General features: G+C 73.4%; 56 protein-coding genes and 1 riboswitch (1 of these 57 running past the window's edge). Of the genes, 35 read left to right on the top strand and 21 right to left on the bottom strand.

Features of this window, described 5'->3' with window-relative positions; all coding sequences use genetic code 11:
• Positions 1-283 carry the 3' portion of an adenylate/guanylate cyclase domain-containing protein gene (locus tag L2C96_RS23880; protein WP_237337835.1) on the top strand. The gene continues 494 nt to the left of window position 1, outside the view, so the window shows 283 of its 777 coding nt (coding positions 495-777); its start codon lies off the left edge, out of view; the stop codon is at positions 281-283.
• A 624-nt stretch (positions 284-907) separates the two neighbouring features.
• Here L2C96_RS23880 and L2C96_RS23875 read toward each other — a convergent pair.
• The 3 genes from L2C96_RS23875 to ispH are packed head-to-tail and all read right to left on the bottom strand — an operon-like array spanning position 908 to position 3562.
• Positions 908-1210 (bottom strand): hypothetical protein, encoded by a 303-nt coding sequence (locus L2C96_RS23875; protein WP_237337834.1) that lies wholly within the window; start codon positions 1208-1210, stop codon positions 908-910.
• Positions 1211-1229: 19 nt separating this feature from the next.
• Positions 1230-2276 carry a terpene synthase family protein gene (locus L2C96_RS23870; RefSeq protein WP_237337833.1) on the bottom strand — a complete coding sequence of 349 codons (1047 nt, stop codon included), beginning with the start codon at positions 2274-2276 and terminating at the stop codon, positions 1230-1232.
• The gene (gene ispH / locus L2C96_RS23865; protein WP_020420544.1) at positions 2273-3562 is read right to left on the bottom strand and encodes a 4-hydroxy-3-methylbut-2-enyl diphosphate reductase; all 1290 of its coding nucleotides are present in this window, start codon (positions 3560-3562) and stop codon (positions 2273-2275) included. The genes L2C96_RS23870 and ispH overlap by 4 nt, the downstream gene beginning before the upstream one ends.
• A 356-nt stretch (positions 3563-3918) precedes the next feature.
• On the opposite strand from ispH, the gene L2C96_RS23860 reads away from it, so the two are divergent.
• From L2C96_RS23860 to L2C96_RS23850, 3 genes are read left to right on the top strand one after another with little or no spacing between them, the layout of a single operon-like run.
• Complete coding sequence (locus L2C96_RS23860; protein WP_237337832.1) at positions 3919-5019, top strand: polyprenyl synthetase family protein; 1101 nt, start codon at positions 3919-3921, stop codon at positions 5017-5019.
• A gap of 17 nt (positions 5020-5036) precedes the next feature.
• Positions 5037-5684, top strand: coding sequence for an ABC transporter ATP-binding protein (locus L2C96_RS23855; RefSeq protein ID WP_020420542.1), 648 nt, complete (start codon positions 5037-5039; stop codon positions 5682-5684).
• Positions 5681-6691, top strand: a complete 1011-nt coding sequence (locus L2C96_RS23850) for an ABC transporter permease (RefSeq protein ID WP_020420541.1) — start codon at positions 5681-5683, stop codon at positions 6689-6691. Before L2C96_RS23855 ends, L2C96_RS23850 begins: the two co-directional genes overlap by 4 nt.
• A gap of 14 nt (positions 6692-6705) precedes the next feature.
• On the opposite strand, the gene L2C96_RS23845 is transcribed toward L2C96_RS23850, so the two are convergent.
• Positions 6706-7227 carry a YceI family protein gene (locus L2C96_RS23845; protein ID WP_237337831.1) on the bottom strand — a complete coding sequence of 174 codons (522 nt, stop codon included), beginning with the start codon at positions 7225-7227 and terminating at the stop codon, positions 6706-6708.
• 109 nt (positions 7228-7336) lie between these two features.
• Between L2C96_RS23845 and L2C96_RS23840 the strand changes: the two genes are divergently transcribed.
• Both L2C96_RS23840 and L2C96_RS23835 read left to right on the top strand, forming a co-directional pair.
• On the top strand, positions 7337-8458 hold the full coding sequence (locus L2C96_RS23840; protein WP_237337830.1) for a sensor histidine kinase: 1122 nt from the start codon (positions 7337-7339) through the stop codon (positions 8456-8458).
• Positions 8446-9099, top strand: coding sequence for a response regulator transcription factor (locus L2C96_RS23835; RefSeq protein WP_237337829.1), 654 nt, complete (start codon positions 8446-8448; stop codon positions 9097-9099). The genes L2C96_RS23840 and L2C96_RS23835 overlap by 13 nt, the downstream gene beginning before the upstream one ends.
• A gap of 6 nt (positions 9100-9105) precedes the next feature.
• Here the strand turns inward: L2C96_RS23835 and L2C96_RS23830 are convergent, their stop codons facing one another.
• Positions 9106-10548, bottom strand: a complete 1443-nt coding sequence (locus L2C96_RS23830; protein WP_237337828.1) for an aminotransferase class I/II-fold pyridoxal phosphate-dependent enzyme — start codon at positions 10546-10548, stop codon at positions 9106-9108.
• Between the two features lie 203 nt (positions 10549-10751).
• Here L2C96_RS23830 and L2C96_RS44635 point away from each other — a divergent pair, with 203 nt between their 5' ends.
• Positions 10752-10874 (top strand): hypothetical protein, encoded by a 123-nt coding sequence (locus tag L2C96_RS44635; protein WP_272883148.1) that lies wholly within the window; start codon positions 10752-10754, stop codon positions 10872-10874.
• A 74-nt stretch (positions 10875-10948) separates the two neighbouring features.
• Positions 10949-11158 (top strand): hypothetical protein, encoded by a 210-nt coding sequence (locus L2C96_RS23825; protein ID WP_020420535.1) that lies wholly within the window; start codon positions 10949-10951, stop codon positions 11156-11158.
• 47 nt (positions 11159-11205) lie between these two features.
• Here the strand turns inward: L2C96_RS23825 and L2C96_RS23820 are convergent, their stop codons facing one another.
• Positions 11206-11493: a hypothetical protein gene (locus L2C96_RS23820; RefSeq protein ID WP_237337827.1), complete on the bottom strand. Its 288-nt coding sequence runs from the start codon at positions 11491-11493 to the stop codon at positions 11206-11208.
• Between L2C96_RS23820 and L2C96_RS23815 the strand changes: the two genes are divergently transcribed.
• The 5 genes from L2C96_RS23815 to L2C96_RS23795 all read left to right on the top strand — a co-directional run bounded on the left by L2C96_RS23815 (position 11492) and on the right by L2C96_RS23795 (position 15805).
• Entirely contained in the window at positions 11492-12010 is a 519-nt protein-coding gene (locus L2C96_RS23815) for an NUDIX hydrolase (RefSeq protein WP_237337826.1), read from the top strand. The genes L2C96_RS23820 and L2C96_RS23815 overlap by 2 nt on opposite strands.
• 106 nt (positions 12011-12116) lie before the next feature.
• The gene (locus L2C96_RS23810) at positions 12117-12878 is read left to right on the top strand and encodes a 3-hydroxyacyl-CoA dehydrogenase (protein ID WP_237337825.1); all 762 of its coding nucleotides are present in this window, start codon (positions 12117-12119) and stop codon (positions 12876-12878) included.
• Between the two features lie 79 nt (positions 12879-12957).
• A complete protein-coding gene (locus L2C96_RS23805) occupies positions 12958-13605 on the top strand; it encodes a TetR/AcrR family transcriptional regulator (RefSeq protein ID WP_237337824.1) in 648 nt (215 codons plus the stop codon).
• A complete protein-coding gene (locus L2C96_RS23800; RefSeq protein WP_237337823.1) occupies positions 13602-14645 on the top strand; it encodes an enoyl-CoA hydratase/isomerase family protein in 1044 nt (347 codons plus the stop codon). The genes L2C96_RS23805 and L2C96_RS23800 overlap by 4 nt, the downstream gene beginning before the upstream one ends.
• A gap of 26 nt (positions 14646-14671) precedes the next feature.
• Positions 14672-15805 (top strand): winged helix DNA-binding domain-containing protein, encoded by a 1134-nt coding sequence (locus L2C96_RS23795; protein WP_237337822.1) that lies wholly within the window; start codon positions 14672-14674, stop codon positions 15803-15805.
• 2 nt (positions 15806-15807) lie between these two features.
• Here L2C96_RS23795 and L2C96_RS23790 read toward each other — a convergent pair whose 3' ends face one another.
• Positions 15808-16815 carry a zinc-dependent alcohol dehydrogenase gene (locus L2C96_RS23790; RefSeq protein WP_237337821.1) on the bottom strand — a complete coding sequence of 336 codons (1008 nt, stop codon included), beginning with the start codon at positions 16813-16815 and terminating at the stop codon, positions 15808-15810.
• Positions 16816-17302: 487 nt separating this feature from the next.
• Here L2C96_RS23790 and L2C96_RS23785 point away from each other — a divergent pair, with 487 nt between their 5' ends.
• From L2C96_RS23785 to L2C96_RS23760, 6 genes are all read left to right on the top strand, one after another.
• A complete protein-coding gene (locus L2C96_RS23785; protein ID WP_237337820.1) occupies positions 17303-18961 on the top strand; it encodes a hypothetical protein in 1659 nt (552 codons plus the stop codon).
• A 59-nt stretch (positions 18962-19020) separates the two neighbouring features.
• Positions 19021-19098: riboswitch (S-adenosyl-L-homocysteine riboswitch) on the top strand.
• A 15-nt stretch (positions 19099-19113) separates the two neighbouring features.
• Entirely contained in the window at positions 19114-22722 is a 3609-nt protein-coding gene (gene metH, locus L2C96_RS23780) for a methionine synthase (RefSeq protein WP_237337819.1), read from the top strand.
• The gene (locus tag L2C96_RS23775) at positions 22719-23573 is read left to right on the top strand and encodes a hypothetical protein (RefSeq protein WP_157358693.1); all 855 of its coding nucleotides are present in this window, start codon (positions 22719-22721) and stop codon (positions 23571-23573) included. Before metH ends, L2C96_RS23775 begins: the two co-directional genes overlap by 4 nt.
• Positions 23574-23642: 69 nt before the next feature.
• Positions 23643-24110: a DUF6292 family protein gene (locus L2C96_RS23770; protein WP_237337818.1), complete on the top strand. Its 468-nt coding sequence runs from the start codon at positions 23643-23645 to the stop codon at positions 24108-24110.
• Positions 24111-24513: 403 nt separating this feature from the next.
• Positions 24514-25692 carry a 4-hydroxybenzoate 3-monooxygenase gene (locus L2C96_RS23765; protein ID WP_237337817.1) on the top strand — a complete coding sequence of 393 codons (1179 nt, stop codon included), beginning with the start codon at positions 24514-24516 and terminating at the stop codon, positions 25690-25692.
• Positions 25693-25796: 104 nt separating this feature from the next.
• A complete protein-coding gene (locus tag L2C96_RS23760; protein ID WP_237337816.1) occupies positions 25797-27290 on the top strand; it encodes a sigma-70 family RNA polymerase sigma factor in 1494 nt (497 codons plus the stop codon).
• Positions 27291-27602: 312 nt separating this feature from the next.
• Here the strand turns inward: L2C96_RS23760 and L2C96_RS23755 are convergent, their stop codons facing one another.
• The 6 genes from L2C96_RS23755 to L2C96_RS23730 form a co-directional block, all read right to left on the bottom strand.
• Positions 27603-27956, bottom strand: coding sequence for an STAS domain-containing protein (locus L2C96_RS23755; RefSeq protein ID WP_237337815.1), 354 nt, complete (start codon positions 27954-27956; stop codon positions 27603-27605).
• On the bottom strand, positions 27953-29026 hold the full coding sequence (locus L2C96_RS23750; protein ID WP_237337814.1) for a cobalamin B12-binding domain-containing protein: 1074 nt from the start codon (positions 29024-29026) through the stop codon (positions 27953-27955). Before L2C96_RS23750 ends, L2C96_RS23755 begins: the two co-directional genes overlap by 4 nt.
• Positions 29027-29034: 8 nt before the next feature.
• Positions 29035-30642: a PP2C family protein-serine/threonine phosphatase gene (locus tag L2C96_RS23745; RefSeq protein WP_237337813.1), complete on the bottom strand. Its 1608-nt coding sequence runs from the start codon at positions 30640-30642 to the stop codon at positions 29035-29037.
• 372 nt (positions 30643-31014) lie between these two features.
• Positions 31015-32214 (bottom strand): ROK family protein, encoded by a 1200-nt coding sequence (locus L2C96_RS23740; RefSeq protein ID WP_237337812.1) that lies wholly within the window; start codon positions 32212-32214, stop codon positions 31015-31017.
• 48 nt (positions 32215-32262) lie between these two features.
• On the bottom strand, positions 32263-33441 hold the full coding sequence (xylA, locus tag L2C96_RS23735) for a xylose isomerase (protein WP_020420518.1): 1179 nt from the start codon (positions 33439-33441) through the stop codon (positions 32263-32265).
• A 107-nt stretch (positions 33442-33548) separates the two neighbouring features.
• Positions 33549-34655, bottom strand: a complete 1107-nt coding sequence (locus L2C96_RS23730) for an ABC transporter ATP-binding protein (protein WP_017987899.1) — start codon at positions 34653-34655, stop codon at positions 33549-33551.
• Between the two features lie 105 nt (positions 34656-34760).
• Here L2C96_RS23730 and L2C96_RS23720 point away from each other — a divergent pair, with 105 nt between their 5' ends.
• Positions 34761-35903, top strand: a complete 1143-nt coding sequence (locus L2C96_RS23720) for an ROK family transcriptional regulator (protein ID WP_272883159.1) — start codon at positions 34761-34763, stop codon at positions 35901-35903.
• 48 nt (positions 35904-35951) lie between these two features.
• Here the strand turns inward: L2C96_RS23720 and L2C96_RS23715 are convergent, their stop codons facing one another.
• Positions 35952-36938, bottom strand: coding sequence for an NAD(P)-dependent alcohol dehydrogenase (locus tag L2C96_RS23715; RefSeq protein WP_237337811.1), 987 nt, complete (start codon positions 36936-36938; stop codon positions 35952-35954).
• Between the two features lie 92 nt (positions 36939-37030).
• Here L2C96_RS23715 and L2C96_RS23710 point away from each other — a divergent pair, with 92 nt between their 5' ends.
• Positions 37031-37723 (top strand): alpha/beta fold hydrolase, encoded by a 693-nt coding sequence (locus L2C96_RS23710; protein ID WP_237337810.1) that lies wholly within the window; start codon positions 37031-37033, stop codon positions 37721-37723.
• Between the two features lie 40 nt (positions 37724-37763).
• Here L2C96_RS23710 and L2C96_RS23705 read toward each other — a convergent pair whose 3' ends face one another.
• Positions 37764-38225 (bottom strand): OsmC family protein, encoded by a 462-nt coding sequence (locus L2C96_RS23705; protein ID WP_237337809.1) that lies wholly within the window; start codon positions 38223-38225, stop codon positions 37764-37766.
• Positions 38222-38857: a GntR family transcriptional regulator gene (locus L2C96_RS23700; protein ID WP_237337808.1), complete on the bottom strand. Its 636-nt coding sequence runs from the start codon at positions 38855-38857 to the stop codon at positions 38222-38224. Before L2C96_RS23700 ends, L2C96_RS23705 begins: the two co-directional genes overlap by 4 nt.
• A 53-nt stretch (positions 38858-38910) precedes the next feature.
• Between L2C96_RS23700 and L2C96_RS23695 the strand changes: the two genes are divergently transcribed.
• The 5 genes from L2C96_RS23695 (at position 38911) to L2C96_RS23675 (ending at position 42830) form a co-directional block, all read left to right on the top strand.
• On the top strand, positions 38911-39642 hold the full coding sequence (locus tag L2C96_RS23695) for a Type 1 glutamine amidotransferase-like domain-containing protein (protein ID WP_020423203.1): 732 nt from the start codon (positions 38911-38913) through the stop codon (positions 39640-39642).
• Positions 39643-39721: 79 nt separating this feature from the next.
• On the top strand, positions 39722-39988 hold the full coding sequence (locus L2C96_RS23690; protein ID WP_237337807.1) for a DUF1876 domain-containing protein: 267 nt from the start codon (positions 39722-39724) through the stop codon (positions 39986-39988).
• A 26-nt stretch (positions 39989-40014) separates the two neighbouring features.
• Positions 40015-41049, top strand: a complete 1035-nt coding sequence (locus tag L2C96_RS23685; RefSeq protein ID WP_237337806.1) for an alcohol dehydrogenase catalytic domain-containing protein — start codon at positions 40015-40017, stop codon at positions 41047-41049.
• A 57-nt stretch (positions 41050-41106) separates the two neighbouring features.
• On the top strand, positions 41107-41673 hold the full coding sequence (locus L2C96_RS23680; RefSeq protein ID WP_020423200.1) for an RNA polymerase sigma factor: 567 nt from the start codon (positions 41107-41109) through the stop codon (positions 41671-41673).
• Complete coding sequence (locus tag L2C96_RS23675) at positions 41670-42830, top strand: hypothetical protein (protein WP_237337805.1); 1161 nt, start codon at positions 41670-41672, stop codon at positions 42828-42830. The genes L2C96_RS23680 and L2C96_RS23675 overlap by 4 nt, the downstream gene beginning before the upstream one ends.
• A gap of 21 nt (positions 42831-42851) precedes the next feature.
• Here the strand turns inward: L2C96_RS23675 and L2C96_RS23670 are convergent, their stop codons facing one another.
• Entirely contained in the window at positions 42852-43502 is a 651-nt protein-coding gene (locus L2C96_RS23670; RefSeq protein WP_237337804.1) for a nitroreductase, read from the bottom strand.
• A gap of 64 nt (positions 43503-43566) precedes the next feature.
• On the opposite strand from L2C96_RS23670, the gene L2C96_RS23665 reads away from it, so the two are divergent.
• Positions 43567-44364, top strand: coding sequence for a sigma-70 family RNA polymerase sigma factor (locus L2C96_RS23665; protein ID WP_237337803.1), 798 nt, complete (start codon positions 43567-43569; stop codon positions 44362-44364).
• 36 nt (positions 44365-44400) lie between these two features.
• Here L2C96_RS23665 and L2C96_RS23660 read toward each other — a convergent pair whose 3' ends face one another.
• Positions 44401-45723, bottom strand: a complete 1323-nt coding sequence (locus L2C96_RS23660) for a cytochrome P450 (RefSeq protein WP_308191178.1) — start codon at positions 45721-45723, stop codon at positions 44401-44403.
• A 75-nt stretch (positions 45724-45798) separates the two neighbouring features.
• Here L2C96_RS23660 and L2C96_RS23655 point away from each other — a divergent pair, with 75 nt between their 5' ends.
• Both L2C96_RS23655 and L2C96_RS23650 read left to right on the top strand, forming a co-directional pair.
• Positions 45799-46392, top strand: a complete 594-nt coding sequence (locus L2C96_RS23655) for a TetR/AcrR family transcriptional regulator (RefSeq protein ID WP_020423195.1) — start codon at positions 45799-45801, stop codon at positions 46390-46392.
• A gap of 310 nt (positions 46393-46702) precedes the next feature.
• Positions 46703-48271 (top strand): SLC13 family permease, encoded by a 1569-nt coding sequence (locus L2C96_RS23650; RefSeq protein WP_237337802.1) that lies wholly within the window; start codon positions 46703-46705, stop codon positions 48269-48271.
• Positions 48272-48320: 49 nt separating this feature from the next.
• Here L2C96_RS23650 and ligM read toward each other — a convergent pair whose 3' ends face one another.
• Genes ligM through L2C96_RS23635 form a run of 3 tightly spaced genes read right to left on the bottom strand, consistent with a single transcriptional unit; the run spans position 48321 to position 51135 of the window.
• Positions 48321-49724, bottom strand: a complete 1404-nt coding sequence (gene ligM, locus L2C96_RS23645) for a vanillate/3-O-methylgallate O-demethylase (RefSeq protein ID WP_237337801.1) — start codon at positions 49722-49724, stop codon at positions 48321-48323.
• Positions 49721-50419: a 4-carboxy-4-hydroxy-2-oxoadipate aldolase/oxaloacetate decarboxylase gene (locus tag L2C96_RS23640; RefSeq protein WP_237337800.1), complete on the bottom strand. Its 699-nt coding sequence runs from the start codon at positions 50417-50419 to the stop codon at positions 49721-49723. Before L2C96_RS23640 ends, ligM begins: the two co-directional genes overlap by 4 nt.
• Entirely contained in the window at positions 50416-51135 is a 720-nt protein-coding gene (locus tag L2C96_RS23635) for a PIG-L deacetylase family protein (protein WP_237337799.1), read from the bottom strand. The genes L2C96_RS23640 and L2C96_RS23635 overlap by 4 nt, the downstream gene beginning before the upstream one ends.
• 162 nt (positions 51136-51297) lie before the next feature.
• Here L2C96_RS23635 and L2C96_RS23630 point away from each other — a divergent pair, with 162 nt between their 5' ends.
• From L2C96_RS23630 to L2C96_RS23605, 6 genes are read left to right on the top strand one after another with little or no spacing between them, the layout of a single operon-like run.
• Positions 51298-52143, top strand: a complete 846-nt coding sequence (locus tag L2C96_RS23630) for a methylenetetrahydrofolate reductase (RefSeq protein ID WP_237337798.1) — start codon at positions 51298-51300, stop codon at positions 52141-52143.
• Entirely contained in the window at positions 52140-53003 is an 864-nt protein-coding gene (gene purU / locus L2C96_RS23625; RefSeq protein ID WP_237337797.1) for a formyltetrahydrofolate deformylase, read from the top strand. The genes L2C96_RS23630 and purU overlap by 4 nt, the downstream gene beginning before the upstream one ends.
• Positions 53004-53013: 10 nt before the next feature.
• Complete coding sequence (locus L2C96_RS23620; protein ID WP_237337796.1) at positions 53014-53358, top strand: protocatechuate 3,4-dioxygenase; 345 nt, start codon at positions 53014-53016, stop codon at positions 53356-53358.
• Position 53359: 1 nt separating this feature from the next.
• Positions 53360-54199 (top strand): class III extradiol dioxygenase subunit beta, encoded by an 840-nt coding sequence (locus tag L2C96_RS23615; RefSeq protein ID WP_486303671.1) that lies wholly within the window; start codon positions 53360-53362, stop codon positions 54197-54199.
• Positions 54196-54897 (top strand): alpha/beta fold hydrolase, encoded by a 702-nt coding sequence (locus L2C96_RS23610; RefSeq protein ID WP_237337794.1) that lies wholly within the window; start codon positions 54196-54198, stop codon positions 54895-54897. Before L2C96_RS23615 ends, L2C96_RS23610 begins: the two co-directional genes overlap by 4 nt.
• A 13-nt stretch (positions 54898-54910) precedes the next feature.
• A complete protein-coding gene (locus L2C96_RS23605; RefSeq protein WP_020423184.1) occupies positions 54911-55186 on the top strand; it encodes a muconolactone Delta-isomerase family protein in 276 nt (91 codons plus the stop codon).
• The last annotated feature ends 304 nt before the right edge of the window (positions 55187-55490 follow it).

Raw genomic sequence — 55490 nt, 5'->3', positions numbered from 1 at the left:
GGCGTGTGCGCGGGTCGCCGAGCTGGAGATCTCCGGGCACCGGCCGAGCCTGCGGGCGGGCCTGCACGCCGGGACGCCGCGCAAGCTGGGGCACGACTACCTGGGCGTGGACGTCAACGTGGCCGCGCGGGTGGCGGACGCCGCGGGCGGCGGGCAGGTCCTGATCTCGGCCCCGGTGCGGGAGGCGCTCGACCCGGAGCGCTTCGAGGTGCGCCGCAAACGCTGGTTCCGCGCGAAGGGCACGCCCCGGGACCTGGAGATCTTCGCGGTCGAGCCGCGCTGACACCGGCGGCCGGTGGACGCCGCAGATGGGGACACGGCGCCCACCGGCCTTGTCGCGGCCCGGAACCGGACCGTCATGGGGCGGACCCGCCGAGGGCGGCGGCCCGTCGTGAGGTTGCCCCACCGAGGGTCGGCCACACGAGGGTGGCCCCACCGAGGGTGGCGACCAGTTGTGGGGTGGACCCACCGAGGGTGGCCCCACCGAGGGTGGCGACCAGTTGTGGGGTGGACCCACTGAGGGTGGCCCCACCGAGGGGGCGGCCCGTGGTGGGGTGGGCCCGCCGACGGCGGAGGCCCGTCGTAGGGCGGAGCCGCCGAGGGTGGCCCCCACAGCGGGTGGACCCGCCGAAGTGGTGCCCCGTCGTGGGGTGGACCCGCCGAGGTGGTTGCCGGTCGTGGGGCGGAGCCGCCGAGGTGGTGTCTCGTCGTGCGGCGGAGCCGCCGAGGGCGGGGGGCCGCAAGGGGTTTGTCCGGATTGCTCGGGGTGGGATCCTCCTTGGCTTGGCTTGGCTTGGCTTGGCTTTGGCTTGGCTCGGCATGGGCGTGACCTGATCAGGCCCGGCCTCGCGCGATCAGGTCCGGCCGCCGACCGAGCCCACCTCACCAGCCCCGACGGGGCGAGGGCTCACGCTGGGGCGCCGCCGGCGAGGAGGGGGTCGTTGCGGACCCACAGGACCGGGCCGACGCACCGCCAGTCGCCGGGTTGCCAGCGGCCGAAGGTCTGCCCGGCGATGCCCGCGGCCTGGCAGAAGTAGGCGCTGCCCAGGTCCTGCACCGGCGCCCAGCCGGCCTCCAGGGCGGATGCGGGCGCCTGCATGGGTGCCGGCGCCGAGCCGGTCTCCTGGGCGGATGCGGGCACCTGCGTGAGCGCCAGCGCCGAGCCGAGGGTGGCGACGGCGATCAGGCTCCGGATGACGTTTCGCTTCATGACTCCTCCACGAGTGTGTTCACAGCAAGTCCCACCACCAGGCGATGGCGGGGATGGGCACTGGGTCGGGACACGGGTCCGACGGCGCGTCGGCCCAGCGCGGGTCCTCGCCCGGGCCGGTGTAGCCGTGGTAGCGCGGCACCCGCAGCGCCCAGTCGGTGTTGCCGCGGATCGCGTGGCCCAGCCCGTCCAGGTAGGTCCGCAGCGCATCACTGACCGGCCGGGCCGCGACCTCCGACCGCAGCAGCAGGAACCGGCTCATCACGCGGTCCCGCAGCGCGTAGGCCCGCGCCACGGCCTCCTCCGCGCCGAGCCCGTGCCGCGCGCGCAGCACGTTGATCAGGTTGATGCCGGTCTGGTCCTCCTCTTCCTCCTTCCGGTAGGAGTGCAGGTCGTTGTCCCACGAGGCGACGAGGATCGTCATCTCGGTGAGCGCCCGCACCGCAGGTGAATCCATTTCCGCGGCCGGAACCTCCTGCCCCGCGGCGATTTCGAGCATCGCCAGCGTCGGCGGCCCGCCCGCGCTGTTCAGCCGGATCGCGGTGTACTCGGCCAGGTCCGGCATGCGCCCGCGGCCCTGGCAGGCGATTTGCCACGCCACCCCGAACAGCCAGGCGCGGTGGGCGTCGGCGAAACGGCGCACCTGCACGGGCGTCGCGCACGCCGCGAACGTGCGCCCGATGTCCTGCAGCGCCAGGACCAGCGGATCGCCGTCCGGTAGCGGGTGCCACGGGGTCTCCAGCGCGCGCTGCACCTGCCCGGCCATCACCAGGAACTCGTGCGGCGAGTGCGCGTACTCACCCGAGTCGCACCGGGCGTCGTCGAACGCGAAACCCCAGTAGACCCAGCGCGCCGCGGCCTCCACGTTCTCCGTGATCCCGTCCGGGGCGAAGCGGGCGTAGAACTCGGCACTGTTCGTGCCCACCACGCGCATCCGCTCGGTCTCGTCGCGGTAGAAGCGGACCCGGTCCAGCCAGGCGATGGCGCGTTCCTCGATCAGCTCGACGTCGGGGTGGATCCGCGACTCGACCGGGCAGTATAACGGCCGCAGCTCGACGGTGGTCACGACGGGACCGCCGGTTCGCCGAACCGCACGGTCTCCACCGCCGTGACCCGCTCCTCGACCGTCACCGGGCCGAGGCCGCCCAGCGCCGCGACCAGCCGGTCCACCAGCTCGGGCGGCGCCGAGGCGCCCGCCGTCACCGCGACCGTGGCGGCGGTGCGCAGCCAGGCGAACCGGATGTCCTCGCACCGGTCGACCAGGTGCGCCGGCTTCCCGTGGCGGTGGGCCAGTTCCACCAGGTGCCGCGAGTTGGCCGAGTTCGCCGAGCCCGCGACCAGCAGCAGGTCCGCCTCGTCCAGCACCGCGCGCACCGCGGCCTGCCGGTTGGTCGCGGCGTAGCAGATGTCGTCCGACCGCGGCCCGCGCAGCGCCGGGAACCGCTCCCGCAGCGTGTCGACCACCTCGGCCGTCTCGTCGACCGCCAGCGTCGTCTGCGTCAGGTAGGACACCCGCGACGGATCCGGCACCCGCAGCCCCGCCACGTCGCCCGCGGTCTCCACGACCACCGTCGACTCCCGCGCCTCGCCCGCGGTGCCGACGACCTCCTCGTGGTCGTGGCGCCCGATCAGCACCACCGTGTCACCGCGCCCCGCGAAGCGCCGCGCCTCGGCGTGCACCTTCGACACCAGCGGGCAGGTCGCGTCGACGACCCGCAGCGCTCGCTCCCGTGCGTGCGCGCGCACCGACGGCGGCACCCCGTGCGCGGAGAAGATCACCAGCTGCCCCCGCGGCACCTCGTCCAGTTCGTCGACGAACACCGCGCCGCGCGCGGCCAGGTCGTCGATCACGTGGGTGTTGTGCACGATCTGCTTGCGCACGTAGACCGGTGGGCCGTGCTCGGCCAGCGCCCGCTCCACGGTGCGGATCGCCCGTTCGACACCCGCGCAGAACGAGCGCGGCGCGGCCAGCAGCACCACGCGCGGCCGCATCGCCTGGGCCGCCGCGGCCAGCTCCGCACGGATGGCCTCGCCGTGTCCCGGGCGGAGGTTCCCGGTGTTGAGGTGTCCCACTCCGAGGGCAGGCCCCGGCGGACCGGCAGGCGCGCCTGCCCAGTCCGGGGCCAAGGCCGCTCGCCCGCCGGGCGGGATCCCCGGTGGCGGGCCCGATCCGGCGAGGACGACCCCGTCGGCGACCCGCAGCCCGCGGCGGCGCAGTCCCCCGGCGAGCAGGGGAGCAGCCGGGCACGGTTCGGTGCCGTCACGCCAGCGGATCTCGTGTGGTACCAGCACATCGGCGCCGGGCGCGGCGAACAGCGGCACCACTTTCCCGGTGCGGATGGGGACGGTCATGCGGTTCCTCCTGTTCCGCCCATTTCGGGCGGCGGTGCGAGCGCAGCGGAAAACGCTGGCAGACAAGGGATTTCGGGTTTCCGGTGATCGCCGGACAACTCAACGGTGCCCGAAGCGCGGGTCCGGTTTCAAGCCCGCGGCGCAGCTTCATTCGAACGAGTTTTTGTTTCCGTTGCGCCGCAACGGGTTCATTGCGCCGCTGGGTTGTTCACCGTCCGCGATGAGGAAACCCGAATGCTCGCTCACAAGGTCGGCCCCGGCTCCCGGAAGTGTGGTGCGGCGAATTCGCCGTTTCACCCGTCCGCTCCGGTGCTACTTCTCCGACCGCGTCTTTCCCCAGCAATCGAGGAGAATTCATGTCGACTCGGCTCGCCGATGTGACCGCACCCCCGCGACCGCGCGCCCCGGCGGAACCGGACTTCGGCCGGGCTCGGGAGGAGGTCGACGCCGTCCTCGGCGAGTTCCTCGACGCGCAGTCCCGCGATCCGGCCGACCGCTGCCTGCCGCCGCTGGTCGACCTGCTGCGCGAGTTCGTCCGCGACGGCAAGCGGCTGCGCCCCCTGTTCTGCCACTGCGGATGGCTCGCCGCGGGCGGTGACCCGGCCGGCGCAGCGGTCGCGCGGGTCGGCGCGGCGCTGGAGCTGTTCCACTCCTTCGCGCTCATCCACGACGACGTCATGGACGGCTCCGACCTGCGCCGCGGCCGCCCCTCGATGCACCGCCGGCTCGCCGCGCGCTACCACGGCGACGACCCCGGCGCGGCCGCGCGCTTCGGGGTGAACGCCGCGATCCTGCTCGGCGACCTGTGCCTGGCCTGGGCCGACGAAATGCTGCTGACCGCGGGCCTGGACGAGGACGACCTGCGGCGGGCCGCGCCGGTGCTGCACGCGATGCGCAGCGAGGTCATGGTCGGCCAGTACCTCGACCTCGGTGGCGAGTGGACCGAGGACGTGCTCGACCGCGCCTGGCGCGCGCTGCGCCTGAAAACCGCCGGATACACCGTGGAACGGCCGTTGCAGATCGGGGCCGCGCTCGCCGGGGGCGGCCCCGATCTGCTGCGCTGGTGCACCGCCTACGGCCGCCCGCTCGGCGAGGCGTTCCAGCTGCGCGACGACCTGCTCGGGGTGTTCGGCGAACCCGGCACCACCGGCAAGTCCGTGCTCGACGACCTGCGCGAGGGCAAGCAGACCGTGCTGATGGCGCTGACCTGGCGGCGCGCCCGGCCGGGGCAGCGCGAGGTGATCCGGCGGCTGCACGGCGATCCGGAACTGGACGCCGACGGCGCGGCGCGGCTGCGGGCCGTCATCTCCGACACCGGCGCGGAGGACGCGGTCGGCGAGCTGATCGAGGCCAGGGCGCGCGAGGCGCTCGCGGCGCTGGAGGCGGCGGACCTGCCCGCGACGGCCCGCCGCGCCTGCGCGGAGCTCGTGCGCCAGGCCACCCGCCGCACCCGCTGACCGGGAAGGGAGATCCGGTGTCCAAATCGGACTACGTGTTGCAGGCGGTGAACCTGCACAAGTCTTTCGGGGCGCGCCACGTGCTGCGGGGCGTCGAGTTCGGGCTGCGGCCCGGCGAGCTGCTCGGCGTCCTCGGCGAGAACGGGGCGGGCAAGTCCACCCTGCTGCGCATCCTCGCCGGGGTGCTGCGCGCGGACCGCGGCGAAGTGGTGCACCGCGGCAGGCTCGGCTACTGCCCGCAGCGGATCGTCGTGAACGACGAGCTGACCGTGGGCCAGCACCTGCGGTACTTCCAGAGCGCCTACCACCTGGAGGACCTGACGGTGGCCGAGTCGGTCGCCGAACGGCTCGGGCTCACCCCGTTCCGGCACGTCCGCGCCGGGGTGCTCTCCGGTGGCACGCGGCAGAAGCTCAACCTGACGCTGGCGCTGATGCACGACCCGGACGTGGTGCTGATGGACGAGCCGTACCAGGGGTTCGACTGGGAGAACTACCTGACGTTCTGGACGCTGACCGACCAGCTGCGCGCGCAGGGCCGGTCGGTGCTCGTCATTTCGCACCTGGCGCACGACACCGAACGGTTCGACCGGCTGCTGCGGCTGACCCGCGGCCAGGTCGAGCCCACCGACGCGATGGCCGGCGCCGAACTCGAGGCCGCGTCATGACCGTCGGTGAGCTGGTGGACCGGGCACGGCGCTGGCAGGCCGGGATCGCGGACTCGACGACCTGGCACGCCGCGCTGCTCAAGGCGATCGCGTTCGAGGTCGCGCAGCACGCGCGGAACCGGCTGGCGCTGCTGCTGGTGGTGTTCTTCATCCCGTGCTGGCTGGCGATCGTGCGCACGGTGATCCCGTCGCGGCCGATCGAGTACCAGTCGCGGATCGCGCCCGCGCCGATCACGGTCGACGCGAGCGAGCTCGCTCTGATCTCCGGCGCGCTGAACGCGCTCACGCTGATCATCGGGTTCATGTTGTTCGCGTCGGTGCGGCGGGCGCGGGAGTTCGACCAGCGGCTGGTGCTGGCCGGGTTCCCGCGGCCGGTGCTGCTGCTGGCGAAACTGGCGGGGCTGGTGCTGGTCGCGACCGTGGTGTCCGGTTACGCGAGCATCGTGATGGGGTTCTACTGCGATCCGCGATCCGGCGGGATGCTGTTCCTGAGCCTGCTGTCGGCGGGGCTCACCTACGGCGGGCTCGGCGTGGCGCTCGGGGTGGCGGTGCCGACCGAGCTGGCCGGGATGTTCGTGATCATCATGGTCAGCCTGGTCGACGTGATGGTGCAGAACCCGGTGATCAACCCGGGCAAGGACCAGGCGGTGCTGCGGTTCCTGCCCACGTACGGGCCGATGCAGAGCGGGGTCGCGGCCACGTTCACCGACTCGGCGTCGTTCGGGTACCTGATGCTCGGGCCGCTGTGGCTGCTCGTGTTCGCCGCGTTCGGGCTGGGCGCGTTCTACCTGCGGACCAAGGACCACTCGCGGCACACGGGCGGCCCCGGCGAGCCGGAGGCGGCGGTGGTGACGGTGCGGCTGCGGTCGGACGGGACGCTGGAGGTGGAGTCGCGGCGCGGGCCGGTGATGGTGTGCACGGAGCAGCCCGCGCCGCTGCGGATGCCGGAATGGCTGCCGCTGTCGGAGAAATCGCTCGGCTCGGCCAGCGCGGCGCCAGGTGGTTGACGCTCGGGAGCGGATCAAGCCCGCTCGGCGACCAGTTCCAGCTCCAGGTCGAGGTGGCGACCGGTCATGCCCTTCATCGCCGTCACGCCGAACGCGTAGCGATCCACCCGGCTGTGCGCCCGCACCCGCAGCCGCGGGCCCTCGGTGACCGCCGAGTCGACGTGCACGTCCAGTGGGCCGCTCGTGCCGCGCACCGTCAGCGTGCCGCGCAGGACCCAGCCCGCGCCGTCCCGCTCGACCGCCGTCGACGCGAACCCGATGTCGGGGTGCCGGTCGGTCTCCAGGTACTGCCCGGACCGCACCGTGCGGTCGCGGGTGACGTTGCCGGTGTCGATGCTCGCCGCGTCGATGGTGGCCACCACCCCGGACTCGGTCACCGGATCGGCGACCGTCACCCGGCCCTCGCGCAGCCGGAACGTCCCGCGCACCGGGCCGAGGCCGAAGAAGTGCCGTGTGGTGAAGGACAGTCGTGAGCCGGTGGCGTCGATGCGGTAGGCGCCCGCGGCGGGGATCTCGATCGTGCTGGAAGCCGTCATGGCCGCCAGTCTGGCGGAGATCCACCAGCCGCGCGCCGGCCGACGGTGTCGACCGATGTCGACTTTGGTCGCTGGTCGTCCCGGCTCCCGCACCCGTACGCTCCTCCACGTGCACGGCGAGTTGCTCTGCGAGCGGGGGAGGACGGCGCTGACCGTCGCCGCCGCGGCGGGATTCGCGGCGACGGCGGCGGGGGAGATCGTCTCGGGTGTCCGGGGCGCGCCGCTCGTCGCGGACCTCGTCGTCGGCGTCCTCGGCTGCGCGCTGGTGCCGCTGCTGTTCCGGTGGCCGGTGCCCTCCGCGGTGGTGCTCATGGTGCTGACCGCGTTCGTCCCGACCGCGACGCCGCCGGCGAGCATCGGCGTCGTGCAGATCGCGCGGCGCGGTCCGCTGGCCGTGGCGGTGGGGGTCGCCACGGCCGGTGTCGCCGGCCACCTCGTGCGCGGACTGTGGCGGCCGACGCCCGGCCTGCCCTACGAGTGGTGGGTCGTGCTCGTGGTCCTCGGGCACGCCGCGCTCGTCGGCGGCGGCGCGCTCGCCGAAGCCCGCCGCCAGCTCATCCTGTCGCTCACCGAACGCGCCCGCCGCGCCGAGGCCGAGCAGGGCCGCCGCATCGCCGAGGCCCGCGCGGCCGAGCGCACCCGCATCGCCCGCGAGATGCACGACGTGCTCGCGCACCGGCTGTCGCTGCTGGCGACCTACGCCGGGGCGCTGGAGTACCGGCCGGACAGCTCGCCGGAACGGATCGCGCAGGCGGCCGGCGTCATCCGGGCCACGGTGCACCAGGCGCTGAACGAACTGCGGGACGTGATCGCGCTGCTGCGGGACACCGACGAGGACCCGGACGGCCCGCTGCCGACGCTGGCCGGGCTGTCCGAGCTGGTCGAGGAGTCACGCGCGGTCGGCACGCCGGTCGAGGTGCGGGACACGCTCGACACGGCCGCGGTGCCCGGCACGACCGGCCGCACGGCCTACCGCGTGCTGCAGGAGGCGCTGACCAACGCGCGCAAGCACGCCCCGGGCAGCCCGGTCCGCGTCGAGCTCGGTGGCGCGCCCGGCGCGCGGCTGCGGATCGTGGTGTCCAACCCGGTGTCCGGCGCCGCGCCCGGGCCGGGTGGCGGGATCGGGCTGGTGGGGCTGACCGAGCGGGTGCGGCTGGCCGGTGGGCGGCTGGACCACGGTGCCGTGGCGGGGGAGTTCCGGCTGGCGGCGGAGTTGCCGTGGCCGGCGTGACCCGCGTGCTGATCGTCGACGATGACGCCCTGGTGCGGTCCGGCCTGACGATGATGCTCGACGGCGCGCCGGGCATCGTCGTGGTCGGGCAGGCCGGCGACGGCGACGAAGTGCCGGCCGCGCTTGACGCGCACCCCGCCGACGTCGTGCTGATGGACATCCGGATGCCGCGCCTGAACGGGATCCTCGCCACGCACCGGACGCGCGCGCGGCCGAACCCGCCCGAAGTCGTCGTGCTGACCACGTTCGACACCGACGAGAACGTGCTGCGCGCCCTCCGCGCCGGGGCGAGCGGGTTCCTGCTCAAGGACGCGCCGCCCGCGGAGATCGCCGACGCCGTGCGCCGCGTGGCCGCGGGAGATCCGATCCTGTCCCCGCGCATCACGCGACGGCTCATGGACCGGGCCGCGGTCGAAGCCGGGTCCTACGAACGCGCCCGCGCCGCCTTCGCCGCGCTCAGCCCACGCGAGCACGAGGTCGCCCTCGGCGTCGGTCGTGGACTGACGAACGCCGAGATCGCCGCCGAGCTGTTCCTCAGCGTGGCGACCGTCAAAGCGCACATCACCCGGGTGCTGTCCAAATTGGACGCGGGCAACCGGACCCAGATCGCGCTCATGGCGCACGACGCCGGTTTCTGTTGAGGCGCCTCAGCGTTGGACGACCCGGAACGTCTTCAGCTGCGGGTCCGCCGGATCGGGCAGGTACATGCCGGCGTCGAGACCGCTCAGCAGGTAGTCCACCACGGGCCGGGTGATGACCTCGCCCGGCGCCACCGCGGGCACCCCCGGCGGGTACGGGCTGATCACCTCCGCGCACACCCGCCCGATCGCCTCCTCCGGCGGCACGTCCTCGGTGGGGCCGAAGAACGCGTCGCGCGGCAGCATCGCCTGCTCCAGCTCCAGTTCGCCCGGCTCGGGCAGGTCGACCGGTTTGGCGGGTCGGATTTCGCCGGCACGCTCCGCTAGGTCGCGGATCGCGGTGAGCAGCCGTCCGGTGGTCTCCTCGTCGTCGGCGATCGTGATCTGCGCTGCCATCCGCCGGTGGTCGGACAGTCCCATGTCGAGCCGGTGGTGCTCACGCACCCATTCGCTCGCGTCGTAGCCGGACCGGTCCAGCTCCACGAGGTCCAGCACGATCTTGAGCGGGTCGTGGTCGTCGGCCAGCCGCGGCCCGACCAGGTCGTCCCGCTCCATCACGCGGATCCCGGGGATCGCGGCCAGTTCCGCTCGCACCGACGCGGCCAGTTCGAGCGCGCGCCCCAGCAGCTCCTCACCGTGCTGCACCATCTGCCGCCGCCAGCCGTCGAGCCCCGCGAAGATCAGCGCGCTCGGGCTCGTCGTGCCGAGCAGGTCCGCCCGTGACGCCAGCGCCTGCGGGTCGATCCGGTCGCCCCGCAGGTGGAACACCGAGCCCTGCTCCAGGCCGCAGCCCATCTTGTGCACGCTGGTGACGCACATGTCGGCGTCGGCGTCCATCGCCCACGACGGCAGGTCCGGGTGGAACGGGAAGTGCGCGCCCCACGCCTCGTCCACGATGAGCGGCACGTCGTGGTCGTGGCACACCCGCGCGGTCTCCCGGATCGCGGCGCACCCGCCGTAGTCGGTCGGCGTGATCAGCAACATCCCCTTCGCGCCGGGGTGCGCGGCGAAGGCGTCCCGCACGTCCTCCGGCCCCGGCGGGTGCGCGAGGTGGAACCGCCCGTCCCACCGCGGGTGCACCCACACCGGGCGCACGCCGCTGATGATCAGCCCGGCCACCACGGACTTGTGCGCGTTGCGGGACACCAGCAGCTCGTCGCCCGGCCCGGCGACGGCGAGCATCGCGCTCTTCACCGACAGCGAGCTGCCGCAGGTGGAGAAGTAGGCTTCCTCGGCGTCCACCGCGTCGGCCATCAGCTCCTCGGCTTTGGCCAGCACGCCCTGGGACATGCGGCGGTCGTCGAGGCCGTTCATGAGGATGATGTCCGAGGCGAACACGTCCCGGCCCACGACCTCGGCCAGCCGCGGGTCGATGCCGCGCCCCTGTTTGTGCCCGGGCGGGATGAACCCCAGGTGACCGCGCTCGCGGTACCGCTGGATGGCTTCGATCACCGGTGCCTGCGCATGATCCACGCGGCGGGGATTCCCCCTGGGGGCCAACGGCAAACTCCGTCCCCACCCCCGGAAAGGTGTCCCCCGTTCATGGGATTCCGCGTGGCGGCCACTGCTGGCCGCGTGTTAATTTCCGACCTCGCCGTGGCTGTGCACGACGCTGGAGGGGAACGTATGTGTGCCAAGCCTGTTCCGGGCGCGCGATGAGCGACCGGACACCCATTTTCGACGACGTGGTCGCCGCGATCGGGCTCGACTGGTCCGAACTGCAGGCCGACGAGGTGACGTCGGCTGCCGAGGGGGTCGTGGAGGAGGCCGTCTCGTGACCCGGCCGGGTTCCGATCGCGTGGAATCCGGCGTTGCGGTGGCGGAGGCAGGCGGGAGCCGCCATTCTGCGAGCATGGCGGACGGGACCGAAGCCGGGCCGGGCGAGCTCTTCTGGCAGATCGTCGAAGTGCTCCACGTACCGCGTTCGCTCGCCGAGCGGGAACTCGCGCGCTCCCGCTCCGACGTCGCGAACGGCATCGTCCGGCCGGGTGATCCGGCCGAGCCCTACGCGCTGGCCTGGCGGCGCATCCGCAGCCAGTGGGCCGGGCAGAACCTGGCCTGACCGGCCGCGGCGGGCCAGGACGATCCGCGCGGTCATCAACAACGGCCTCACCATCCGCGGGGGTCGTCGCGCCTGCCGCCCCGCGCGAGGGCTACCACCTGCTCCAGCGGGCCCGCCTTGATGGCGAGCACGAGGTCGTCGCGGCGGCCCGCGGCGATGGCGCGGCCCACGAACTCCTCCGAGCCCGGGCAGAAGTCGGTCGATCCCTGCTCGGCGGCGAAGCTCACCGGCCTGGCCACCCCCGTCGCGCGGATCGCACTGGACACCCACTCGGCGACGGCGAGCGGCAGAACCTGGCCTGACCGTCCGCGGCGGGCCAGTACGATCCGGTCCATGAAGATCGACCGCCCGCTGCTGTTCGCGCCGCAACGCTGGGAGTGGGGCGGTCTGGACGCGGTGTTCTCCACCGCGGCGCCCGCCGACGAGCTGGTCACCAACATCCACGTCGCCGGTTTCGTCGGCGACCGGATCGTCGTGTGCCGCGACGGGCGGTACGGCTGGTTCCTGCCCGGCGGGACGCGGGAGGCGGGGGAGAGCATCGGCGAGTGCGTCGCCCGCGAACTGGCCGAGGAGGCCGGCGCCCGCCTGACCGGCGAGCTGCGGTGGATCGGCGCCCACCACTGCGTCAGCGACCGGCCCGAGCCCTACCGCCCGCACCAGCCGCACCCGGAGAAGGCGTGGCTGTGGTGCGCGGCCGAGGTGGAGATCGTCGGCGAGCCGGGCAATCCCGACGACGGCGAGCAGGTGGTGGAGGTCCGCCTCGCCGCGGTCGCCGAGGCGCAGGCGCTGCTCGGCGCGAGCGCGGACTGGATGCCGGACCTGATCGCGCTCGCCGTGGAGTCCCGCGGCTGAAGACATCCGCCCCGCGGGCCTTCCCCGCGCGGTCGATCTCCCTTAACGTGCGCTAAGCAAGGTTCCGGCGGCGGCCGGGACGGGCGAACGGAAGGGGTGTTGCGACATGGAGGTCGGCAACGCGGTCGCGCTGGTGACCGGTGGCGCGTCGGGGCTCGGGCTGGCGACGGTCAAGGAGCTGCACGGCAAGGGCGCGAAGGTCGTCATCGTGGACCTGCCCTCGTCGCAGGGCGAGGCAGTGGCCAAGGAACTGGGCGACGGGGTGGTGTTCGCCGCGGCCGACGTGACCGACGAGGCCCAGGTTTCCGCCGCGCTGGACGCGGCGGAGGCGCTGGGCACGCTGCGGATCGCGGTCAACTGCGCGGGCATCGGCAACGCGCACAAGACCGTGGGCAAGCAGGGCGCCTTCCCGCTGGACGCGTTCGTCAAGGTCCTCAACGTCAACCTGGTCGGCACCTTCAACGTGATCCGGCTGGCCGCGGAGCGGATCGCCAAGACCGAGCCGGTGGGCGAGGAACGCGGCGTCATCGTCAACACCGCCTCCGTGGCGGCGTTCGACGGGCAGATCGGGCAGGCCGCCTACTCGGCGTCCAAGGGCGGCATCGTCGGGATGACGCTGCCGATCGCGCGGGACCTGGCGAGCCTGAAGATCCGCGTCGTGACGATCGCGCCGGGGCTGTTCCACACGCCGCTGTTCGCAACCCTGCCGGAGGAGGCGATCGCGTCGCTGGGCGCTCAGGTGCCGCACCCCTCGCGGCTGGGCGACCCTGCCGAGTTCGCGGCGCTGGCCCGGCACATCGTGGAGAACCCGATGCTCAACGGCGAGACGATCCGCCTCGACGGCGCCATCCGCATGGCCCCGCGCTGACCCGGCACGCGGCGGCGGCGCCCCGGCCCGCCGCCGCCGCCCGTTATCGTTTTCCGGTGACCTCTTCGATGGGCTGGACATGACGCGACCCGCGGGCGCGTGGCGGGAGTACGGACCGCTCGAACTGACCCCGATCCTGGCGGCCGCCCTGGAAGCCTTCTACGAGCAGGGCTTCCACGGCACCCCCGTGCGGGACATCGCGCGGCGGGTCGGCCAGACGGTGCCCGCGCTGTACTACCACCACGAGAACAAGGAAGGCGTGTTCACCGCGCTCGTCGAGGAGGCCACGAGCGACCTCGACTGGCGGGTGCGGCAGGCCGTCGAGGAGGCCGGCGAGCGGCCGGACCTGCGGCTGGTCAACGCCGTCGAGGCGATCGTGCTGCACATGGCGCACCGCACCCGGCTCGCCGCGCTGGACTTCGAGCTGCGGCACCTGTCCCCGGCCAACCGCAAGCGGTACGCCGCGCGGCGCAAGGAGATCGAGGTCCTGGTCGCGCGGATCGTCTCCGACGGGGTGGCCGAGGGGCTGTTCGTCGCGAAGCGGCCCGCGGAGACCGCGCGGGCGCTGCTGGGCATGCTCCAGTCGATCGGCCGCTGGTACCACCCGGACGGCGGCCCGCTGTCGCCGGACGAGCTGGCCGAGCGCTACGTCGACATCGCGCTGATGACGGTCGGCGTGCACAAGCGGCCCGCGGCACGGGCGCGGCGGAGGGCCCGCTCGGCATGACCGTGGGGATCGCCGCTCTCGCCGACGGCGCCGCGCACGACCCGCTCCTGGACGACGCCGGTCAGGTGCGGCGGCCGCTGGTCGTGGTCGACCTCGACGAGCCCGTGCCCGCCGACGTCGTCGAAGCCGCCGCGCGGGCGGCGCGGACGTGCGAACGGATCCTGGTCGGTGTCGCCTGCCGCCCGGTCGACGACGAGCGCTGGGCGCTGGCCGACGCCCTCGACCTGACGTTCGCGGCCGACGGCTGCGGCAGCGGCCCCCAGTTCGCGGCGAGCGACGACCCGGCGGGCGACGCGGAGGTGCTGCGGCAGGCGGCCGAGGCGAACCCGCAGGCGGCGCTGGTGCTGAGCCAGGTGCTGCGGGCCAGCGGACGCCTGGACGTCGCCGCCGCGCTGGACGTCGAGTCGTTCGCCTACTCGACGCTGCTCGGCGGGCCGGAGTTCGCGCGCTGGCTGAGCGGGCGCGGGAACCGGCCACTGCCGCCGCCCGCCACTGAACCGCCGGTGCTCCTGGCTCGCGACGGCGACCTGTTGCGCGTGACGCTCAACCGGCCCGACCGCCGCAACGCCTACGGCCGCGAGCTGCGGGACGCGCTCGCCGGCGCCTTGCGGGCCGCTGCGGTGGAGGACTGCCGGGTCGTGCTGGACGGAGCCGGTCCCGCGTTCTGCTCGGGCGGCGATCTCGACGAGTTCGGCACCACCCCGGACCTGGTCACCGCGCACTTCCTCCGCACCAGGGCCGGAGCCGCGCGGGCACTGCACGCGATCGCCGGGCGCGCGGAGGTGCGCGTGCACGGCGCGTGCGTCGGCGCGGGCATCGAGCTGGCGGCGTTCGCCGGCCGCGTGGTGGCGCACGCGAACACCGTGTTCCGGCTGCCGGAGGTCGCGATGGGCCTGATCCCCGGCGCGGGCGGCACGGTGAGCGTGCCGCGCCGGATCGGCCGGTGGCGCACGCTGTGGCCGGCGCTGTCCGGGCGGCCGCTGAGCGCGGTGACGGCGCTGGACTGGGGCCTGGTCGACGCCATCGAGGACGGTTTCTGACCGCTTTGCCGCCTAGCGTTCCCGTCATGACCGACCGCGTTTCGTGGACCGCCGTCCAAGCCCGCCGCCTCGACCGGCACTTCCTGTCCCGCCCCGCGGCGAGCCCGGCGGACGCCGTCGCCGCGATGTGCGGCGCGCACGCCCAGGTCCGCACCGCCGCGGAGGTGTCGGTCGCCCTGCGCACCGGCGGCACCGCGGACGACGTTCGCGATGCGGTCGCCGACCACACGCTGATCCGCACGTTCGGCCCGCGCGGCACTGTGCACTTGCTGCCGGCGCGGGATCTGGCGCTGTGGACCGGTGCGCTGCCCGCGGTCCCGCAGCGTTCGACCATGCCGTCCGCGGTGCGGCTCACCGACGAGCAGACCGACCGGATCGTCGAGGCCGTCGCGGACGCGCTCGCCGACGCCGAACTGACCGCCGACGAACTCACCGGCGCGGTCGTCGACCGTGTCGGCCCGTGGGCGGGTGACCTCGTCATGCCGGCGTTCCAGGGGTTCTGGCCGCGCTGGCGCCAGGCACTGGCGACGGCCGCGCACCGGGGCGCGCTGTGCTTCGGCCGCGACCGCGGGCGGCAGGTCACCTACACCAGCCCGCGCCGGTGGCTGCCCGGGTTCCGGCCGGAAGAGACCGAACCCGCGCTGACCGGCGTGCTCGCCCGCTACCTGCACGCCTACGGACCGGCCACGCCCCAGCACTTCGCGCGATGGCTGTCCGCTCCGGTGGAGTGGGCGTCGGCGTTGTTCGCCCGCGCCGGCCTGCGCCCGGTCGACCTCGACGGCGAGCGCATGTGGTTGAACGCCGACGACACCCTGCCGGGTAGGCGGACGGCGCCCGCGCTGCGGCTGCTGCCACTCTTCGACGCCCACGTCGTCGGCAGCTTCCCGCGGGAACTGCTCTTCCCCGGCGCGGCCGCGCACCGGTGCCTCGCCCGCGGGCAGGCGGGCAACTTCCCGGTGCTGCTCGTCAACGGCGTGGCAGGCGGGGTGTGGCACCAGCGCCGCTCCGGCCGCGCGGTCCACCTCACCGTCGAACCCTTCACGACGCTGAGCGCCGCGCACCGGCGCGAGCTGGACGAACAGGTGACCCGGCTGGGGGAGGTCCTCGGTCGCGAGCCGCGGCTGACCATCGGGCCGGTCACCGTGGGCGCGCACGCCTGAGGTCAGCGGCGCGGATCGACGTGGATCTTGGGCGCGCCGCCCGCGGGCCGGTCGCCGGCGAGCACCGCGGCCATTTCGCCGAGCCCGACGGTCGCGGCGACCAGCGGCACCGGGTCGACGGCGCCGCTGGCGTACTGCTCGATCGTCCCGGCCAGGCCGGGGGAGGCCGAGAGCACGCCGACCGCGGTGACGTCCTTCAACGCCAGCAGGCGCGTGTCGAGCAGGCTCGGCCGCCCGGCCAGGCCGATGTAGACGACCCGGCCGCCCGGCTCGACCAGTTCCACCGCCCTGGCAGGCAGCTCCGGCGCCCCGGACGCGTCGATCACCGCGTCGAACGGCAGCCCCGGCAAGCGGTCCGGGGACCAGGCGTCGCGGAAACCGAGCGAGCGGGCGAACTCCAATGACGCGGCGGTGGCGCCCAGCAGGTGCACCTCCGCGCCTGCCGCGCGGGCGAACATCGCGCACAGCAGGCCGATCGTGCCCGGGCCGAGGACGAGCACCCGGTCCCCGCGGCGCGGATCCGCGCCGCGCACCGCACGCAGCGCGTTGCCGCCCGGCTCGACCATCGCCCCCGCGGCCGCCCCGACCGCGTCCGGCAGCGGGTGCAGCGCGGTCACCGGCACGGCGAGGCGTTCGGCCAGCGCGCCCGGCCGCCCGCCGCGGATCCCGATCTCGGTGCGGGTCTCGCACAGGTGCTGGCGGCCGCCGCGGCACCGGCGGCAGGCGCGGCAGCCGAGCATCGTGTCCCCGGTGACCCGCCTGCCGATCCAGGCCGGGTCGACGCCGTCGCCGGATTCCACGACCGTGCCGCACCACTCGTGCCCCAGCCGCATGGGATACCGGGCGTGCCCGTCGTGCAGGTAGGGCATGCTGCCGTCGAAGAACTCCGCGTCGGTGCCGCAGATCCCGGCCCGCGCCACGGCGACGACCACCTCGCCCGGCGCGGCGGACGGCGGCTCGACCTCGACCACGCCGCCCTCGCCGGGAGCGGTGACCACGAACGCGCGCATGGCCCCGAGCCTAGCCGGGAAGATCCACTGTGGACGGCAATGGGCACAAAGTCCTCACTTTGAGGACTTCCGCCTTGCCAGGAACGGTCTTCCCGGGCGCATACTGGAGGAGCACGTGCGGGTGCTCGGGGCACCGCACGGCGGGGAAAGCGGGTTCCGTCGGGGGATGGCGCCCGCGGGAGGTCGATGCCCGGCCGGTCGGGGCCACAGGGCAGGCGGTCTCCGACGGCGGGCCGGCTTGGGGAAGCCGGCCCGCCGTTCTTTGTTCCGCGCTGTGACCGGCGGCCGCGGTGCTGGGCGATCTGCCCGGCGAGCGCCCCGGTGACCCCGGGGCCGCCGCGCCGTCACCCGCATCCGGTCTTCTCGGCCGTTCGCCGATCGGGATTCCCGCCTGGTGCCAACCACGACGCGTCGATTCCGCATCGCGGTGACAAGTTCCGCGCCGGCCGTTGCCGCGCCCGCCGCCGGGCTCCTAGCCTCGCGTTTCGTGCGATTTCCCCTGGTTGTGGCCGCGACGCTGCTCATCTCGTCCGTGCCGGGAATCACCGCCGCGGCGGCGGCCGACCGGACGGAGGCACCGGTCGTGACGAGCTCGCCGGTCACCACGGTCGCCGAGTCGGTGGTGCGGGTGCGGGTGCCGCTGCCGGATTCGGCCGGCCCGCACCCGGAGGCGTGCGACTGGCTGTCCTACCTGCGGTACCGCGATGCCGCCGGTCCCGCCGACGCCGCGCGGGCGGACCGGATCCTGATCGCCCAGCCCGGGGTGCTCGAAGGCGCCGGGGCGTTCGACAACCTGGCCCGCCACACCGTGCGGAACGCCGCGCGGCAAGGGCGGCACATCGAGTTCTGGGCCCTGGACCGGCGGTCGAACTGCCTGGAGGACCACACCGGGCTCGCGGCCGGGCTCGCCGCCCGCGACCCGCACGTCGCCGTCGGCTACTACTACCGCGGCGCCGAGGTCGGCGGCAGGCGGTTCGCCGGCTACCTCGGCAACGACCGCCTGGGCTGGCTCGCGCACCTCGGGCTGGAGCAGACGCTGCGCGACCAGTACGACCTGATGGTCCGCGAGCTGCCCGACCCGGCCGTGCGGGCGTCGAAGGTGCTGTGCGGCGGGCACTCGCTGGGCGGGACGCTCACCGGGTTCTTCGCGTCGTGGGACTTCGACGGCACACCCGGTCACACGCAGTGCGCCGGCTACTTCGCGCTCGACTCGGCGATCTCCACGTCGCTGGGTTCGCTCAGCGGGTTGCCGGACGCGATCGGCGCCGACGACCTCGGCTACGCCGCGACGCAGGCCGGGCTGGCGTCCGGGCTGCTGCCGCGGGCGCTGAACCTGCCGGTGCTGATCAACGCGGAGACGATGAACCTGCTCGGAGTGGCCGGGCTGGCCGCCGACGTCGACCCGGACGGGCCGTCGGACCTGGCGTCCTACCTCCCGTCGAACGCGAACCTGGAGACCACCTACCGGCTGCTGTTCTCGCGGGACGCGGTGACGTTCGCGACCGGGATCCCGTCGATCCGGGACTTCGCCATCACGAACGCGACCGCGCTGGGCGCGCTGCTCGACGACAACTCGCAGCCGCTGGCGTTCCTGCAGGCCAGCACAGGCTTCTTTGGCGGCGGTCCGGTGGCGGACAAGGACTTCCCGCTGCCGCACGAGCCGGCCGGGACGACCGGCGCGCTCGGCGTCGACCCGCTGGCCGTGCCGGTGGACCCGTCCGCGGATTACACGTGGCGCGACTACGACGACATCGACGCCACCGTGGCGCGCGACCGCCATGGCGCGCCGTTCACCACCCCGGCGAAGGAGGTCACCGCGATCGCCGACCTGGCCCGCAGCCTCGCCGAGCACCCGCTGGACTTCACCGAGCAGTACTTCCCGTCGAAGCTGGTGACCGACATCAGCCAGGCCGGCGCGGCGGAGATCCGCGCCCACGTGCGGCACCCCGAGGGCATCACGGCGCACCCCACGATCAACCTCCTCGCCGGCGACGGCCTGATCGCGCCCCGCGGCGAGCCTGCGACGGGGGAGACCGTGCTGGCGCCCGGGTACCAGCACCTGGACGTCCTCACCGCGGCGGCGCGCCGGAACACCGGCGAAGCCGAACCGGTGGCGGCGAACCTGACGCGCTTCGCTCTCGGCTGACGGTCCACATCGCGGGAACGGTTTTGGTGCCGCGGAGGGGCGTCCAGTACTGTGTTCGCCAGGCCGAGAGGCGCTGCAACGGACCCAGGTCCGCCACGCTCGGCCCCCGTGAACCGCAACAAGGGCGCCTCCCGACAGTTGGGAGGGCGCCGGTGGACACGACGAAGGCTCTGCGGGAGATCCTGAGCGACCGGGTGGCCGTCCTCGACGGCGCCTGGGGCACGATGCTGCAGGGCGCGGGCCTCACCCCGGCCGACTACCGCGGCGACGTGATCGGCGACCACCCTCAGGACGTCACCGGCGACCCGGACCTGCTCAACCTCACGCGCCCCGACCTGATCCTCGACGTGCACCGGCAGTACCTCGCCGCGGGCGCGGACATCACCACGACCAACACGTTCACCGCGACGAGCATCGGCCAGGCCGACTACGGCCTGCAGCACCTCGTCCGCGAGATGAACGTGCGCGGCGCCCAGCTGGCCCGCCAGGCCGCCGACGAAGCCGGCGGCAGGTTCGTGGCCGGCTCCATCGGGCCGCTGAACGTCACCCTGTCCCTCTCCCCGAAGGTCGACGAGCCCGCCTACCGCGCGGTCACCTTCGACGAGGTCCGCGGCGCCTACGCCGAGCAGATCGCCGCACTGGCCGAGGGCGGCGTCGACCTGCTGCTCATCGAGACGATCTTCGACACCCTCAACGCGAAGGCCGCCATCGCCGCGGCCCGCGACGTCGCCCCGCACCTGCCGCTGTGGATCTCGGTGACGATCGTCGACCTGTCCGGCCGCACCCTGTCCGGCCAGACCGTCGAGGCCTTCTGGAGCGCGATCGAGCACGCCGACCCGCTGGTCGTGGGCGTGAACTGCTCGCTGGGCGCCGAGGAGATGCGCCCGCACGTCGAGCAGCTGTCCCGGCTGGCGGGCACCTACGTCGCCTGCCACCCCAACGCCGGCCTGCCCAACGCCTTCGGCGGCTACGACCAGACTCCGGGCGAGACCGCCCGCATGCTGGGCGAGTTCGCCGGCAGCGGCATGGTCAACATCGTCGGCGGCTGCTGCGGCACCGGCCCCGAGCACATCGCCAAGATCGCCCAGGCGGTGTCCGGCGCGGCCCCGCGCGAGGTGCCGCCGCCGCGCACCAGCACCCGGTTCAGCGGGCTGGAGCCGTTCGAGATCGGCGCGGACACCGGGTTCGTGATGATCGGCGAGCGCACCAACGTCACCGGCTCGGCCAAGTTCCGGCGGCTGATCGAGTCCGGCGACTACCAGGCCGCCGTCGACGTCGCGCTGGACCAGGTCCGCGGCGGCGCCAACCTGCTCGACGTCAACATGGACGCCGACCTGCTCGACTCCGAGCACGCGATGACGACGTTCCTCAACCTGATCGCCACCGAACCGGAGGTGGCCCGCATCCCGATCATGGTCGACAGCTCGCGGTGGAGCGTGCTGGAGGCCGGGCTCAAGTGCGTGCAGGGCAAGGGCGTGGTCAACTCGATCAGCCTCAAGGAGGGCGAGGAGCAGTTCCTGCGCCAGGCCCGCCGCATCCGCGACTACGGCGCCGGTGTCGTCGTGATGGCCTTCGACGAGAAGGGCCAGGCCGACACCACCGAGCGCAAGGTGGAGATCTGCGCCCGCGCCTACGACCTGCTCACGCGCGAGGCCGGGTTCCCGCCCGAGGACATCGTGTTCGACCCCAATGTGCTGGCCGTCGCGACCGGCATCGCCGAGCACAACGGCTACGCCAAGGCGTTCATCGAGGCGCTGCCGCTGATCAAGCAGCGCTGCCCGGGCGCGCGCACCAGCGGCGGCATCTCGAACCTGTCGTTCTCCTTCCGCGGCAACGACGTCGTGCGCGAGGCGATGCACTCGGCGTTCCTGTTCCACGCGGTGCGCGCCGGGCTGGACATGGGCATCGTCAACGCCGGCCAGCTCACCGTCTACGAGGACATCCCCGCCGACCTGCTGGAACTGGTCGAGGACGTGCTGTTCGACCGCCGCGAGGACGCCACCGACCGGCTGGTCGAGTTCGCCGAGACGGTCCGCGGCCAGGGCCGCAAGCGGGTGGTGGACCTGTCGTGGCGCGAGGCGCCGGTGGCCGAGCGGCTGCGGCACGCGCTGGTGCACGGCATCGTCGACTACATCGAGGACGACACCGAGGAGGCGCGGCAGAACTTCGCGCGGCCGCTGGAGGTCATCGAGGGCCCGCTGATGGACGGCATGAAGACCGTCGGCGACCTGTTCGGCTCGGGCAAGATGTTCCTGCCGCAGGTGGTCAAGAGCGCGCGCGTGATGAAGCGGTCGGTGGCCTACCTCGAGCCGTTCATGGAGGCGGAGAAGGAGGAGCTGCGCCGGTCCGGGCAGGTGAGCACCGAGCGCGGCCAGGGCAAGATCGTGCTGGCCACCGTGAAGGGCGACGTGCACGACATCGGCAAGAACATCGTCGGCGTCGTGCTGGGCTGCAACAACTACGAGGTGATCGACCTCGGCGTGATGGTGCCCGCGGCGAAGATCCTGGACACCGCGGTCGCCGAGAACGCCGACGCGATCGGCCTGTCCGGGCTGATCACCCCGTCGCTGGACGAGATGGTGTCGGTCGCGACGGAGATGCAGCGGCGCGGGCTGAAGATCCCGCTGCTGATCGGGGGCGCGACCACGTCCCGGCAGCACACCGCGGTGCGGATCGCGCCGGCGTACGACCACACGACGGTGCACGTGCTGGACGCGTCGCGGGTCGTCGGGGTCGTGTCGGACCTGCTCGACACCGACCGCGCGGCGGCGCTGGACACGGCGAACCGCGCGGAGCAGGAACGGTTGCGCGAGCAGCACGCCGGCAAGCAGCGCCGCCCGATGCTCACGCTGGAGCAGGCGCGCGCCAACCCGGAGCGGGTGTCCTTCGACGACCTGCCGGTGCCGTCGTTCACCGGGGTGCGCACGGTCTCGCCGGGGCTGCCCGCGCTGCGCGAGATGATCGACTGGCAGTTCCTGTTCCTGGCGTGGGAGCTCAAGGGCAAGTACCCGGCGATCCTGGACCAGCCGGTGGCGCGCGAGCTGTTCGACGACGCGAACACGCTGCTCGACGAGATCGTCGCGCAGGAGCTACTGGAGGCCCGCGGCGCCTACGGCTTCTGGCCCGCGCACAGCGAGGGCGACGACATCGTGCTGGAAAACGGTGTGCGGTTCCCGATGCTGCGCCAGCAGACGTCCAAACCGGACGGACGCGCGAACCGCTGCCTGGCCGACTACGTGGCCCCGGCGGGGGACCACCTCGGCGGGTTCGCGGTGACCGTGCACGGGGCCGAGGAGCTGGCCCGCCACTACGAGTCCCAGAACGACGACTACCGCGCGATCATGGTGAAGGCGCTGGCCGACCGCTTGGCCGAGGCGTTCGCCGAGTACATCCACCTGGAGGCCCGGCGGGAGTGGTTCGAGCCGGACGCGCAGCCGTCGCTGGCGGACCTGCACGCCGAGCGGTTCCGCGGGATACGCCCCGCGCTCGGCTACCCGGCGAGCCCGGACCACAGCCAGAAGCGGGAGCTGTTCGACCTGCTGCGGGCTTCGGACCTGGGCCTCGGGCTCACCGAGTCGTTCGCGATGACCCCGGCGGCCAGCGTGAGCGGGCTGATCTTCGCCCACCCGGAGTCCCGCTACTTCACCGTGGGGCGCCTCGGACGCGACCAGGTGACCGACTACGCCCGGCGACGCGGACTGCCACAGCCGGAAATCGAGAAGTGGTTGCGGCCCAACCTGGACTACGATCCCGCGGAGTGATGATCTCCGAGGAGCTCCGCGACACGGATGTGGTCACCGACCTGCAGCTGTGGTTCCGCGCGCGAGATCTGGCCGCCGCGATGGACGGGTGCCGGCGGCTGGTCGCCGACCTCGGGGCCTGGGGGATCGAGGTCGGCCCGGTCGACGGGGATCAGCCGGGCAGCTACTACGCGCGGGTGGCGGTCCGCACGCGGACGAGTGCCGATGAAAGCACGCTCGACGCGATCCAGCGCGTTGCCAGGTCGCAGCTCCCCGTCATCGGGGTGCCCCCGGAACTGCTCGAAATCACCGAGTCCCGTGGCAGGCCGCTCGCGTGTGTGCCCGACGCGCGGATCGAAGCACCGGCCGGGGCTGACCTGTCGGTGTACGTGGGGCGGGGGCGGGACCCGTTCGGGATGGAGGGCGCGGACCTCGACGGCGTCGAGCCCCTCGGGCTGACCGAGGAGGAGAGCCGTGAATTCCTGGACGCCTTGAAGGCCGCGACCACCGTGCAGGTCCTGGTGGTCGCCGAGCTCTCGGAACCGGATGCCATCGCGGCCCGGGAGCGGGTCCGGCGGGTCGCGCGCACCCTGCGGCAGCAGGTCTTCCCCGCCGAGGACGACGTCGAGGTGGGTGAACCCAGACGGAGGCCGAGCGGGACGGTCGAAGTCGCCGCGTCGGTGGGCGGGACGTCGATGAGTTCCCACGACGCCGTGGTGGCGGCGTCCCGCGCGCTGCGGGCGTTCACCTGGCTCGAGCCGGAAGCACTGGAGAGCGATCGGCCGGACTACTTCGCCGTCGAGGCGGTTCCACAGGAGCGGTTCGTCCGGCTGGAGGTCCACGCGGCGACGGGACTCGGCGTGGTCGGTTGAGGGGTTTTGGTCACCCGGTCAGGTGGTAGTCCGCCCACACGGCCGACTACTCACTCAACGGGGCGTGAGATGCATCTGGAATACGAGCACGCGGCGGCCTCCGGGCTGCGTCGATACGTCAACACCGTCGCCGAGGAGCTGGGCTGCAGCGGCGAGGCCTACTACGCCCACCTGGACCCGCCGCCGGCGTACGCCTACCTCGCGCTCGACGACCGGCTGCGCGACCACCCCGCCCAGGACACGGCCCTGGTGTGGAACGAGCACGACGGCTGGGCGGTGGCGATCGAGACCACGGCCGGGCACGAGCTGAGCGTGGTCCGCTACTACGGCGCCGAGCTGCTGCCGCCACCGGCCGAAGTCGCCCGGTTCGTGGCCGAGGTCTTCGAGGGCCGCGCCCCCGACGCGGCACCCGCGGGCACCACCGACAGCGCCGCGGTCCGCCAGCACCTGGCCACCTACGCGATCCCGTACCAGGACCGGCCCGTGCAGCGGCCCGGCCAGCCCGTCGAGCAGTCGCGCCGCGGCCCGGCCCGCTGACCCGGGCGGCACTGTTCGGTTCGACACCCCGGCCGCGACGACCTGGCGGCACTTTTCTGCTTCGGCACTGCGGCCCGCTGAGCGGGGTGGCGCCTTCTGGTTCGGCACGGAGGCCCGCTGAGCCAGGCAGCACCTCCCAGTACGGCAGCCCGGCTCGCTGGCCCGGGCGCATCTACCGGTAGGGCCCCCGGCCCGCTGACCCAAGGGGCATCTTCTGGCGCGGCACCGTGGCTCGCTGCCACGGGGCGGCATTCTCCGATGCGCACCCCGGGCCCTGACCCAGGCGACACCCCCGGCACGGCACCCCCGCGGCCGCCACCGGCGCCCGAGCGCGCCGGAAACCGTTGCAGTGCTGGGCACTTTCCGGCACACTGCCGCAATCGCCACCACCTGGGGAGGAATCGTGGTCGCGCGTACCGGGGTCGTCGTCGTGGGGGCCGGGCCCGCCGGGCTGGGGCTCGCCAACGTGTTGCGGGACAGGGGAATCGACTGCGTGGTGCTCGAGGAGCAGACCCGCGCCTTCATCGAGGCCCGCCCGCGCGCCGGGTTCATCGAGGAGTGGGCCGTGCGCGCGCTCGACGAGCGCGGACTGGCCGACAAGCTGCTGTCCACCGCGCCGAGCCAGGGCCGCTTCGAGTTCCGGTTCGAAAACGGCCGCCACCCGTTCTCCTACGAGCAGTGGGCCGGCCAGCGCCACTTCGTCTACCCGCAGCAGCTGCTCGTCACCGACCTGGTCGCGCACTACGCCGACAAGGGCGGCGACATCGAGTTCGGGGTCCGGGACGTGGCCCTGCACGACATCGAATCGGCCACGCCGTCGGTCACCTTCACCGCCGCCGACGGCACCGCCCGCCGGCTCGGCTGTGACTTCATCGCCGGCTGCGACGGCGCCCAAGGCGTCACGCGGCGTCACCTCGCAGGCGACCTGCTGACCCACGACTACGGCATCGGCTGGCTGGCACTGCTCGCCGAGGCGCCGCCCAGTGCGGACGGCGTCCTGTTCGGCATCCACCCCCGCGGGTTCGCCGCGCACATGGCGCGCACCCCCACCGTCACGCGCTTCTACCTGCAGTGCCCGCCCGGCGACTCCGAGGACAACTGGCCGCACGAGCGCGTCTGGTCCGAGCTGCACCAGCGGCTGGGGGTGCCGGACGGCCCGCTCGTCGAGGGCGAGCTGATCGAGAAACGCGTCCTCGACATGCACAACTACGTCCACGAGCCGATGTGCCGCGGCAGGCTGTTCCTGGCGGGCGAGTCGGCGCACCTGGTCGCGCCGATCGCGGCGAAGGGCCTCAACCTCGCCCTGCACGACGCGTTCCACCTGGCTGAGGCGATCGAGGCCCACTACGGCGGCGACGACGGGCCGCTGGCCCGCTACTCGGACACCTGCCTGGCCCGCGTGTGGCAGTACCAGGAGTTCTCGCAGTGGCTGTCGGACATCTTCCACAGCTCCACCGTCGACCCGCCCGCCGACCCGTTCCGCGCCCGGCTGGCACAGGCCCGCCTGCGCCGCCTGCTCGGATCACCCGCCGCCGCGGCCGCGTTCAGCGAGATCTACATCGGCAAAGCCGCCGATTTCTGACCAATCCCGTGCGGTGATCCACGCGGCGTGGCAGGCTGCCCCGTAACGAAACTCGCGAGTGCGGAGTCTCCTCGGGCAAGGGCGCCCGGGCGACGAGGAGGACCATGGCGGGGGACACGGACGTCGATGCCGACCTGATCGAGGCGGTCCGCGCGGGCGACCTGCTCGCCTACGACCGTCTCTTCCGGCGGCACCTGCCCGCGGCGCGCCGGGTGGCGTCGATGATGTGGCGGGACCGGTCCGAGGTGGACGACCTGGTGGCCGAATCGTTCCTGCGGGTGCTCGCCGCGATCCGGGACGGCGCCGGCCCGGCCGAGCGCTTCCGGCCCTACCTGCTCGTGACGCTGCGTAACCTGGCGATGGACTGGGGTCGCCGCCGCGAGCGGTGCGACCCGTGGGCCGCCGGCCGCGACGAGCGCACGCCGGGTGTCGAGGAGATCGTGATCGACCGGCTCACCGGCGAGGTGGCGCTCTCGGCTTTCGAAACCCTGCCGCCGCGGTGGCGGTACGTGCTGTGGCACACCGAGATGCTGGGCACCCGGCCCGCGGCGCTGGCCGCCGAGCTGGGCATGACGGCCAACGGGGTCGCTGCGCTCGCGGTGCGCGCCCGTGAGGGGCTGCGGCAGGCGTTCCTGCAGGCCCACGTGCCCGCGGCGCGCGCCGAGGACTGCCGCACCGTGCGGCGGCGGCTGGGCGCGTGGACGCGCGGGAAGGTGACCGCGCGGCAGGGGCGGGCGGTGTCGGCGCACCTGGCGGGCTGCCCCAAGTGCCACCGGGTGGCGGCGGTGCTGGAGACGGTGAACGGCGGGCTGCCCGCGCTGGCGCTGTTGCCGCTGCTCGGGAGGCTGCTGGGTGGTGGCGGGGCGCCCGCGGCGTCGGTGGCCGCCGGGGGCGGAGTGGCGGCGATCTCGAAGATGGCCGCGGCCGTGACGCTGGCCGCGGTCGCGGCGGTCGCCGGGCCGGTGGTGGCACCCGACCGGGCGGCCGCGCCGGAGGCCTTCGCGGCGGCGCCGGTGCGGCCTGCCGTGCCGGGTGTTGCTGCTGTGGCTCCCCAGGCCGGCGCCGGGGCCAACGAGAACGGCCGGGCGAAGGACGGCGCCCCGAACGTCAACGGAGCCGCGCACGGCAACGCCGGGGTCCAAGGCAACGCCGAGCCCAAGGGCGGCGCGGTAGTCAGGAGCAACACCGGAGCGAAGGGCAGTGCCGGGGCCAAGGGGAGCGCCGGGGCGAAGGGCAACGCTGAGGCCAAGGACAACGCTGAGGCCAAGGACAACGCCGGATCCAACGGCAATGGCGGGGCCAACGGCAGTGCCGGGGCCAAGGGCAACGCTGAGGCCAACAGCAATCCCGGGGCCAAGGGCAACGCCGGAGCGAAGGGCAATGGCGGGGCCAAGAGCAGCGCCGGAGCCAAGAGCAGCGGCGGAGCCAAGAGCAGTGGCGCGGCCAAGGGCGGCGCTGGCGGCAAGGGCAATGGCGAGGTCAAGGGCAATGGTGCGGCGATGAGCGCGACCGGCCAGGCCATGGCCGCCGCGCCGAAGGCGACCAAGCCGGAACATCCCGAGCCGAAGGTGAATCCCGGCAAGTCGCCGCGGAAGTGACGGGCCGCCCGCCCCGCACCCGGCTGCTCGCGAAGCAGGACGTGCCCGAGCAACTCGCGGGTGGCGGCCCGTTGTGGCTGGTGCGCTGCTCGCGCAGCGAGACGTGTCCGAGTAAATCGTAAGCAGCGGGCCCCTATGGCCCTGGCTCGCGCAGCGAGGCTGGTCCGAGTAGCTCGCGGGGCGGCGGTCCGTGGGGGCTGGTGCGCTGCTCACGCCGCGCGAGCCTGTTCGGTTGGCTTGCCGGGCGGTGCGGGTGGGAGGCAGCCGGCTCGCTCGCGCAAGCACTTCGGGTCCAAGCGGTGCGCCCCGACGCTAATCGGCCTCGCCCCGGCTGGCTTTTCTCGCCGGGGCCGTCAGGTAGTCCAGCGTGCACGTCATGTCGAGCAGCCGCTCCAGCACGGGCGGCCGGTCGTCCAGGTGCAGGTTCGCCCCGGCGCTCTGCACCCGCCGCGCGATCATCAGCAGCGTGGACAGCCCGTAGGAGTCGCAGAAGTCCAGCGACCCGAAGTCCAGCCGGACGTCGCGCAGGCCGGGGGCCAGCCGGGCGGTCACCTCGCTCAACAGGCCGTCGCCGCTGTGGTAGTCCAGGTTCCCGGCGAGGGCGCCGTGCAGCGTCCGGGCGTCGGGGGTCGTCCAGCGCATCGTCAGCGGCCGCGGTTCGGTCATCCCGGCCCGCCCGTCCCGAGGTGGCCGGCCAGCTCCTCCCGCGCCTGCGCCAGCAGCGCCGTCGCCCGCGGGAAGTCCCGCAGCTCCCCGGTCAGCAGGTCCAGCGCCGGGATCAGCGACCCCGGCAGCACCCCGCGCGCGGCCAGGATGTCGGCGGTCCAGGTCAGGAACGAGGTGAACAGCGAGGCGTCGCCCGTGTAGAGCGCGGTCGACAGGAAATCGACGATGTGCGCCAGGTCCTCAGTGGTGTACTGGCGCTGCAGCTCGGTGTACTCGCGCATCGCGGGCAGGTGCTGCTCGAGCCCCGCGTACACCGCACGCACCAGCTGCGGCGAGCTGCGGCGGACCAGCGTGTACTCCTGGTCGGCCAGGTGCGGCAGGTCGTCGATCAGCTGGTGCGGGGCGTGCGGCCGGGGCAGCGGGTCGTCCGCGAGCCGGTCCGCGGCGGCACGCGCGTCGGGCGCCCACGCCTCCGCGCCCAGCAGCCGCGCCCAGCGGCCATCCGGGCCGAACGCGGCGCCGCCCGCGATCACCGGCACCCCGGCGGCCTGGCACGCGCTGATCGTGGCGTGCGCGGCGGGCAGCCGGGTGGGCAGCGAACCGGACAGCGCGACCGCCTCCGGCCCGGTCCGGTGCAGATGCGTGATCAGATGCGGGGCGGGCACCTGCGCGCCCAGGTACTCGACCCGGAACCCTCGCAGCGTCAGCACTTCGGCCAGCAGCCGCGCCGGCAGCGCGTGCCACTCACCGTCCACACAGGACACCGTGAGGCGCCCGCGGGTCACCCGGGGCCGTGGCGCCTCCCGGACGAGGTGGACGATCGCCCGCTCGTTGATCGCCGTCGCCGCGTGCTCCTGCGCGACGCTGATCCGGTTGGCCGCCCACTCGTGCCCGACCCGGCGCTGCACCGCGCCGATGACGTCCAGCAGCACGGCCTCCGGGCCGATGCCGTCGTGCAGCGCGGCCAGCACCGTGTCGGTGGCGGTGTACTCGTCGCCGTCGAGGACGGCTTCCCACAGCCGCTCGGCGTGGTCCGTGGTGTCCGCGGGCTGTGTCACGATCTTGTTCATGCTGCCGCCTACGGGGATCCGGGACCGCGCACGGCGGTCAGGTGCCGCCCGCGCGGGGCGGTGATGGCGAGCAGGGCCATGTCGTCGTGCTGACCGGCGCCGACCCATTCGGTCGCGAGCATCTGCACGCGCTCGACGACCGCCTCGGCGGGCATCCCGGCGCATTCGCCGAGCGCGCGGCGCAGCCGGGCCTCGCCGAACATCTCGCCGCCGAGCGGTCCGCCCCGCGCCTCGGTGATGCCGTCGGTGTAGAGCAGGCAGGTCTCGCCAGGGGCCAGCACGACGTCCTCGCTGGAGACCTCGATCTCCGGCAGCACGCCAATCAGGCTGCCGCGGCAGGCGACCTCCCCGACCGTCCCGTCAGCGCGGACGACCAACGGCGGCAGGTGCCCGGCGCTGGTGACCCGCAACCGGACCTCCTGACCGCGCCGGCACGCCGAGGCCAGCGCCAGCGTGGCGAACCGCGTGTGGTGCGAGCTGAGCAGCGACGAGTTCAGCAGCCGGAGCATGCGGCCGTGGTCGTCCGCCATCGGCAGCAGTGCCTGCAGCGTGTTGCGGATCTTGCCGGTGAGCACGGCGGCTTCGAGCCCTTTGCCGCACACGTCCCCGAGCAGGGCCAGCGACTCGCCCTCCGCGAGCGGGTGCACATCGTAGAAGTCGCCGCCGAGCCGGTCGGCGTCCTGGGCCGGACGGTAGCCGCCGGCGAACTCCACCCCGCCGATCTGCTCCAGTACGGGCGGCAACAGCTCCTCGGTGAGGACCTCGGTGATCGAGCTCTGCTGTTCGAACAGGCGCGCCGCGGACATCGCCGCGCCGGAGCGGGCGGCGAACAGGCGCGCGAACACCTCCTCGTCCTCGGTGAAGGCGTGGTGTTCGGTGCGGCGCAACAGGATCAGCACGCCCGCCGGGACGCCGTGGCCGGGCAGCGGGGTCACCACGATCGAGCCGACCTGGCCGAACCCCTCCGGCACGATCCACGACGGGGCCTGGGCCGGGTCGATCCAGCGGGACGGCACCGGCGGGAACCCCTGCAGCGCCTCGGCCAGCCCGGGCAGCTCGTCCGGGTCGATCTCCAGGGTCAGCGGGCGGGGCCGCTCGCCGCGCACGCACACGACCGCGGAGTAGCGGCCGCGCGGGCCCGGCGCGACGATCCACGCCGCGTCGGCGAGGTGGCCCGCGGACAGTTCGGCGGCCACCTCCATGCTGCGGGGCACGTTGAGCGACCCGAGCAGCGCGTTCGAGGCCGCGCTGAGGAAGGCGGTGCGTTCCCGTTCCCGGCGCAGCGCCTCGCGGGCCGCGTGGAGCTCGGTGGTCTCCACGAGCCACCACATGACCGGTCCCTCCGGCTGCCGGACCGGGTGCGCGTCGAAGGTCCGGTCGTCGACCCGCCCGGCCGCGAGAGCGGATCCGGCGGTGTGGGCGGCGCACAGCCAGGCCGAGACGCAGTCGACGAGCGCGCGTCCGGGACGCAGCGCGGGGAACAGCAGACGGGCGGCTTCGTTGGCCGCGTGGACGGTGCCGTCCGGGGCGGCCAGCAGGGCGGGGTACGGCGCACCGTCCCAGCCCGCGTCGATCCCGGCGGGGGAGGCGGAGACGAGACGGTCGGATTCAGTCAAGACGTGGGCGCCGGCGTGCCCGCTCCCTTCGAACGTGGGTGAGATGCCTCGGCATCAGCTTCCCCCAGCGCGCCGGACGGGGGCAAACCGGGCCCGGTGATCAACCTGGGCCGGATGGTCGATCCGGGACCAGCGCCGGTCAGGGAGCGGGCGGGGTTGGTGAGGACCGCGGGGAGTTGCTGGTGTGCGGTGCTGGTCGTGGGGAGACCGGGGTTGGTGGTCGGCCGGTGCTGGTGTGGAGGGTTGGTGCTGGACCAGCGCCGGTCAGGCGAGCGGGCGGGGTTGGTGACGACCGCGGCCAGCTGCTGGCAGGCGGCGCCGGTCGCGGGTAAACCGGGCCCGGCCGGACGGCCGACCCCGGACCAGCGCCGGTCAGGGGAGCCAGCGTGCCGGGTCGGCGAGGACCCCGGCCAGTTCCCGGTACGCGGCGCCGGTCGCGCCGGGGGCGGGGATGTTCTTCGCCGCGTGGATGGCGGGCGGCGTCCACCGCGCGGACAGCACGCGTTCCCGCAGGCGGCTCTCCAGCTCCGGCCGCAGCAGGTCCGCCACCTGCGCCAGGTGCCCGCCGAGCACCACCGTCGGGATGTCCAGCACGTTGATCACCCCGGCCAGCGCCACGCCGAGCGCCCGTGCGGCCGCGGTCACCGCCTCCCGTGCCCGCGCGTCGCCCGACGCGGCGAGCTCCGCCAGGTGCGCCGGGGTCGACGCGGGCGTCAGGCCGGCGGCGGCGAGCAGCGCGTCCCGGCCGGCGTAGGTCTCCAGGCAGCCCGTCGACCCGCACCGGCAGGCCGGGCCTGCCGGGTCGACGCACACGTGCCCGATCTCGCCCGCCCACCCGTGCCGCCCGGCCATCACCTCGCCGCCGACGACGGCCGCACCGCCGATGCCGATCTCGCCCGACAGGTACACGAAGTCCGGGAACGGGCCCGGCCGGCCCGGCGCGACCTCGGCGACCGTGCGGGCCGCGAGACTGGCTTCGTTGCCCACCCGCAACGGCAACCCGGCCACCGCGGCCGGGTCGAGCAGCTCCGCGGGCCGCACGCCGGACCAGCCGAGGTTCGGCGCGCGCAGCAGCGTGCCGGTGGCGGCCGCGACGATGCCGGGCAGCGCCAGGCCCGCCCCGACCAGCCGCAGGTCTTCGGGCAGCCCGGCCAGCACCCGCGCGGACAACGCGCCCAGCCGGTCCAGCGTCGCCGCCGGATCGCTTTCCACCAGGTCGGCGTACTCCAGCGACTCGGCGACCACGCGGCCGCGCAGGTCGGCCACCCGCACGGCGAGGAACCCGGCGTTGACCTGCAGCCCGACCGCGGCCAGCCGGGACCCGGGCACCAGGGGAGTGGCCGGACGGCCGCGCCTGCCGCCGCCGTCCGGCTCGATCTCGCCGAGCACCCCGCCCGCGACCAGCTCGTCGGCCAGCCGCGTGGCGGTGGTGCGGGTCATCGAGGTCGCCGCCGCCACGTCCGCCCGCGACAACGGCCGGGCGGACGCGCACACGGTGCGCGCCACCAGCGCCAGGTTGCTCGCTCGGAGGCTGGACTGGCGGGCGCTCGTCTGCTGATCGAGGGCGGTCACGGCGGCGATCCTAACGACGCACTGATTTCGTCCAGCGGATGGACGAAATCAGCCGATCAGGTGCTCGAGCGCGAGCTGCTGCAGCTGGACGAACCCGTAGTCGCGCTGGGCGGCCTTCTCCGGGTCGAAGCCGTCGTCGGCGGCCAGGAAGTCCGCCACTGACTCGCCCGCGCCCAGCGTCGGCTCGGCCAGTTCGAGGATCCCCGCCCGGTCCCACGCCTCGCGGACGCGCGGGTCCTCGCGGAAGGCCTTCGCCTTCTCGGCCAGCATCAGGTAGGTCGACATGCACGCCCGCGCCGAGTCCCAGATGCCGTCCAGGTACTCGGTGCGCGAGGGCTTGTAGTCGAAGTGCCGCGGGCCGGTGTAGCGGGGCGCGTCCGGAGAGCCGGGGAAGCCGTTCTCCAGCAGGTCCACCGTGAAGAACGCGGAGATCAGGTCGCCGTGGCCGAACACCAGGTCCTGGTCGTACTTGAGGCCGCGCTGGCCGTTGAGGTCGATGTGGAACAGCTTGCCGCTCCACAGCGCCTGGCCCAGCGCGTGCGTGTAGTTGAGGTTGGCCATCTGCTCGTGCCCGGTCTCCGGGTTGAGGCCGACGATGTCGCCGTGCTCCAGCTGCGCGATCAGCGCGAGCGCGTGGCCCACGGTCGGCAGGAAGATGTCGCCGCGCGGCTCGTTCGGCTTGGGCTCCAGGCCGATCCGCAGGCCGTAACCCTGCGACTTGATGTAGCCGGCGACGGTGTCCAGGCCCTCCTTGTAGCGCTCGAACGCCGCGTAGAGGTCCTTCGAGCCGTCGTACTCGGAGCCTTCGCGGCCGCCCCACATGACGAACGTACTCGCGCCCATCTCGGCGGCGATGTCGACCGCCTGCAGCACCTTGCGCAGCCCGAACCGGCGCACGCCGCGGTCGTTGGAGGTCAGGCCGCCGTCCTTGAACACCGGGTGGCTGAAGGTGTTGGTGGTGACCATCTCGATCACCAGGCCGGCCTTGTCGGCGGCGTCCTTGAGCCGCCCGGTGAGGCGCTGCTTCGTGGCGAGGTCGGCGTCGAAGGGGAAGACGTCGTTGTCGTGGAAGGTGATGCCCCAGGCGCCCAGCTCGGCGAGCTTGTCGGAGTACTCCCACGGGTCCAGCGCCGGGCGGCTCGGGCCGCCGAAGGGGTCCGTGCCGGTCCAGCCCACGGTCCACAGGCCGAACGAGAACTTGTCCTCAGGGGTCGGTTGGCGCACCATCGCAGCTCCTCCGGGTTTTGTTTTCCGAAGTAACTTATTCGCGAGAGGTGCGGACAGTCAAGGGGCCGGTGGCGGATCCGCCACCGGCCCCTCGTGATGTCGTCGCGTCAGTCGGCGGAGGGCAGCCGCTCGCCCGTCTCCGGGTGGAAGGCGTGCACCTCCTCGGCGTCGCCGACCGCGATCTGGACGGTCTCGCCCAGCTGCGGCGGGCGGCGGCCGTCGGCGCGGACCACGAACCGCTCCACGCGGTCGCCGATCTTCACGCCGCCGTGGATGTAGGCGTCCGCGCCCAGCTCCTCGACCAGTTCGACGGTCAGCTTGGCCGCTTGCTCGCCGGCGCCGGCCAGGCGCAGCGACTCCGGCCGCAGGCCCAGCGTCACCGACTCCACCCCGGCTGAGCGCGCCGCGGCGAGCGTCGCGCGGGGGAGCGGCACGGTCAGCCCGTCCAGCTGCGCGCCGTCCGGGGTCAGGGCGACCGTCTTGAGGTTCATCGCGGGCGAGCCGATGAAGCCGGCGACGAAGGCGTTGCGCGGGCGCTCGTACAGGTTGCGCGGGGTGTCGCACTGCTGGAGCTTGCCGTCCTTGAGCACCGCGACCCGGTGGCCCATCGTCATGGCCTCGACCTGGTCGTGCGTGACGTAGATGGTGGTGGTGCCCAGGCGCTTCTGCAGCGCGGCGATGTTCGCGCGGGTCTCCACGCGCAGCTTCGCGTCCAGGTTGGACAGCGGCTCGTCCATCAGGAACACGGCGGGCTCGCGGACGATCGCGCGGCCCATGGCGACCCGCTGGCGCTGACCACCGGAAAGCGCTTTCGGCTTCCGGTCCAGGTACGGGGTCAGGTCGAGCAGGGCGGCGGCCTCGCGCACCCGCTCGGCGATCTTGGCCTTGGAGACCCGCTTGAGCTTGAGCGCGAAGCCCATGTTCTCGGCGACCGTCATGTGCGGGTAGAGCGCGTAGGACTGGAACACCATCGCGATGTCGCGGTCCTTCGGCGGGACGGCGGTGACGTCCTTGCCGTCGATGTGGATGGCGCCCTCGTCGACGTCCTCCAGGCCGGCGAGCATCCGCAGGGCCGTCGACTTGCCCGAGCCCGACGGGCCGACCAGAACCAGGAACTCGCCGTCGGCGATGTCGAGATCGAGGCTGTCCACGGCCCGGACCGGCGGGTTGCCGGGGTAGAGCCGCGACGCCTGCCGGTAGCTGACCTCAGCCATGGGGACCGCCCTTCGCGTCACGTCGTCGTACCCGGACTGTCTATCCGGACGGTCGCGGTGCTGGCCAGAGTTCGTCAATTCACTAAACTGACGAATGTGGAGGCGATGGGCGCGCAGGCGATGCGGCGGCACAACGTCGCGCTGGTCATGGAGCTGATCGCGCGGGACGCGCCGGTGTCGCGGGTCGAGCTGGCGCAGCGGACGGGGTTGACGAAGGCGACCGTGTCCAGCCTGGTGGCGGAGCTGACCGGGGCCGAGCTGGTGCGGGACCTGGGGCCGGAGCCGGGGCGCGCGCCGGGGCGTCCGGCGGGGCGGCTGGTCCTCGACCCGTACGGGCCGGTGGCGATGGGGCTGCAGTTCGGGTCCGGGCACATCGCCGGGGTGATCCTGGACCTGTCGGGGCGGCCGCTCGCGCGGGAGCTGCGGCGGTTCGACGTGGCCGGCGCCGGTGCCGCGGAGGGTGCGCGCGCGGCGCGGCCGGTGCTGCGGCGGCTGTTCGACGAGGCGACCACGGCCGGGCGGCTGGTCGCCGGGGTCGGGGTCGCGGTCGGCGGGCTGGTGTCGCGCGGGCTGGTGACGGCGTTGCCGCTGGGCTGGCGCGGGGCCGACGTGCGGGCGCTGGTGGCGGGGGAGTTGCGGGCGCTGGACCTGCACGGGCTGGACGTGCTGGTGGCCGGCGAGGTGGCGTGCGCGGCGCTGGCGGAGTACCAGGCCGGGGCCGCGCGGGACTGGTGGTACCTCGGCGGCGAGGAGGTGATCGGGCTCGCGCCGCTGAACCCGGCGGCCGAACTGGCCGGCGACCTGGGGCACGTCCCGGTGCGGCGCCGCGGTGAGGTGTGCGCCTGTGGCGGGCGGGGGTGCCTGGAGCTGTACGCGGGCCGCGCCGGGATGGCGGCGTCGGCGGGCGTGGCGGACGCGGGGATGGCCCGGCTGCTCGGGGTAGAGGAGCCGCTGGTTTCGCGGGTCCGCTCGGGAGACCCCGCGGCGTTGCGCGCGGTGGACCGGGCAGCCGAGGCGATGGCCGACGCGCTCGTCGGGGTGCGCGCGCTGCTCGCCCCGGAGACGATCGTGCTGGGCGGCCGCCTCGCGGCCTTCGGGGAGCCCTTCCGGCAGCGCGTGGTGGAGCGGCTGGCGCCGGGGCTGACCCTGCGCCCGGCGAAGCTGGGCGCGGACGCGGCACTGCGCGGCGCGGCGGGGAGCGTGATCGCCCGGGTGGTGGCGGACCCGCTGAGCTGGATCGAGGGCTGACCGCCCCGGTCGCTGTTCGACGCCGCGAACTCGGTGCCGAGAGTGGTACTAGAGCGTGATCACCACCTTCGCCCGCGCGTGTTCGGTCTCCAGGTAGCGGATCGCCTCCGCCGTCTTCTCCAGCGGGAAGTCCCGGTCGATCACCGGCTCCACGCGGCCCGCCTCGATCAGCTCGCTCAGCGCCGTGAGCAGCTCCCGGTTCGACGAGCCGGAGAAGTCCGCGATCCGCTGCCGGGTGAACCGCGACGCCAGCCGCCCGCGGATGATCAATCCCATCGGGCCGAACACGCTGCCGCCGCGCGACACGCCTCCGCCGGAGAGCAGGAGCGTGCCCTCCGGCGTCAGGACCCGGCGCAGGTCCGCGAGCGAGCGGTTCCCGACGAGGTCCAGCACCAGTTCGTAGCGGCTCGCGCCGCGGGTGAAATTCTCGCGCGTGTAGTCGACGACGTGGTCCGCGCCGAGCGAGGTCACCAGTTCGACGTTGCGCGTGCTGCACACCGCGGTCACCGTCGCGCCCAGCGCCTTCGCGATCTGCACCGCGAACGTGCCCACCCCGCCGGACGCGCCGTTGATCAGGACGTGCTGTCCCGCCCGCAACCGCCCGGCGTCCCGCAGCCCGACGAGCGCGGTGCTGCCGGCGAGCGGCACCGCGGCGGCCTGCTCGAAGGTCAGCTTCGCCGGCTTGGGCGCCCGCCGTTCCGCCGGCACGCACACGTACTCGGCGAAGGCGCCGTCGGACTCGCCGGTGTCGCCGTACACCTCGTCGCCGGGGGACAGGCCGGTGACGCCGTCCCCCACCGCGACGACGACGCCCGCCACGTCCCGGCCCCGGATGCGGAACCGCGGGCCGCGCAGGGATCGCGCGGCGAGGCGGAGGACGTAGGGGTCGCCGCGCATGATGTGCCAGTCGTAGGCGTTGACCGCGGCCGCGCGCACGCGGACGAGGACCTCGCCTGCCGACGGCCTCGGCTGGTCGGTCTCCTGCAGGGAGAGCACGTCGGGTGAGCCGTACCGGTCCTGGACGATCGCCTTCATCGGAAGCCTCCGTGTCGTGGCGGTACGGCGACGGTAAGGCGATCCCGGTAAATCCGGTATCGGGGACACCCCTGACGTTTTAGGCTCTGCCGATGATCGTCATCCTCGTCCCCGGCTTCTGGCTCGGCGCGTCCTCGTGGCGCGACGTCGAACCCGCACTGACCGCCGCCGGCCATACCGTGCGCGCGCTGACCCTGCCCGGCCTCGAAGCGGCCGCCGACCGCAACGGGATCGGCGTGCGCGACCACGTCGCCGCCATCGTGGCCGCGATCGACGCGGAGGACGAGCCGGTGGTCCTGGTCGGTCACTCCGGCGGCGGGCCCCTCGCCTACGCCGCCGCCGACGCCCGCCCGGACCGCGTGGCGCGGATCGTCTTCGTCGACGCCGGGCCGCTGTCCAGCGGCGCGTCGATCAACGAAGCCCTGCCCGCCGAGGGCGCCGACGTGCCGCTGCCGGACTGGGCGGCCTTCGAGGAAGCCGAGCTGGCCGGGCTCACCGGCGAGCTGCGCGAGCGGATGCGCGCCGAGGCGGTTCCCGAGCCGGCCGCGGTGACCCGCGAACCGGTCGAGCTGTCCGACGAGCGCCGCCGCGCGATCCCGGCGACGGTGATCTGCACGTCGATGCCCTCCGCCCAGGTGCGTGAGCTGATCGCCGCGCAGCACCCGTACGTGGCCGAGCTCGCCGCGATGAGCGACGTGGAGCTGGTCGACCTGCCGACCGGGCACTGGCCCCAGTTCAGCAGGCCGGCCGACCTCGGCGCGGCGATCGTGGCCGCGCTCGGTTAGTCCACTCCGGACGTCTCCGCGGCCGGCCAGGCCACTCCCGTCAGGCGACGTGGATCACCGGTGCGTGGTGGACCGGGAAGTTCACCGAGTTCGCGATGAAGCACAGCTCGTGCGCCCGGTGGTGCAGTTCGGCGGCCTTGTCCGCCGCGCTCGCGTCGGTGATCGTGACTTCGGGGTGCAGGGTCACCTCGGTGAAGTGCCCGCCGCCGCCGGGTGTTTCGGCCATGCGGCCGGTCGCGGCGTCCCGGTAGCCGGTGACGGTGATGCCGTGCCGGGCGCACAACGCCAGGTAGGTCAGCAGGTGGCACTGCGACAACGACGCCACCAGCAGCTCCTCGGGGTTCCAGCGGGCCGGGTCGCCGAGGAAGGCCGGGTCCGCGGTCGCCGCGATGGGCGCCTTGCCGTCGGCGGTGACGTCGTGGCCGCGGTCGTAGGCGCGGTAACCCCCGGCGGTGGAGCCGTTCCAGGTGACCGTGACCTCGTAGCCGTGTTCCTTGCTCATCGGGGTGCTCCTCCGGGTAGTGCGGACAGGGTGCTCAAGACGTGTTCGCGGGCCAGTGCAGCGGCCGACGGCCCGTCGCCGCTGGTGATGGCTTCGACGAGGCGGCGGTGCTCGTCGTCGACCTGGCCGGTGCGGCTGGGGGCGGTCAGGGAATCCTGTGTGGACACGAGGATCCGGTCCCACACGCGGTCGAGGAAGCCGAGCGCGAGGGAGTTCCCGGCCAGGACCGCGACGTGCCGGTGGAATTCGCGGTTGTGCCGCACGCCGGTGATCAGGTCGCCGGCCCGGGTGGCGCGGTCGGCGTCGTCGGCGAAGCCGGTCAGCCGGGCCAGCGCGGCGGGCGCGATCTCGCCGGCCTGCTGCCGCTGGGCGGCCAGCTCGGCGGTAAGCGCTTCCAGCGAGGCGCGGACGAGGTAGGCCTCGCGCAGTTCCGCGTCGCTCAGCCGGATCACGGTGACGCCCCGCTGCCCGCTCTCGACCAGGCCGTCACTTTCCAGGCGCCGCAACGCCTCCCGCACGGGCGTGCGGCTCACGTCGAGCCGCTGCGACAGATCCAGTTCGGTGAGGCGCTGCCCGGGCGGGAAGGCTCCGCCGACGATCAGCTCCCGCACGCGGTCGTACGTCGTCTCCACGGCATGCACTGTATACAATGCATGCGAGCAGCGCCAGTCCGTAGGATCACGGCATGGCAGCCGACGAACCGACGATCCTGGCCACCTCCGGCGGCGTCCGGGCCTCGGCGCGACTGGACTGGGAGGCCGGCCCCCTGACGCGGTACGCGGTCGAGCTCGCCGGCGTCACCGGCCGCGCGCCGCGGGTGTGCTTCCTGGGCACCGCCTGCGGCGACGACCGCCGCCTGACCGCCACCTTCTACGAGAACGCGTGGCGCGAGGGGTGGGCGGGCAGCCACGTGGCGTTGCTGCCGATGCCGAACATCGCCGACCTCGCCGGGCACCTGCTGTCCCAGGACGTGATCTGGGTGTGGGGCGGCAGCGTCGCCGGGCTGCTGGCGCTGTGGCGGCTGCACGGCCTGGACGTGGTGATGCGCGACGCGTGGCAGGCCGGGGTGGTTCTCACCGGTGTGTCGGCGGGCTCGATCTGCTGGCACACCGGGGGCACGACCGACTCGTTCGGCCCCGAGCTGCGGCCAGTGACCAACGGGCTCGGCCTGCTCCCGTGGTCCAACGGCGTCCACCACGACAGCGAACCCGCCCGGCGGCCGCTGTTCCAGTCGCTGGTCGCGGACGGCACCCTGCCACCCGGCTACGCGACCGACGACGGAGCCGGACTGCTCTACCGCGGCGGCGAACTCGCCGAGGCGCTCGCCGAGCGGGACCGCGCCGGCGCGTACCGGGTGGAGCGCGGCCCGGACGGCGGCGCGGTCGAGACACCCCTGGACGTGCGCCGGATCCGCTGACGCACGCGGTGACTTCCGGCCCTTCCTGCGCCCCGCCGGGCGGAGCAGCGTGGAAGCCGGAGACCACCGGGAGGCTGCCATGCGGGACAAGAACTGGCATGTCGACATCGTGATCGACGAGCACGAGACGCGGACCCGCGCCACGGCGCGACTGCACACCGGCGAGCGGACCAGCCTGGTCGGGATCGGGACCGCCCGCCTCAACCCGGCCGACACCAACGTGCCCGAGATCGGGGACGAGCTGGCCACCGCGCGGGCGCTCAGCGACCTGGCGCACCGGCTGCTGGACGCGGCCGCGGGCGACATCGAGGAAGTGACGCACCAGCCCGCGCACCTGCGGTACTGACAGCGCGGCCGGCCAAGGGGAGGACCGTGGTGAAAGCGGCCGTCGTGCCCGAGACCGGCGCGAAGCTGGAGATCCGGGACCGCCCGGTGCCGGAGCCGGGACCGGGCCAGGTGCTGGTCCGGATGCTCGCCAGCGGCCTGTGCCACACCGACGTCCACCTCCTGCGGGGCGACTGGCCGCTGCGGCCGCGCCCGTCGACCGTGCCGGGGCACGAGGGCGTCGGCGTGGTGGAGGAGCTGGGGCCCGGCGCCTCGCTGCACCGGCCGGGGGAGCGCGTCGCGATCAGCTGGCTCGGCTCCGCGTGCGGGCACTGCGAGCACTGCGTGTCCGGCTGGGAGAACCTGTGCGAGGACCAGTGCGACACCGGGTGCTCCGCGGACGGCACCTTCGCCGAGTACGCGCTCACCGACGACCGGTACGCCGTGGCGGTCCCGGAGGAACTGTCCGCTGTGGACGCCGCCGCGCTGACGTGCGCGGGGACGGCCGCGTTCCGGGCGGTGAAGGTGTCCCGGCTTGCCGCGGGTGAGCTGGTCGCGGTGTTCGGCGTCGGCGGGCTCGGGCACCTCGCGATCCAGTACGCCCGCATGGCCGGCGGCCGCGTGGTGGCGGTCGACGTCGACGACGAGAAGCTGGACCTGGCCCGCCGGGTGGGCGCCGACCACCTCGTCGACGCCCGCTTCGCCGACCCGTCCGTCGAGATCGGCCTCCTCGGCGGCGCCGGCGTCGCGCTCGCGCTGGCCCCGTCCGCGGAGTCCCTCGCCCAGGCCTACCGGTCGCTGCGGCGCGGCGGGCGGCTGGTGTGCGTCGCGCTGCCCGCCCGCGGCGCACTGACGGTGCCGCTGTTCGACGCGGTGACCGGCGGGAAGACGGTGACCGGCTCGATCGGCGGGACCCGCCGCGACACGGCCGACGTGTTCGCGCTGCACGCCGCCGGGCGGACCTGCGTGGTGGCCGAGACCCGCGCGCTGGAGGACGTCAACACCTGCCTCGCCGAGCTGCGGGCCGGCGAGATCCCGGCCAGGGTCGTGCTCGACCTCGGCGCGTCGCTCTGGTCCCTGTGACAACATCGGGCGCGGTGACAACATCGAGCGCCGTGCCGGCCACTGTCCGGTGTGACCATGCAACTGACCGGGCTGGGGGTACCGGTGGAGCCGGGCGACGCCGATCTGTGGGCGCGGGGTGATCGCGAAGCCTTCGCGGCGCTCTTCGAACGCCACGCGCAGGCGGTGTGGAACCACGCCTACCGGCTGACCGGCTCCTGGGCCAGCGCCGAGGACCTCACCTCCGCGACCTTCCTGACCGCCTGGCGCAAGCGCGCCGACCTCACCCTGGTGCGCGACAGCGCGCTGCCCTGGCTGTTCACCGTCGCGGGCAACCTCGCGCGCGACGAGCACCGCGGCCGCACGCGGCGGCTGCGGCTGCTGCGCCGGATGCCCGATCCCGCCCCGGTGTCCGACCACGCCGACGGCGTCGCCGACCGCCTCGACGGCGAAGCGCGCCTGCGGCTGATCATCGACGCCGTCCGCGCCCTGCCCGCGGCGCAACGGCAGGTCGTCGAGCTGTGCCTGCTCGGCGAGCTGCCGGTCGCCGACGCCGCCGCCCTGCTCGAGGTCGCCGAGGTGACCGTGCGCGCGCACCTGTCGCGCGCCCGCGCCCGGCTCCGTGCCCTGCTGGAGGAGAAATGAGCCACACCCTGCCGCCGCGCCGCGAGCTGCCGCCCGAGGTGCGCGAACGGATGCGCGCCACCGTGCGAGCCGGGATGGCCCCCCGCCGCGGCCGCGCCCTCGTGGCCGGCGCCGCCGTGGTCGTGCTCGTCGCCGGCGTGCTGGTCGGCGCCCAGTTCTTCCGCTCGTCCGCGCCGGTTCCCGTCGGCTCCGGTGGTGTCGACGACCGGTGCTGGGGCGCGATCGAGTCCGCGGGCAAGACCGGGCAGGTCCCGCCGCGGGAGGAGTGGCGCGCCACCGGCAGCCGCGTGCTCGGCGACGACGTCGTCACCTCCTACCTGGCCGGCGGCAGGCCGGTCTTCTGCGAGACCACGGCGACCACGGTCACCGTGTCCGATCCGTCCGCCGAGCCGGCCTACGCCGCGGGCAGCCGCACCGGGCTGCTGCTCTACACCGGGACCGGATTGGCCGCTGGGGTCGCCGATCCGTCGTGGCCGAGCATCGAGCTGTCCCTGCCCGATGGCCTCGGCATCACCGTCGAGCCGGTCACGCCGGGGACCGGTGTGTTCACCGCGTTCACCGCGACCGACCCGGCGACCACCACCCTGTGGGCCGGGAAGTCGGTCGAGGGCCAGCGGACCCGCCCCGGTCCGCGGGTCGAACTGCCGCCGGCCCCGGCGCCGCTGGTCAGCATCGTCGACCAGCAGGGTGACCGGACCTCGCCCGCCGGGCGCGCGCTCGGCGAATGCCTGGCCGCGCTGCCCGCACCGCCCGCCGACGCCGATGCCTACCAGCCCGGCGGCCTGCTGGAGCACGGGCCGTACCGCGTGGTGCTGGGGCGCAGCGCCGAGCACATGATCGCGTGCGTCACCGCGCCCACCGGATCGTCACTGCACCTCGACACGTTCCTCGGCAGGTCGATCCCGGTCCGTCGGCTGTCGGTGCCCGCGCAGGCCGGGAAGGTGCCCTTCGTGGGCCTCGTGCCCCGGTCGGCCACGAGCGTGGTCGCAGACTTCGGCACCGGGGAGCCGGTCACCGTGCCCGTCGTGAACGGGACGTTCGCGGCCTGGCTGCCCGACGGCGCGAAGCCGGTGTACCCCGACACGGGCGAGGCCTGGGTGCGGGTGCTGGACGCGCGGGGCGCCGCCCTCTACAACGGCCCGGTCGTGCTGCGATGACCGGCCACAGTGGACGGTGACTCAGCCGAGGAAGGTCACGGTCTCGGTGAGCGGGGCGCGTTCGGTGCGCTCCGGGGTCACGGCGGCGTAGCCGATGGACAGGCCGCAGAAGAGCACCAGCCGTTCCGGCGGTGACACCACCTCGGCCACCGTCGTGCGGTAGACCGACCACGCCATCTGCGGGCAGCTGTCCAGCCCCTCCGTGCGGAGCAGCAGCATCACCGTCTGCAGGTACATGCCGGCGTCCGCCCACTGGGCGGCGCCCATGATCCGGTCGAGGTAGCAGAACAACGCGGCCGGGGCGCCGAAGCAGTCCCAGTTGCGCGCGACCGTGGCCTGCCGGGCGGTGGCGTCGTCCCGGGGGATGTTCCGGTAGCGCCGGGCCGCCGCCGCGGACCGGCGTTCCCGGTACGGGGACGGCAGATCGGGCGGGTACATCGGGTACTCGCGTGGGTCGCCGGGGTCGCCTGCCGCGACGCGTTCGAGCGTCCGCTTCTTCAGATCCGCCAGCGGCTCGCCGGTCACCACGAACACGTGCCACGGCTGCAGGTTTCCCCCGGACGGCGCCCGCGCCGCCGCCCGCAACACCCGGGAGAGCACCTCGTGTGGGACGGGCGTGTCCCGGAAGGAGCGCACCGCCCGGCGCGTCGCGACCGCTTCGTAAACGTCCACAGTGTCCTTTCCGCCCGTGAGTGGTCCTAAAGTGGTGACGACCGACGGCGGCGAAAGGTGACCGGTGGACTTCGAAGCGCATCGCGAGCAGCTGACCGGCGTGGCCTACCGCATGCTCGGCTCGCTCGCCGACGCCGAGGACGCCGTCCAGGAGACGTGGCTGCGGATGGCGCGCGCGGACACCAGCGAGGTGCGCAACCCGGCCGGCTGGCTGCGGACGGTGCTGTCGCGGGTGTGCCTGGACATGCTCCGGCAGCGCGCCCGCCAGGAGCCCGTGGAGGAACCCGATCCCGCGCCGGGCGCGGACCGGGAAGTGCTGTTCGCCGAGGAGGTGGGCCGCGCGCTGCTGGTGGTGCTGGACCGGCTGGGCCCCGACGAGCGGGTCGCGTTCGTGCTGCACGACGTGTTCGCCGTGCCGTTCGACGAGATCGCCCCGATCGTCGGCCGCACCACGGCGACGGCGAAGAAGCTCGCCAGCCGGGCACGCGCGAAGGTCCGCGGCACCTCCCCGAGCCCGGACGCGGCCGGTCAGCGGCGGGTGATCGAGCCGTTCCTGGCGGCGTCCCGGACCGGCGACCTCGACGCGATCGTCGCGGTGCTGAGCCCGGACGTGGTGCGCCGCGCCGACGGCCGCCCCGACGTGCGCGGCGCCCGCCGCGTGGCGGAGGAGATCGTCGTGTTCGGCCGGAACGCGCGGTTCGCCGACTTCGCCCTCGTCGACGGCGAACCGGGTCTGGTGATCGCGCCGGACGGCCGCCTCCGGCTGGCGATCCGGTTCACGATCAGCCGCGGACTGGTCGCCGGCTACGAGCTGATCAGCAGCCCCGCCCGCCTGGCGCGGACCGCACTGGCTCTGGCGTGAGGTCCGATTCGGACGGTCAACGTGCTCTGACCGGGGTCAGCGCAGCCGCGCCGGCAGGTGTTCGAAGCCCCGCAGGATGCGGGTGCCGCGGCGGGTCGCGCCGGGGGTGAGGCGGAGGTCCGGGAAGCGGTCGAACAGCGTCCGCAGACCGACCTCGCCCTCCATGCGGGCCAGCGCGGCGCCCAGGCAGTAGTGCCTGCCCGCCGAGAACGAGATGTGCTCGCGGGCGTTCTCGCGGCGGACGTCGAACCTCGCGGGGTCCTCGAAGACCTCCGGGTCGCGGTTGGCGCCGGCCAGGATCGTCGTCACCACCGAGCCTCCGCGGACCCGCACGCCGCCGACCTCGGTGTCGCGCAGGCAGGTGCGCCCGGTGAGCAGCACCGGCGGGTCGACGCGCAGGATCTCGTCGACCGCGTTCGGCCACAGCGACGGCTCCGCACGCAGCGCGGCGAGCTGCTCGGGGTGGTCGTGCAGCAGGGTGATGCCGTTGCCGAGCAGGTTCACCGTCGTCTCGAAGCCCGCGGCGAGCACCAGCCCGGCGGTCGCCCGCAGCTCCAGATCGGTCAGCCCGACCCCGTCCTCGCGTGCCGCGACCAGCTGGCTGAGCAGGTCGTCGCCGGGGCGGGCGCGCAGGCGGTCCAGGTGGTCGCCGAGCCAGGCGTCGAAGTCGGCCAGCGCCGACTCGACCGCGCGGAACTCCCGCCACGGCAGCCCGAGGTCCAGGCTCGGCGCGGCGGCGGTGCCCAGCTCCAGCACCCGCTGCCGCTGCTCCGGCGGCACCCCGAGGATCTCGGCGATCACGGTCACCGGCAGCAGCGCGCAGTAGGCCTCGACGAGGTCCACTGGCCGGTCCGGGTCCAGCGCGTCCAGCAGCTCGCGGGCGATCTCCTCGGTGCGGGCCCGCAGCTTCTCCACCGCGCGGACGGTGAACACGCGGGTCACCAGCTTGCGGTAGCGGGTGTGGTCCGGCGGCTCGGTCGCCAGCAGCGACGGCGGCGCGATCGGGTGCAGCGTGTCCGACGCCGACCACTCGCTCAGCCGCGCCAGCACCCCGTCGGACCCGGCGCCCACGCCGGCGCGGAAGTCGTTGCTGGTCAGCACTTCCCGCACCGCCGCGTGGCTGGTCGTGACGTAGGCGAAGGAGCCCTTGTAGAGCGGGCCGTGGCCGCGGATCTCGTCGAACAGGCCGGACAACGCGGCGGTGGGGGAGACCGCGGCTTCGGCGACGAGCCGCGCCTGCAGGTCGCCGCGCCGGGCCGCGGCGCGCAGGACCGTGCGGGGCAGCGCGTGGCCGATGCCCCAGCGCACCACCGGTTTCAGGCCGTCCTGCAGCCGGGTCGTCACGACATCCACCTCCACCGTGGTACCGCCGAGTACCAGGCACGGTAGAGCCGGACGTGCCGCCCGGTCAAGCGGCTGGGTTAGGTTGACCGCGTGACGGACGTCGACGTGGCGGGCACCGGGTTCCGCGACCGGCTGCTGCAGGGCATGGCCGCCGCCCTGCGCGAACGGGACTACCACGACGTCACGATCGCCGACGTCGTGAACCACGCGCGCACGTCGAAGCGCACCTTCTACGAGCAGTTCGCGAGCAAGCAGGAGTGCTTCGTCGAGCTGCTGCGGCAGACCAACGCGCGGATGATCCGGGACATCGCGGCCGCGGTCGAGCGGGACGCGCCCTGGCAGGCGCAGGCGCGTCAGGCGGTGGAGGCGCTGATCGCGTCGATGGAGAGCGATCCCGCGCTGTGCCTGAGCTGGATGCGGGCGGCGCCGTCGCTGGGCGAGGCGGGCCGTGCGCTGTCCCGCGAGACGATGGACTCGTTCGTGGCGTTGATGCGCACGCTGGCGGACACGCCCGAACTGCGGGCGGCCGGCGTGGTGCCCCCGTCGCGGGAGCTGGCGATCACCCTGTTCGGCGGGCTGCGCGAGCTGATCGCGATCACCCTGGAGGAGGGCGGGAACCTGGCGGGCACGGTGGACGTGGCGACCGAGGTCGTCATGCTGATCATGGGCCCCCGGGCACGCTGACCTGCTCGACGGCCGTCGCGCTCGCCGGGCGGGGGTCCCGCGGGACGACGATCCCGTTCACCGGTGCGAGCATCAGGCGTTGCCCATGACCGCGGTGCCGCGGTAGCACCATGCCCGCGAACTCAAGGCCCTCGCCGAGGTCCACCTCCCGCGGCAGCCTGTTGCCCCCGGGGCATCTCCCTCGGGATCGGTGCACGGTTCGTGAACAGCCGACCGAGACCGGACACGAAAGAGTGACGTGCGTCACGTTCGTCGCTATCGTCCCTTTATGTCCACAAGTGAGGAACGCACCAGAGAGCGTACGGAGAGCGTGACCTCGGCCCTGCTGACCGGCGGCACCTACCGGGGCCTCGCGGAGCAGAAGCTGTCCCCGGCGGAGGAGCGGTTCGAGCGGGCCCGGCGGACCGTCGGCTTCGTGCTCGCGCCGCTCGTGACCATCGTCTTCCTGTTCGTGCCCACCGCGCTGGACTCCAGCCAGCAGACCCTGGCGGCGGTGCTGCTCGGCGTGGTGGTGCTGTGGGTGTGCGAACCGGTGCCGATCCCGATCGGCGGCCTGATCGGGGTCGCCGCCATCGTGGTCCTCGGCGTGCTGCCCGCCGACGACGTGCTGGAACCGTTCGGCTCGTCGACGGTGTTCGTCTTCATCGGGGCGTTCATCCTGGCCCAGGCGATGCTCCGGCACGGGCTGGCCCGCCGGTTCGCCTTCTTCATCCTCTCCGTCCCCGGCGTCGGCCGCAGCACCTGGCGCGTCATCGCCGCGCTCGGGTTCGTCACGTGCGTGCTGTCGGCGTTCATCTCCAACACCGCGACCGTCGCGATGCTGCTGCCGACCGCGGTCGGCCTGCTGACCGTCATCGCCGAGCTGATCCGCACCCGGACGCCGGAGGGGGAGCGGTTCGACCCGCTGCGGCTGCGGGTGGGCATCGCGCTGATGCTCGTCCTCGCCTACGGCGCCAGCGTCGGCGGGCTGCTCACGCCGATCGGCTCGCCGCCCAACCTGATCGGGCGCGGCCTGATCGAGGAGGCCACCGGCGAGCGGATCTCGTTCCTGCAGTGGACCACGATGGCGCTGCCCGCCTGCGCGGCGATGTTCGTCGTCCTGATCGTGCTGCTGATCCTGCTCAACCGCCCGGAGATCAAGAAGCTCACCGGCGTCGAGGAGTACGTGGCCGGCGAGCGGGCGAAGCTGGGCGGGTTCTCGGCCGCCGAGCGCAACACCCTGATCGCCTTCAGCATCACCGTCGTGCTGTGGGTGACGCCGGGCATCGTGGCACTGGTGGCAGGCAACGACTCCCGCGCCTACGAACTGGTCAGCGACCGGCTCGACGAGGGCATCGTCGCCGTCCTCGGCGCCGCGCTGCTGTTCGTGCTGCCGACCAACTGGCGGGAGCGCCGATTCACGCTCACCTGGTCCGAGGCCGCCCGCATCGACTGGGGCACCATCCTGCTGTTCGGCAGCGGCATCATCTTCGGCTCGCTGCTGGCCGACACCGGGCTCGCGGAACGGGTGGGCAACGGGCTGGCCGGCGCGCTCGGGATCGGCAGCGGGATCGCGCTCACGGTCTTCGCGGTGCTGCTGGCGATCCTGGTGTCCGAGACGACCTCCAACACCGCGTCGGCGGCGGTGGTCGTGCCGATCGTCATCCCGATCGCGATCGCCGCCGGGGTCGACCCGTTCACCCCGGCGCTGGCCGCGACCTTCGCCGCGTCGTTCGGGTTCATGCTGCCGGTGTCCACGCCGCAGAACGCGATCGTCTACGGCTCCGGCGCGGTGCCGATCACCAAGATGATCCGCTCCGGCGCGGCGTTCGACGTCATCGGCGCGATCCTGATCATGCTGCTGATCCCGGTGATGGTCGCCGCGGTCGGGTTCGCGTGATGGATGACCGGTCGCCACCCCCGTCGGGTGGCGACCGGCCCGCCCGGGGTCAGACGGTCACGGCGGTGCGCCAGCCCGGCTGGTAGGACTCGCGCGCCATGACCGAGTACGGCGCGGGGCTGACGATCGCGCGGACGGCGAACTGTTCGTGCGGCTGGACGGTGGTCTTGCGGCTGCCGCCGCCGGGCTCGCCCCAGACGACGGTGACCTCGGCGCCGAGGGGGACGTCGGGGTTGATGGTGGCGAGGGAGAGGGCGGTGCGTTCGTTGGCGCTGTAGCCGGTGAACAGGGACAGTCCGATCACGTTGCCATCAGCGTCGAGGATCGAGTCGAAGTTGGACGACCCGTAGTTGGCGTTGGGCAGGTCGAAGAACTGGTAGACCGGGCCGTCCTTGGCGACCGGGTTGGCCAGGAGTTTGCCGACGTCCTCGGCGTTCCAGGCCAGAGTCACCTTGCGGCGCTGGGTGTCCGGGTCGATGGCGGCGAGGGCGTCGCGGCCGATGAAGTCGTGGTCGAACTTGACGAAGCCGCCGTAGCCGAGCTCCCAGGGGTTGAGGTAGTAGTCGCGGATGTCGTCGGAGACGAAGCTGCCGGCGAGCGCGTTGGTGGCTTCGTAGCTCTCGGCGGGCAGCCACTCCCGGTACGGCCGCAGTTCCTCGGCGGTGTAGACGGCGGGCAGCGGCGAGGGGATCCAGCCGGATTCCAGGGTGTTGCACGAGTAGGCGCGGGCGCCGCACGGTTCGAGGCCGAACTCGCGCCCGGCTTCCAGGATGGCGTCGCGGATCTTGTCGTAGGTCTCGTACGGGCCCCAGATCTCCAGTCCGGGAGCGCCGGCCATGCCGTGGCGCAGGGTGCGGACGCGCTCGCCGGCGATGGTCAGGTAACCCATGCGGAAGAACTTGACCTGCTCGACCGGGCCGCCGTTGACCTTCTCGATGACCTCCCACGCGCGCGGGCCCTGGATCTGGAAGCGCCACAGGTCGCGGGTGACGGGTTTGCCGTAGGGGCGGGAGGGGGAGCGCTGGTCCAGCCGCAGGTCGACGTTGTACCCGCGGGTGGCCTGGTAGGTGAGCCAGTTCGCGACCGGAGCGCGCCCGACGAAGACGAACTCCTCCTCGGCGAGGTGGAACAGGATGCCGTCGCCGATCACGCCGCCCTCGGGGGAGACCGGCACGAACTGCTTCGCCGTGTTGACCGGGAACTTGGCGACGCTGTTGATGCCGGTGTCGGAGATCAGCTTGAGCGCGTCCGGGCCGGAGACGAACAGGTTGACCATGTGGTGGCTCTGGTCGAACAGCACCGCGGTCTCCCGCCAGGCGGTGACCTCGCGGCGGAAGTTGGTGAACTCGCTCGGCACGACGGGGTAGATGTAGGCGCCCAGCTGGGAGGCGCGCAGCAGCTCGACCGGGTTGCCTGCCTGGTCGAGCACTTCCTGCAGGTTCTTGGCGGTCATGCGGGGGATCCGTTCTGGTAGGGGACGTAGGTGACGCCCAGGTCGGTGAGCTTGCTGCGCAGGCCGTAGCGGTCGAGGCCGAGTTCGCCGTCGCGGAAGGCCTTCCGCGTGGCTTCTTCCTTCTCCGCGCGGGCGCGGGACTTGTCGAGGGCGCGGTCGAGGTCGGCGCGGGGCACGACCATCACGCCGTCGTCGTCGGCGAGGACCGCGTCGCCGGGGTGGATCAGCTGCCCGCCGACGACGATGGGCACGTTGACCGCGCCCGCGGTGGCCTTGACGGTGCCCTGCGCGGACACCGCGGCCGACCAGACCGGGAAGCCCATGGCACGCAGGTCGGCCACGTCGCGGACGCCGGTGGTGGTGACCAGCCCGCGCACGCCCCGGTACTGCAGGGCGGTGGCGAACAGTTCGCCGAACAACCCGTCCTGGCAGGGAGACGTGGTGGTGACGACCAGGAGGTCACCGGGGCGGCACTGTTCGATGGCGGCGTGGATCATCAGGTTGTCGCCGGGCCAGCACAGCACGGTGACTGCGGTGCCGCCAACGCGGGAACCGTTCTGGATCGGACGCAGGTGCGGCCCGAGCAACCCGGTGCGGCCCAGCGCTTCGTGCACGGTCGCGACACCGTACTCGGCGAGCTTGTCGACCTTCTCGATCGGGGCGCGCGGAGGATCGGTGACGACGACCGTCCTCATGCGAGTTCCCCGGTCACCTGCGGGTAGAGGCGCATGTAGGCCTCGCCCATGGTGTGGTGCGGCAGCCCGAGGTTGGGCGCGGCGTTGCGCTTGACCTGCACGCCACGGCGTTTGGCGAGATCGGTGTAGTAGTCCCACATGTGCTGCTGCGCGGGCAGGCACTCCATCGCCTTGCGCTTGGTGTCGAACACCTCGGTGATGTCCAGCAGCACGTTCGGTTTGAAGTCGCACTGCTCCGGCTGGTGCGGTTCGAAGAAGAACACCGGCGGCGCGCCCAGCGGCTCGCCCGGGGCGTCGTAGCCGATGGCCTGCGCCAGCACCCGCGCCTGCAACGCCATCCGCGCGGCCGCGGGGTGGTCGCCGTTGTAGGGGTCGGCCAGCTGGTGCGTCAGCACCACCGACGGGTTGACCTCCCGGTAGACGCGCACCATCCGGTCGACCAGCTCAGGGGTCTCTTGCAGCGGGTAGTCGCCGGCGTCGAGGAACTCGATCTCCGCGCCCAGGACTCCGGCGGCGTTTTCGGCTTCGCCGCGGCGGATCTTCTTGATCTCGTCCAGCGTTCTGCCCTCGCGCCAGGCCTTCGCGGACTCGCCGCGCTCGCCGAAGCTCAGGCACAGCACCTTGGCCCGCCGGCCCCGGCTGGTGGCCAGGGCGATCGCACCCGCCGCGCGCCAGACGAAATCCCCCGCGTGCGCACTGACCACCAGTAACGTCATCGCCTTCTCCTCGTGTCGTCGTCGCCGCCCACGATGGACACTAGGAGCCGCGCGGGGCCGCCGTGAGGTCCTCCAGGCGGCTCCGGCGTGCGTCATTTGTCGCGCCCGGGGCTGTCTCGATGCCGGGCGAAACCCCGCGCCGGCTCGGGTCTACTGGGCTGCATGAGCCACTCCGGTCGCCTGGCGGATCTCGTGCGCGCCATGAGCTACGAGGTCATGCCGTTCCCGAGCACCGAACGGAAGGTCCTCGAGCACGTGCCGGTGACCGTGCCGCTGACGGTCACGGTCACCGAGGCGAAGGGGCTCGACACCACCCTCGACCTCACCGAACGGCTGCTCGGCCACGGTTACCGCGCCACGCCGCACCTGGCCGCGCGGTTGTTCCGCGACGACCGGCACGTCGCCGACGTGGCCTCCCGCCTGCGGGAGGCCGGCGCCGACTCGGTGTTCGTCGTCGGCGGGGACGCACCCGCTCCGGCCGGTCGCTTCCCGGACGCGTACTCGCTGCTGCAGGCGCTGGAGCGCGCCGGGCACTCCTTCCGCCAGGTCGGCATCGGCGGCTATCCCGAAGGGCACGGCGTGATCCCGCAGGAGGCGGTCGACCTCGCGCTGAAGCAGAAGGCGCCGCTGGCCACGCGGATCCTCACGCAGATCTGCTTCACCGCCGCGACCACGCACGCCTGGGCGGAGCGGATCGCCGCCTCCGGCATCGACCTGCCCGTGCACGTCGGCATCCCGGGCCCGGTCAACCGGCAGAAGCTGATCCGCATCTCGGCCGGCCTCGGTCTCGGTCAGTCCGCGCGGTTCCTGCGCAAGCAGCAAAACCTGTTGTGGCGGTTCCTGCTGCCCGGCGCCTACCAGCCCGGCAAGCTGGCGCGGCGGCTCGCGTCCCGGCCCGCCGGGAACATCCGCGGCCTGCACATCTTCACGTTCAACGAGCTCCAGGGCACGGAACGGTGGCGGCAGGGCCTGCTGGCCGCGCTCGGCGCCCGGGACGGCCGGTCATGATCGTCGCCGAGGACTACGGCAGGCTCATCGTGCAGGGCGCCGACCGGCCGGGCATCGTCTCGGCGGTGTCGGCGATCCTGGCCGGACACGGCGCCAACGTGGTCGCCCTTGACCAGTCCACCAGCGACCCCGCGGGCGGCCGGTTCTTCCAGCGCACCGTCTTCCACCTGCCGGACCTGCCGTCGAAGCTGCCCGCGCTGGGCGAGGCGCTGGACGCGAAGCTGGTGGACGAGCTCGGCCTGAGCTTCCGGCTGGTCGAGGCGCGGCGGCACAAGCGCGTGGCGATCCTGGTGTCCAAACTGGACCACTGCCTGCTGGACCTGCTGTGGCGGCAACGGCGCGGCGAGCTGCGCATGACGGTGCCGATGGTGATCTCCAACCACCCCGATCTCGGCGACGACGTCCGGCAGTTCGGCATCCCGTTCTTCCACGTGCCGGTGGAGAAGGAGCGCAAGGCCGAGGCGGAGAAGGAACAGCTGAACCTGCTCAAGGGCAACGTCGACCTCGTGGTGCTAGCCCGGTACATGCAGATCCTGTCCGGCGGGTTCCTGGACGAGCTGGGCGTGCCGGTGATCAACATCCACCACTCGTTCCTGCCCGCGTTCATGGGCGCGGGCCCCTACCAGCGGGCGAAGGAACGCGGCGTGAAGCTGGTCGGCGCGACCGCCCACTACGTCACCGAGGACCTCGACGAGGGGCCGATCATCGAGCAGGACGTCATCCGGGTGTCGCACCGCGAGTCCGCCCGCGACCTGCAGCGCCGCGGCGCTGACGTGGAACGGCTCGTGCTGTCCCGCGCCGTGTCGTGGCACTGCGACGACCGAGTCATCCGCGACGGCAACACCACCGTCGTCTTCTGAAGGAGGGGACATGGGCCAGGCACGCGACGACTACGTCCTGGATCTCGCGGCCAGCAGGCGGGGCTACGCCCTGAACCGGATGTGCCTGTCGCTGAAGGACGCCGCCAACCGCGAGCGGTTCAGCGCCGACGAGGCCGCCTACTGCGATGCCTACGGGCTGTCGCCGGAGCAGAAGAAGGCGGTCCTGGACCGGGACTGGACCGGGATGCTCGACCTGGGCGCGTCCATTTTCTACACGTTCAAGCTCGCGATGATGGATCAGAAGTCGATGCAGTACCTCGGTGGCGTGTTCACCGGGATGACCGCGGAGGAGTTCGCGGCGGCGCTGCGCTCGGGAGGGCGGAAGTTTGGCTGAGGTGATCTGGGGTCTGGCGACCTCGCACGTGCCCTCGATCGGCGCGGCGATGGACAACGGCAAGACCGGCGACGAGTACTGGAAGCCGTTGTTCGACGGCTACGCCCCGGCGCGGGAGTGGATGGCGCGGCACACGCCGGACGTGGCGATCGTGGTCTACAACGACCACGCCAATGCGATCGACCTGGACCTGGTGCCCGCCTTCGGCATCGGCACCGCGGAGTCCTACCAGGTGGCCGACGAGGGCTGGGGCCGCCGCCCGGTGCCGGTGGTGCGGGGGGCGCCGGAACTGAGCGAGCACCTGGTCCGCGAACTGGTGGACGAGGGGTTCGACCTGGCCACCTTCCACCGCCTCGACGTCGATCACGGGCTGACCGTGCCGCTGTCGGTGTACTGCCCGGAGCCGGGCGAGGCGTGGCCGTGCCGCGTGATCCCGTTGCTGGTCAACGTGATCCAGTACCCGCAGCCGACCGCGGCCCGCTGCTACGCGCTGGGGCAGGCGCTGGGGCGGGCGATCCGGTCGTTCCCCGGCGCGGAGAAGGTCGCCGTGTTCGGCACCGGCGGGATGTCGCACCAGCTGGCCGGCGCGCGTGCCGGGCTGATCAACAGCGAGTTCGACCGGATGTACCTGCAGGCGATCGAGACCGAGCCGGCGAAGCTGGCCGCGCTGACCCGCGAGGACTACATCCGGCTGGCCGGGACGGAGGGGATCGAGCTGATCATGTGGCTGGTGATGCGCGGCGCGCTGAGCGAGAACATCCGGCGGGTGCACGAGACCTACCACGTGCCGGCGTCCAACACCGCCGCCGGGATGGCGCTGTTCGAGGAGCTGGGCGCATGAGCACCTTCGTGCTGGTGCACGGCGCGTGGCACGGCGGCTGGGTGTGGCAGCGGGTCGCGCCGCTGCTGCGCGCCGCCGGGCACGAGGTGCACACGCCGACGCTGACCGGGGTGAGCGATCGCGCGCACCTGCTGAGCCCGTCGGTCGGGCTGGGCACGCATGTCGAGGACGTCGTGGCCCTGATCGAGGCGTGGGAGGTGGACGACGTGGTGCTGGTCGGGCACAGCTACGCGGGGCAGGTGATCACCGGCGTGGCCGACCGGGTGCCGGACCGGGTGGCGCGGCGCGTGTACCTGGACGCGTTCGTCGGCGACGACGGCGAGGCCGCGGTCGACCTGCAGCCGGAGACGATCGCCGGGCACTACCGCGAGTCGGTCGCCACGGCCGGGTTCGGGTGGCTGATCCCGGTGCGGTCGCTGCAGGTGCTCGGGGTGACCGAGCAGTCCGATGTGGACTGGCTGAGCGTCCGGCTGACCCCGCACCCGTGGCTGAGCTACACCGAACCGCTGCGCCTGACCGGCGCGGTGGAGCGGGTGCCCGCGGCGTTCGCCGAGTGCACCGACTGGATGCGGGTCTTCCAGCCCCACGCCGAGCGGGCCGCCGCGCGGGGCTGGCCGGTGCACACGATCGCCACCGGCCACGAGGCGATGGTCACCGCGCCCAAGGAACTGGCCGGCCTGCTGTTGTCCCTGGTCTGAGGAGGAGTCTTTCGTGGAGTTCCTGGTCCGCACGGAGAACCGGCTGCCCGCCGACACGCCCGGCCAGACCCGCGACCAGCTGCGCAAGGCGGAGCGGGAGCGGGCGATGGAGCTGCGGGCGGACGGCGTGCTGAAGCGGCTGTGGCGGGTCCCCGGCCGCAACGCCACGATCGGCCTCTACGAAGCCGAGGACCCTGCCGCCCTGCACGACGCGCTGACGTCGCTGCCGATGTGGCCGTGGATGGATGTCACGGTGGAGGCACTGGCGACGCATCCGCAGGAGCGCTGAGCGCGCCAGGGCTTCCCGGAGGAGCGGGCGCTCCCGGCGCGTTCCTGGGCGCTCTGCGTGCGCAGCGTTTCCCGGAAGTGCAGGGCACTCGGCGCGTCCCTGGGGAGGCGCAGCGCGTCGCCGGTGGGGAGGGCGCCGCTTGCCTCGCCGTGGTGGGCTCGGGCCGTGGTGGCGCTGCTCGCCTGGAGCCGTGCGAAGCGCCTCCCGGAGGATCGGTCGCGCCCGGCGCGTTCCTGGGAGCTCTGAGTGCGCAGCGTTCCCGGAAGTGCAGGCCGCCCTGCGCGTCCCCGGGGGAGGCGCACCG

This window comes from Amycolatopsis tucumanensis, from assembly GCF_021654135.1.
Lineage (GTDB): Bacteria > Actinomycetota > Actinomycetes > Mycobacteriales > Pseudonocardiaceae > Amycolatopsis_E > Amycolatopsis_E tucumanensis.
The sequence above is the reverse complement of the archived record's forward strand: the minus strand, read 5'-3'. Positions and strand labels throughout refer to the sequence as shown.

Excerpts from the sequence above, each read along its gene's own strand:
- L2C96_RS23875 (WP_237337834.1), bottom strand. The coding sequence starts at position 1,210 with ATGAAGCGAAACGTCATCCGGAGCCTGATCGCCGTCGCCACCCTCGGC.
- ispH (WP_020420544.1), bottom strand. The coding sequence starts at position 3,562 with ATGACCGTCCCCATCCGCACCGGGAAAGTGGTGCCGCTGTTCGCCGCG.
- L2C96_RS23860 (WP_237337832.1), top strand. The coding sequence starts at position 3,919 with ATGTCGACTCGGCTCGCCGATGTGACCGCACCCCCGCGACCGCGCGCC.
- L2C96_RS23850 (WP_020420541.1), top strand. The coding sequence starts at position 5,681 with ATGACCGTCGGTGAGCTGGTGGACCGGGCACGGCGCTGGCAGGCCGGG.
- L2C96_RS23845 (WP_237337831.1), bottom strand. The coding sequence starts at position 7,227 with ATGACGGCTTCCAGCACGATCGAGATCCCCGCCGCGGGCGCCTACCGC.
- L2C96_RS44635 (WP_272883148.1), top strand. The coding sequence starts at position 10,752 with ATGAGCGACCGGACACCCATTTTCGACGACGTGGTCGCCGCGATCGGG.
- L2C96_RS23825 (WP_020420535.1), top strand. The coding sequence starts at position 10,949 with ATGGCGGACGGGACCGAAGCCGGGCCGGGCGAGCTCTTCTGGCAGATC.
- L2C96_RS23815 (WP_237337826.1), top strand. The coding sequence starts at position 11,492 with ATGAAGATCGACCGCCCGCTGCTGTTCGCGCCGCAACGCTGGGAGTGG.
- L2C96_RS23820 (WP_237337827.1), bottom strand. The coding sequence starts at position 11,493 with ATGGACCGGATCGTACTGGCCCGCCGCGGACGGTCAGGCCAGGTTCTG.
- L2C96_RS23810 (WP_237337825.1), top strand. The coding sequence starts at position 12,117 with ATGGAGGTCGGCAACGCGGTCGCGCTGGTGACCGGTGGCGCGTCGGGG.
- L2C96_RS23805 (WP_237337824.1), top strand. The coding sequence starts at position 12,958 with ATGACGCGACCCGCGGGCGCGTGGCGGGAGTACGGACCGCTCGAACTG.
- L2C96_RS23800 (WP_237337823.1), top strand. The coding sequence starts at position 13,602 with ATGACCGTGGGGATCGCCGCTCTCGCCGACGGCGCCGCGCACGACCCG.
- L2C96_RS23795 (WP_237337822.1), top strand. The coding sequence starts at position 14,672 with ATGACCGACCGCGTTTCGTGGACCGCCGTCCAAGCCCGCCGCCTCGAC.
- L2C96_RS23790 (WP_237337821.1), bottom strand. The coding sequence starts at position 16,815 with ATGCGCGCGTTCGTGGTCACCGCTCCCGGCGAGGGCGGCGTGGTCGAG.
- L2C96_RS23770 (WP_237337818.1), top strand. The coding sequence starts at position 23,643 with ATGCATCTGGAATACGAGCACGCGGCGGCCTCCGGGCTGCGTCGATAC.
- L2C96_RS23760 (WP_237337816.1), top strand. The coding sequence starts at position 25,797 with ATGGCGGGGGACACGGACGTCGATGCCGACCTGATCGAGGCGGTCCGC.
- L2C96_RS23755 (WP_237337815.1), bottom strand. The coding sequence starts at position 27,956 with ATGACCGAACCGCGGCCGCTGACGATGCGCTGGACGACCCCCGACGCC.
- L2C96_RS23750 (WP_237337814.1), bottom strand. The coding sequence starts at position 29,026 with ATGAACAAGATCGTGACACAGCCCGCGGACACCACGGACCACGCCGAG.
- xylA (WP_020420518.1), bottom strand. The coding sequence starts at position 33,441 with ATGGTGCGCCAACCGACCCCTGAGGACAAGTTCTCGTTCGGCCTGTGG.
- L2C96_RS23730 (WP_017987899.1), bottom strand. The coding sequence starts at position 34,655 with ATGGCTGAGGTCAGCTACCGGCAGGCGTCGCGGCTCTACCCCGGCAAC.
- L2C96_RS23720 (WP_272883159.1), top strand. The coding sequence starts at position 34,761 with ATGGGCGCGCAGGCGATGCGGCGGCACAACGTCGCGCTGGTCATGGAG.
- L2C96_RS23715 (WP_237337811.1), bottom strand. The coding sequence starts at position 36,938 with ATGAAGGCGATCGTCCAGGACCGGTACGGCTCACCCGACGTGCTCTCC.
- L2C96_RS23710 (WP_237337810.1), top strand. The coding sequence starts at position 37,031 with ATGATCGTCATCCTCGTCCCCGGCTTCTGGCTCGGCGCGTCCTCGTGG.
- L2C96_RS23705 (WP_237337809.1), bottom strand. The coding sequence starts at position 38,225 with ATGAGCAAGGAACACGGCTACGAGGTCACGGTCACCTGGAACGGCTCC.
- L2C96_RS23695 (WP_020423203.1), top strand. The coding sequence starts at position 38,911 with ATGGCAGCCGACGAACCGACGATCCTGGCCACCTCCGGCGGCGTCCGG.
- L2C96_RS23690 (WP_237337807.1), top strand. The coding sequence starts at position 39,722 with ATGCGGGACAAGAACTGGCATGTCGACATCGTGATCGACGAGCACGAG.
- L2C96_RS23680 (WP_020423200.1), top strand. The coding sequence starts at position 41,107 with ATGCAACTGACCGGGCTGGGGGTACCGGTGGAGCCGGGCGACGCCGAT.
- L2C96_RS23675 (WP_237337805.1), top strand. The coding sequence starts at position 41,670 with ATGAGCCACACCCTGCCGCCGCGCCGCGAGCTGCCGCCCGAGGTGCGC.
- ligM (WP_237337801.1), bottom strand. The coding sequence starts at position 49,724 with ATGACCGCCAAGAACCTGCAGGAAGTGCTCGACCAGGCAGGCAACCCG.
- L2C96_RS23640 (WP_237337800.1), bottom strand. The coding sequence starts at position 50,419 with ATGAGGACGGTCGTCGTCACCGATCCTCCGCGCGCCCCGATCGAGAAG.
- L2C96_RS23635 (WP_237337799.1), bottom strand. The coding sequence starts at position 51,135 with ATGACGTTACTGGTGGTCAGTGCGCACGCGGGGGATTTCGTCTGGCGC.
- L2C96_RS23630 (WP_237337798.1), top strand. The coding sequence starts at position 51,298 with ATGAGCCACTCCGGTCGCCTGGCGGATCTCGTGCGCGCCATGAGCTAC.
- purU (WP_237337797.1), top strand. The coding sequence starts at position 52,140 with ATGATCGTCGCCGAGGACTACGGCAGGCTCATCGTGCAGGGCGCCGAC.
- L2C96_RS23620 (WP_237337796.1), top strand. The coding sequence starts at position 53,014 with ATGGGCCAGGCACGCGACGACTACGTCCTGGATCTCGCGGCCAGCAGG.
- L2C96_RS23610 (WP_237337794.1), top strand. The coding sequence starts at position 54,196 with ATGAGCACCTTCGTGCTGGTGCACGGCGCGTGGCACGGCGGCTGGGTG.